At 48.0% G+C, this 57,671-nt stretch carries 53 protein-coding genes, 2 pseudogenes and 1 riboswitch (2 of these 56 cut by a window edge); of the genes and pseudogenes, 11 read left to right on the top strand and 44 right to left on the bottom strand.

Annotated features, from left to right (window positions below; translation table 11 throughout):
- Together IPK09_15445 and IPK09_15440 are read left to right on the top strand one after the other, a co-directional pair.
- On the top strand, positions 1-41 hold the 3' end of the coding sequence (locus IPK09_15445) for a hypothetical protein (protein MBK7984992.1). The gene continues 673 nt to the left of window position 1, outside the view; only the last 41 of its 714 coding nucleotides appear in the window; the start codon falls outside the window, past its left edge; it ends in the stop codon at positions 39-41.
- Positions 42-202: 161 nt separating this feature from the next.
- A complete protein-coding gene (locus IPK09_15440; protein ID MBK7984991.1) occupies positions 203-541 on the top strand; it encodes a hypothetical protein in 339 nt (112 codons plus the stop codon).
- A 167-nt stretch (positions 542-708) separates the two neighbouring features.
- Here IPK09_15440 and IPK09_15435 read toward each other — a convergent pair whose 3' ends face one another.
- A complete protein-coding gene (locus IPK09_15435) occupies positions 709-1,047 on the bottom strand; it encodes a winged helix-turn-helix transcriptional regulator (protein MBK7984990.1) in 339 nt (112 codons plus the stop codon).
- A 166-nt stretch (positions 1,048-1,213) separates the two neighbouring features.
- Here IPK09_15435 and IPK09_15430 point away from each other — a divergent pair, with 166 nt between their 5' ends.
- Positions 1,214-1,450 carry a thioredoxin family protein gene (locus tag IPK09_15430; protein ID MBK7984989.1) on the top strand — a complete coding sequence of 79 codons (237 nt, stop codon included), beginning with the start codon at positions 1,214-1,216 and terminating at the stop codon, positions 1,448-1,450.
- Between the two features lie 92 nt (positions 1,451-1,542).
- On the opposite strand, the gene IPK09_15425 is transcribed toward IPK09_15430, so the two are convergent.
- Both IPK09_15425 and IPK09_15420 read right to left on the bottom strand, forming a co-directional pair.
- Positions 1,543-3,024, bottom strand: coding sequence for a DegQ family serine endoprotease (locus IPK09_15425; GenBank protein ID MBK7984988.1), 1,482 nt, complete (start codon positions 3,022-3,024; stop codon positions 1,543-1,545).
- A gap of 146 nt (positions 3,025-3,170) precedes the next feature.
- Positions 3,171-3,611, bottom strand: coding sequence for a hypothetical protein (locus IPK09_15420; protein MBK7984987.1), 441 nt, complete (start codon positions 3,609-3,611; stop codon positions 3,171-3,173).
- Between the two features lie 97 nt (positions 3,612-3,708).
- On the opposite strand from IPK09_15420, the gene IPK09_15415 reads away from it, so the two are divergent.
- From IPK09_15415 to mmuM, 4 genes are all read left to right on the top strand, one after another.
- Entirely contained in the window at positions 3,709-4,383 is a 675-nt protein-coding gene (locus IPK09_15415) for a cell wall hydrolase (GenBank protein ID MBK7984986.1), read from the top strand.
- Between the two features lie 229 nt (positions 4,384-4,612).
- Positions 4,613-4,939 (top strand): hypothetical protein, encoded by a 327-nt coding sequence (locus tag IPK09_15410; GenBank protein MBK7984985.1) that lies wholly within the window; start codon positions 4,613-4,615, stop codon positions 4,937-4,939.
- 12 nt (positions 4,940-4,951) lie between these two features.
- Positions 4,952-5,179, top strand: coding sequence for a hypothetical protein (locus tag IPK09_15405; protein MBK7984984.1), 228 nt, complete (start codon positions 4,952-4,954; stop codon positions 5,177-5,179).
- Positions 5,176-6,129, top strand: coding sequence for a homocysteine S-methyltransferase (gene mmuM, locus IPK09_15400; GenBank protein MBK7984983.1), 954 nt, complete (start codon positions 5,176-5,178; stop codon positions 6,127-6,129). The genes IPK09_15405 and mmuM overlap by 4 nt, the downstream gene beginning before the upstream one ends.
- A 173-nt stretch (positions 6,130-6,302) precedes the next feature.
- Here the strand turns inward: mmuM and IPK09_15395 are convergent, their stop codons facing one another.
- From IPK09_15395 to IPK09_15385, 3 genes are all read right to left on the bottom strand, one after another.
- Positions 6,303-6,704 (bottom strand): IS1 family transposase, encoded by a 402-nt coding sequence (locus IPK09_15395; GenBank protein ID MBK7984982.1) that lies wholly within the window; start codon positions 6,702-6,704, stop codon positions 6,303-6,305.
- Positions 6,655-6,921, bottom strand: a complete 267-nt coding sequence (locus tag IPK09_15390; protein MBK7984981.1) for a hypothetical protein — start codon at positions 6,919-6,921, stop codon at positions 6,655-6,657. Before IPK09_15390 ends, IPK09_15395 begins: the two co-directional genes overlap by 50 nt.
- 569 nt (positions 6,922-7,490) lie before the next feature.
- Positions 7,491-8,180 carry an NnrU family protein gene (locus IPK09_15385; protein ID MBK7984980.1) on the bottom strand — a complete coding sequence of 230 codons (690 nt, stop codon included), beginning with the start codon at positions 8,178-8,180 and terminating at the stop codon, positions 7,491-7,493.
- 299 nt (positions 8,181-8,479) lie between these two features.
- Positions 8,480-8,570, top strand: a riboswitch (cyclic di-GMP riboswitch).
- A gap of 85 nt (positions 8,571-8,655) precedes the next feature.
- Here IPK09_15385 and IPK09_15380 point away from each other — a divergent pair.
- Together IPK09_15380 and IPK09_15375 are read left to right on the top strand one after the other, a co-directional pair.
- Positions 8,656-10,872 carry a PKD domain-containing protein gene (locus tag IPK09_15380; protein ID MBK7984979.1) on the top strand — a complete coding sequence of 739 codons (2,217 nt, stop codon included), beginning with the start codon at positions 8,656-8,658 and terminating at the stop codon, positions 10,870-10,872.
- A 129-nt stretch (positions 10,873-11,001) separates the two neighbouring features.
- Positions 11,002-12,120, top strand: a complete 1,119-nt coding sequence (locus tag IPK09_15375; GenBank protein MBK7984978.1) for a hypothetical protein — start codon at positions 11,002-11,004, stop codon at positions 12,118-12,120.
- Positions 12,121-12,593: 473 nt separating this feature from the next.
- On the opposite strand, the gene IPK09_15370 is transcribed toward IPK09_15375, so the two are convergent.
- The 6 genes from IPK09_15370 to IPK09_15345 form a co-directional block, all read right to left on the bottom strand.
- Positions 12,594-12,779: a hypothetical protein gene (locus IPK09_15370; GenBank protein ID MBK7984977.1), complete on the bottom strand. Its 186-nt coding sequence runs from the start codon at positions 12,777-12,779 to the stop codon at positions 12,594-12,596.
- Complete coding sequence (locus IPK09_15365) at positions 12,742-12,900, bottom strand: hypothetical protein (protein ID MBK7984976.1); 159 nt, start codon at positions 12,898-12,900, stop codon at positions 12,742-12,744. The genes IPK09_15370 and IPK09_15365 overlap by 38 nt, the downstream gene beginning before the upstream one ends.
- A gap of 305 nt (positions 12,901-13,205) precedes the next feature.
- A complete protein-coding gene (gene wecB / locus IPK09_15360; protein MBK7984975.1) occupies positions 13,206-14,399 on the bottom strand; it encodes a UDP-N-acetylglucosamine 2-epimerase (non-hydrolyzing) in 1,194 nt (397 codons plus the stop codon).
- 11 nt (positions 14,400-14,410) lie between these two features.
- Positions 14,411-14,593: a transposase gene (locus tag IPK09_15355; protein ID MBK7984974.1), complete on the bottom strand. Its 183-nt coding sequence runs from the start codon at positions 14,591-14,593 to the stop codon at positions 14,411-14,413.
- A gap of 114 nt (positions 14,594-14,707) precedes the next feature.
- Positions 14,708-15,496, bottom strand: a complete 789-nt coding sequence (locus IPK09_15350; protein MBK7984973.1) for a class I SAM-dependent methyltransferase — start codon at positions 15,494-15,496, stop codon at positions 14,708-14,710.
- Positions 15,497-15,796: 300 nt separating this feature from the next.
- Entirely contained in the window at positions 15,797-17,224 is a 1,428-nt protein-coding gene (locus IPK09_15345; GenBank protein ID MBK7984972.1) for an O-antigen ligase family protein, read from the bottom strand.
- Positions 17,225-17,487: 263 nt separating this feature from the next.
- Here IPK09_15345 and IPK09_15340 point away from each other — a divergent pair.
- Positions 17,488-17,650, top strand: a pseudogene (locus IPK09_15340) (IS200/IS605 family transposase).
- A 196-nt stretch (positions 17,651-17,846) separates the two neighbouring features.
- Here the strand turns inward: IPK09_15340 and IPK09_15335 are convergent.
- Positions 17,847-18,197, bottom strand: a complete 351-nt coding sequence (locus IPK09_15335) for a hypothetical protein (protein MBK7984971.1) — start codon at positions 18,195-18,197, stop codon at positions 17,847-17,849.
- Between the two features lie 373 nt (positions 18,198-18,570).
- Between IPK09_15335 and IPK09_15330 the strand changes: the two genes are divergently transcribed.
- Positions 18,571-19,707 carry a glycosyltransferase family 4 protein gene (locus tag IPK09_15330; protein ID MBK7984970.1) on the top strand — a complete coding sequence of 379 codons (1,137 nt, stop codon included), beginning with the start codon at positions 18,571-18,573 and terminating at the stop codon, positions 19,705-19,707.
- A gap of 60 nt (positions 19,708-19,767) precedes the next feature.
- On the opposite strand, the gene IPK09_15325 is transcribed toward IPK09_15330, so the two are convergent.
- From IPK09_15325 to IPK09_15175, 31 genes and pseudogenes are all read right to left on the bottom strand, one after another.
- On the bottom strand, positions 19,768-20,994 hold the full coding sequence (locus IPK09_15325; GenBank protein MBK7984969.1) for a glycosyltransferase family 4 protein: 1,227 nt from the start codon (positions 20,992-20,994) through the stop codon (positions 19,768-19,770).
- A gap of 112 nt (positions 20,995-21,106) precedes the next feature.
- Complete coding sequence (locus IPK09_15320; GenBank protein MBK7984968.1) at positions 21,107-22,144, bottom strand: IS630 family transposase; 1,038 nt, start codon at positions 22,142-22,144, stop codon at positions 21,107-21,109.
- A 277-nt stretch (positions 22,145-22,421) separates the two neighbouring features.
- Positions 22,422-22,613: pseudogene (locus tag IPK09_15315) on the bottom strand (transposase).
- Positions 22,614-22,713: 100 nt separating this feature from the next.
- Entirely contained in the window at positions 22,714-24,054 is a 1,341-nt protein-coding gene (locus tag IPK09_15310; protein MBK7984967.1) for a phenylacetate--CoA ligase family protein, read from the bottom strand.
- Position 24,055: 1 nt separating this feature from the next.
- Positions 24,056-25,225, bottom strand: coding sequence for a glycosyltransferase (locus tag IPK09_15305; protein MBK7984966.1), 1,170 nt, complete (start codon positions 25,223-25,225; stop codon positions 24,056-24,058).
- Positions 25,226-25,234: 9 nt separating this feature from the next.
- Positions 25,235-26,326, bottom strand: a complete 1,092-nt coding sequence (locus IPK09_15300) for a glycosyltransferase family 2 protein (protein MBK7984965.1) — start codon at positions 26,324-26,326, stop codon at positions 25,235-25,237.
- A gap of 108 nt (positions 26,327-26,434) precedes the next feature.
- Positions 26,435-28,348 (bottom strand): asparagine synthase (glutamine-hydrolyzing), encoded by a 1,914-nt coding sequence (gene asnB, locus IPK09_15295; protein MBK7984964.1) that lies wholly within the window; start codon positions 28,346-28,348, stop codon positions 26,435-26,437.
- Positions 28,349-28,670: 322 nt separating this feature from the next.
- Positions 28,671-29,579: a glycosyltransferase gene (locus IPK09_15290; protein MBK7984963.1), complete on the bottom strand. Its 909-nt coding sequence runs from the start codon at positions 29,577-29,579 to the stop codon at positions 28,671-28,673.
- A gap of 19 nt (positions 29,580-29,598) precedes the next feature.
- On the bottom strand, positions 29,599-31,464 hold the full coding sequence (asnB, locus tag IPK09_15285) for an asparagine synthase (glutamine-hydrolyzing) (protein MBK7984962.1): 1,866 nt from the start codon (positions 31,462-31,464) through the stop codon (positions 29,599-29,601).
- Between the two features lie 9 nt (positions 31,465-31,473).
- The gene (locus IPK09_15280; GenBank protein ID MBK7984961.1) at positions 31,474-33,060 is read right to left on the bottom strand and encodes an oligosaccharide flippase family protein; all 1,587 of its coding nucleotides are present in this window, start codon (positions 33,058-33,060) and stop codon (positions 31,474-31,476) included.
- Between the two features lie 1,001 nt (positions 33,061-34,061).
- Positions 34,062-35,024: a glycosyltransferase family 2 protein gene (locus IPK09_15275; GenBank protein ID MBK7984960.1), complete on the bottom strand. Its 963-nt coding sequence runs from the start codon at positions 35,022-35,024 to the stop codon at positions 34,062-34,064.
- Between the two features lie 654 nt (positions 35,025-35,678).
- Positions 35,679-36,842: a hypothetical protein gene (locus IPK09_15270; GenBank protein ID MBK7984959.1), complete on the bottom strand. Its 1,164-nt coding sequence runs from the start codon at positions 36,840-36,842 to the stop codon at positions 35,679-35,681.
- A gap of 17 nt (positions 36,843-36,859) precedes the next feature.
- Positions 36,860-38,155, bottom strand: coding sequence for a polysaccharide pyruvyl transferase family protein (locus IPK09_15265; protein MBK7984958.1), 1,296 nt, complete (start codon positions 38,153-38,155; stop codon positions 36,860-36,862).
- Between the two features lie 447 nt (positions 38,156-38,602).
- The gene (locus tag IPK09_15260) at positions 38,603-39,928 is read right to left on the bottom strand and encodes a DUF4910 domain-containing protein (GenBank protein ID MBK7984957.1); all 1,326 of its coding nucleotides are present in this window, start codon (positions 39,926-39,928) and stop codon (positions 38,603-38,605) included.
- A gap of 25 nt (positions 39,929-39,953) precedes the next feature.
- Positions 39,954-41,090: a LegC family aminotransferase gene (locus IPK09_15255; protein MBK7984956.1), complete on the bottom strand. Its 1,137-nt coding sequence runs from the start codon at positions 41,088-41,090 to the stop codon at positions 39,954-39,956.
- A 27-nt stretch (positions 41,091-41,117) separates the two neighbouring features.
- On the bottom strand, positions 41,118-42,104 hold the full coding sequence (locus tag IPK09_15250) for an SDR family NAD(P)-dependent oxidoreductase (protein ID MBK7984955.1): 987 nt from the start codon (positions 42,102-42,104) through the stop codon (positions 41,118-41,120).
- A 76-nt stretch (positions 42,105-42,180) separates the two neighbouring features.
- Entirely contained in the window at positions 42,181-43,608 is a 1,428-nt protein-coding gene (locus IPK09_15245) for a nucleotidyltransferase family protein (protein ID MBK7984954.1), read from the bottom strand.
- Positions 43,609-43,742: 134 nt separating this feature from the next.
- On the bottom strand, positions 43,743-45,122 hold the full coding sequence (locus IPK09_15240) for a hypothetical protein (protein ID MBK7984953.1): 1,380 nt from the start codon (positions 45,120-45,122) through the stop codon (positions 43,743-43,745).
- Entirely contained in the window at positions 45,115-45,765 is a 651-nt protein-coding gene (locus tag IPK09_15235; protein ID MBK7984952.1) for an acetyltransferase, read from the bottom strand. Before IPK09_15235 ends, IPK09_15240 begins: the two co-directional genes overlap by 8 nt.
- Before the next feature lie 9 nt (positions 45,766-45,774).
- The gene (locus tag IPK09_15230; protein ID MBK7984951.1) at positions 45,775-46,827 is read right to left on the bottom strand and encodes an N-acetylneuraminate synthase family protein; all 1,053 of its coding nucleotides are present in this window, start codon (positions 46,825-46,827) and stop codon (positions 45,775-45,777) included.
- Positions 46,828-46,837: 10 nt separating this feature from the next.
- Positions 46,838-47,755 carry a glycosyltransferase family 2 protein gene (locus tag IPK09_15225; protein MBK7984950.1) on the bottom strand — a complete coding sequence of 306 codons (918 nt, stop codon included), beginning with the start codon at positions 47,753-47,755 and terminating at the stop codon, positions 46,838-46,840.
- A gap of 54 nt (positions 47,756-47,809) precedes the next feature.
- Entirely contained in the window at positions 47,810-48,511 is a 702-nt protein-coding gene (pseF, locus tag IPK09_15220; GenBank protein ID MBK7984949.1) for a pseudaminic acid cytidylyltransferase, read from the bottom strand.
- A gap of 51 nt (positions 48,512-48,562) precedes the next feature.
- Complete coding sequence (locus IPK09_15215; protein ID MBK7984948.1) at positions 48,563-49,108, bottom strand: hypothetical protein; 546 nt, start codon at positions 49,106-49,108, stop codon at positions 48,563-48,565.
- Positions 49,108-49,755 (bottom strand): hypothetical protein, encoded by a 648-nt coding sequence (locus tag IPK09_15210; GenBank protein ID MBK7984947.1) that lies wholly within the window; start codon positions 49,753-49,755, stop codon positions 49,108-49,110. Before IPK09_15210 ends, IPK09_15215 begins: the two co-directional genes overlap by 1 nt.
- Before the next feature lie 74 nt (positions 49,756-49,829).
- Positions 49,830-50,573: a hypothetical protein gene (locus tag IPK09_15205; protein MBK7984946.1), complete on the bottom strand. Its 744-nt coding sequence runs from the start codon at positions 50,571-50,573 to the stop codon at positions 49,830-49,832.
- Positions 50,574-50,690: 117 nt separating this feature from the next.
- Positions 50,691-51,692 (bottom strand): NAD(+) synthase, encoded by a 1,002-nt coding sequence (gene nadE / locus IPK09_15200; GenBank protein ID MBK7984945.1) that lies wholly within the window; start codon positions 51,690-51,692, stop codon positions 50,691-50,693.
- Positions 51,693-51,707: 15 nt separating this feature from the next.
- Positions 51,708-53,279, bottom strand: a complete 1,572-nt coding sequence (locus tag IPK09_15195) for an acyl--CoA ligase (protein MBK7984944.1) — start codon at positions 53,277-53,279, stop codon at positions 51,708-51,710.
- 16 nt (positions 53,280-53,295) lie between these two features.
- Positions 53,296-53,553, bottom strand: a complete 258-nt coding sequence (locus IPK09_15190; protein MBK7984943.1) for an acyl carrier protein — start codon at positions 53,551-53,553, stop codon at positions 53,296-53,298.
- Between the two features lie 9 nt (positions 53,554-53,562).
- Entirely contained in the window at positions 53,563-55,527 is a 1,965-nt protein-coding gene (gene asnB / locus IPK09_15185; protein ID MBK7984942.1) for an asparagine synthase (glutamine-hydrolyzing), read from the bottom strand.
- Positions 55,528-55,535: 8 nt separating this feature from the next.
- Positions 55,536-56,408, bottom strand: coding sequence for a DUF3473 domain-containing protein (locus IPK09_15180; GenBank protein ID MBK7984941.1), 873 nt, complete (start codon positions 56,406-56,408; stop codon positions 55,536-55,538).
- Between the two features lie 323 nt (positions 56,409-56,731).
- Positions 56,732-57,671 carry the 3' portion of a molybdopterin molybdotransferase MoeA gene (locus IPK09_15175; protein MBK7984940.1) on the bottom strand. 323 nt of this gene lie beyond the right edge of the window, so only the last 940 of its 1,263 coding nucleotides appear in the window; its start codon lies beyond the right edge, outside the window — the gene reads right to left on this strand; the stop codon is at positions 56,732-56,734.

Genomic DNA, 57,671 nt, shown 5'->3' with positions numbered 1-57,671 from the left:
GTAACGAGCACTGCCTTTTCACTATTATAAAAAGTCCCTGATGCGGAGTCCCGTCGAACGCCAAATTCCCCACACCTACCCATAAGCTTTTAACTCAAGAGCTTTTTTATTTCATCGCAACCTTCAAATGCATCACTATTTTGGTGGATTTTCTACCGGGATATATTAAATCCGTGCTAAGAAAACTTAAAGGAGGCGACTCATGTTCGTGGAACATATCAATATGATAGATGTAGTTTTGGAGGGCCTAAAGTTAGTTATTACCTTCGCTCTCATTATTATTTTGAGCAAATCCGCCAAGCGCTTTCCACAATTATCCGGCGGCGCTTGGCGCATGGTCATTTTTGGCTTTGTTCTAATGTTTTTTGGTTTTCTATTTGATTTCAGCGATGAAATTATCAATTATGCAAGCAATCCGATCCTCGAAGATGCTGAAGGGTTTATTGAGGAAATCAGCCTCATCGGCGGGCTTATACTGGTAACGCTCGGCTTCAAAAGTTGGTTCAGTTTCATCGGCAGAATCCTCGGTTTAAAAGGATAACTCGCCCGAGCGCTCCTCAGTCTTGCCGCTGCGGCCAGCACAAATCCCGCCGCGCCGGCGCACGCAACTTCCTGGAGTCCGGGGTGGGCGCAAGGCCGCTGGCCCCGAATCATCGCTTCAGAATTTCAGCCCGTCTGATCGACCCTGTTCCGCCAAGACTCGCTAAGTCATTCGATCAAAGCGTTGGGTCCGGCCGCTTGAATGTGGCTATCGAGCTGTTGGATTTGCTCGATGATGTCCGTCAGCCGGCGGCCCGCCGCCGTCAGGGAGTATTCGGTTCGCGGCGGCACCTCCGGGAACGCGTCTTTTTTGAGCAACCCATAATGGGTCAGTTTGCGCAGGCGTTCCGACAACACCTTGGTCGAAATGCCGGCGATTTCCCGTTCGAGCGCACCGGGCCGGGTAACGCCCTCGCGAACGGCGTGTAAGACCGAGACCGACCATTTGCAGCCGATCACGTCTTCCAGCTTGGTATAAACCGACGGAGCAGCGATATTTCTTTTCATCCGTTAAATCACCAATTTTCACTAAAAAGTGTCCGCCCCACCAAAAAGTGCCTGCTGTGCAAAGCGCGCCGCTTGTTGCAGGCTTGACCTGCCGGCTGCTGGATTTCAACCGCTTCGCAAAACGGTACGTCCGGCTCAATACCACCCGCATCCAGGAGAACCCGCGATGAAAAGCAAAGCCATTTTTTATCATGCCGGCTGCCCGGTCTGCGTCGCCGCCGAACAGAATGTCGCTCGCGCGCTCGATCCGCAACGCTACGAGGTGGAGATCGTTCACTTGGGAGAAAAGCGGAATCGGGTCGCGGAGGCCGAAGCCAAGGGCGTCAAATCGGTTCCCGCGCTCATTCTGGATGACCTGCCGTTTCACATCAACTTTGGCGCGGGCCTCGACGCCTTGAAATAAAGCGTCTGTCACGACGGCTTGGGAGGTCGAACCGAGAGCTTCCCAAGCCGCGCCGTAAAACGACCCGTCGCGCCGTAAACCGGCCGGATCAATCAGCCTGGTTGCGCGCCGGCAGCCGGAATTTCCACCGCCAGATACAGCGCACCGTTGCCGCGCTTCACCAGTAGCGGCGTGCGCTTGCCACGCGGCAGCTCCTTCACCAGTTGCTGGAGATGCGCGACACTCTCGATCTTCTGGTTATTAAGGCTCAGCAAAATATCGCCCGGCCGCACGCCCGCTTCGGCCGCCGGGCCAGGGCCGACCTGTTGCACCAGCACCCCTTCACCGGCGCCAGGTTGTCCGGCCGGCACATCGGCGACCACGACGTTCAGGCGCGGCGACCCGTCGTTTGGCAGGTTATTCGTGGCCAGTTCTTGCGGGTTTTTATCCGGCAGTTGGCCCAGCGTTACGGCGATCTCCTGCTCCTTGCCATCGCGGATCACGGTCAGCGGCTTGGTCGCGCCCGGCTTGGTCGTACCGACCAAGGGCGGCAAATCGGCGCTATCGTCGATCGGTTTGCCGGCGTAAGCAACGATGACATCGCCGGTTTTCAAGCCGGACTTGGCGGCGGGACCGCCGGCGTTGACCTCCGACACCAGCGCGCCGCGCGGCCGTTCCAAATTGAACGAGCGGGCCAGATCTTGCGTGACTTCCTGCAAGGTGATTCCCAACCAGCCCCGCGTGACGTGGCCGTCGGCCTTGAGTTGCGCGACCACCTCCATCGCCACATCGACCGGAATGGCAAACGACAGACCCATGTAACCGCCGCTGCGACTGAAGATTTGCGAGTTGATGCCTACCACCTTGCCGGTCAGGTCGAACAGCGGCCCGCCCGAATTACCGGGGTTGATCGGCACGTCGGTCTGAATAAACGGCACGTAAGTATCGTTCGGCAAAGACCGGCCCAGCGCGCTGACGATACCCTTGGTGGCGGTCCGTTCCAACCCGAACGGCGCACCGATGGCGAACACCCATTGTCCGACCTTGAGGCCGGCGGCATCGCCGGTGGTCACCACCGGCAAATCCCTGGCGTCGATCTTCAATAGCGCGATATCGGATTGCGCGTCGCTACCGATCAATTTGGCGGGAAACTGGCGTTTGTCATTCAGCTTGACGGTGATTTTGTCCGCGCCATCGACCACATGATGGTTGGTGATGATATAACCGTCGGCTGAGATGATGAAACCGGACCCCAAACCTTGCAGCGGCATTCCCTTGCCGCCTGGTGGCATGGGAGGTTTGGGAAAATGTTTGAAGAATTCACCGAAAGGATTGTCCTCGTCATCCGAGTCGGGTCCACCCTGCCAGGCCAAGGCCGGCGTGCTCTTACCGGTGACGCTGACATTCACTACCGCAGCGGAATTCTGCGCCACCAGCGCGCTAAAATCGGGGACGGTCATCTCCACCCGAGTTTGCGGGGCATTATCCAACGCCAGCGCGGGCGCCAAAACTCCGGTTGTCAGAACAGCACCGCCCGCCGCCAAAGCGACCGCGATCACTCGGCTTTTGAATTTGCTGGGAACTTGCACGGCCATCACCTCTCTTGCCCTGTGCATTGACTGGAATCGGGAATGATCCAGCCCATCATTGCGCTTTAGTGTGACCGAGCATCCTTAAGGAAAGCTTAAGGCTCGCGCCGAACTTTTCCGCCTTGCGCCGTCCGAGCGATCCCCGTCGCCCTTCAATCGGGATCGTCCGTACTGGCGATGAATACGTCATCCACTTCGTTGATATGGAAGTGCCGGGGCGTATCATCGACCGGTAAATCGCTCTCACGCAACCCGGCTCTTTCCAGCAAGTAAGCTTCCATGGCGGGATCGTTCTGGGGGGCCGCGCGGTTCTCCAACCATTCCCGAACCTTGGGATCGCGCGGCTGAAAGATATGGACTTCCCGGTGGCCGCGCGCCAAAACCGCATAGACCGGCGGATTCCCGAATTCCATCAGTTTGCTATAACCCAGCTCCTGATACATTTGGACGGTTTGTTTGACACTGGACAAGACCTTACCATCGCCTTCATAAGACGGGCCGCGGTCGAAAAGATTACCTTTTTCCATCAGATAACGGCGCAGCGCCCCGAGCGCGGCATCGAAACCGCCACTCGATCCGGTTGCTTCACTCATAGCCAATAGCCCTCTGCTCCAAATCCGGCACACTATCACCTTTCCGGCAATACCCCTTCAGCCGCTGGAACGAAGAATTTCCAGCAGGAGACCATCCGTGCAACCTTTCAAGCCAGTTACTTTAGCATTGGTCCTCATCACCGCTGGAATTCTCCCGCAACGAGCGAGCACCGCACCGCTGCCGCCGTGCCTGACGGTCGGTGCGCGGGAATCGATCGGCGAGGCCGTCCTGAAAACCCAAGCGGCTCCAGCGGAGCTACTGGCGCGTTTGGTCAATGCGGAAAGCCGCTCGACCGGCTTTGCGGAGGATGGGCGGGTGTATCAGGCGATCGCCTGGGGGACCATGAACCGGGTACGTTTGGGCGAGGCTTCGGCGGCCATGCGGCAACGTTACGGCGCTGGCGTCTCCGGGGTGATTTTTAAGCGGGGTCAATTCAATCCCGCCCTATCGGTTCGCTCGCCGTTTTCGCGGGACTTTCTATGCCCACGAGACCCGACGAGCTGGCGACAAGCGCTGGACGCCGCGCGCATCGCCTTGCAAGGACAAGATAATCCGTTCATCCAGACGGATTGGGAACGCCGTCACGGCCTATCGTTGGTGGTCAATTTTTATTACCCCCGCTCCGCTCAGGCGCGCGGCCCCTTGCCATCCTGGGAAGCAAACCGGGCATTACGCTTCATCGGCGCGGTGGCCATCGGCGGAACGCTGCTACCCGCCGAGCGCATCCGCTTTTATCGGCTCGCGACCCCGCCCGAGCTTTCTAACCCCTAATTTCCACGGGCAGTCAAAATTTTGACCCTCCCGGTTCTTTTATTAACAGACCAAGGTTATTAACAGACCGAGGTGAATTTTCTACAGCACTTCAAAAGTGATGGCCCTGTCAGTGGCTCCTCACGGACGGCACAACACCTGCATAGACCTAGAGAATCTCATTCATTCGAGCCGATTTCCCGGCCGGATAGCCGATTACCAACAGTCCGTGGGTGGTGGAGAGCATACGATGGCGCTGCAAGCAAGAGTAAAATGGTCGCTGGCGGCGGTCATCGGTTTGATCGCCATTTGTGCCGGATCGAGTAAAGCGGCGGACAGCGACGGGCTGTTAGCCCCCATCTCCGTCCGCACAGAAATCGCCAGCGTGGTATTGGAAGTCAACCCACCGAACACCGAAGCGGTTGGAGCGCCCGTTTCCAAGGTCAGCTCCGACAGCTACGATCCCTACACCTGCGCCGCCGCTTACGGGGACGCATTTTGTGCGGATTTCGAGCGCTGCATGAGCGGATATGGCTTCGACACTTGCTATCAACGCTTCAATCGTCAAACGCGGTGACGGTAAATTGCCATGCGCGTGTTGTTATTGCTGGTAGTGGTAGCCGTAATGGGCCTCAGTTTGATGCAATGGCTGGATCGTAAAGCGCCGGTTTTGGTGGCGCCCGAACCGACGCCGAGCACCCTAACCGCACCGGCGATACCGACCCGCCCTCAGGATGTAAAAGCCTTTTCCCAGAATCTCGACCGGTTTATGCAGGACGCCGCCACGCGGCGCGCCGGCCAAGACCCCGAACGATGAATCTGCTTGCGGAACTGCTGCGACAGTTTCCAATGTTGGTTCTGGACGGTGCGCTCGCCACCGAACTCGAACGCCGAGGTTGCGATCTGCGCGATCCGCTGTGGTCGGCTAAGGTGTTGCTCGAAGCCCCCGAACTGATCCGGCAGATCCATTTGGATTATTTTCGCGCCGGGGCCGATATCGCGATCACCGCCAGCTATCAGGCTACCGTCGAAGGTTTCAGGCGGCGCGGTCTCGGGCGCGAAGAAAGCCTTGCTTTGCTGCGGTGCTCGGTGCGGCTGGCCTTGGAAGCCCGCGATGAATTTTGGCGGGAACCGGCCAACCGCAACAGCCGACCTCGTCCGTTGGTGGCGGCTTCGCTAGGACCTTACGGCGCGTTTTTAGCGGATGGGTCGGAGTATCGGGGCGATTATGGCTTGGGTGAAACTGAATTGATGAATTTTCACCGGTTGCGGCTGGCCACCTTGCTTGAAGCCGGTCCCGACCTACTGGCTTGCGAGACGTTACCTTGTCTTATCGAAGCGCGGGCGTTGGCGCGGTTGTTGGCTGAATTTCCCGACGCCGCCGCCTGGATCAGCTTCAGTGCCCGCGACGGCGCTCATACCTGCCACGGCGAACGCTTGGCCGACTGCGCGGCATGGCTGGACGATCAACCGCAAGTGGTCGCCGTAGGCGTAAATTGCACCGCCCCGCAATACATTCCAGCTCTGGTTCACGCCATCGCCTCCGTCACTCGAAAACCTATCGTGGTCTATCCGAACTCGGGTGAAACCTATCACCCCGACCGCCGTTGCTGGGCAGGAACCGCCAGCTGTGCCGAGTTTTCGACGGCCGCTCAGGGCTGGTATGCCGGTGGTGCCCGATTGATCGGAGGCTGCTGTCGCACTACGCCCGAGCATACCGCTGCATTAGCCGCTTGGGTCCGCCGCCTGCCCGAACCGCGCCTTTAACCTTCTATCGCGCCAACCGGCTGCAATTTCCCTCCCATTAGCGCCGCGAGCGCCTGATACCGGCTAACGAGTTTCGTCGCGCCAGTCATGCTGAACCGACCAAAATGGCCCGCCTCGTTTCAATGTGAATCGCGCATCTGCGGTTTCATAAACCCTTAACCTAGAAGAGAGTCCTAACTTAAGATAGATAAGAAGACGGCGGCGAGGGCGGCGTAGTTTTTGGAGTCGCGCACATGATGGTGAAGGCGCAGGGACAGATCGACCATCTTCTTCGATTTTGAAACGACCTTGGTGCGGCGTCGGAACCGCGCCAGATAATGCCGGAGGTTGCTGTTGTCTTGCTCGATGGGAAAGGTCAAATCCTTGCCAGTGAAGAGTTGGCCTTCGGGAATGTTGCGGTGGAACCCCTCCCAGTCGTCGGTCACGAACGTATGGCCTTCGATTCCGATTTTTCCGAGGTGCTCTCGGCAGGTTGCATCATCACGCCGACCCAAAACCCAGGGAAGAGCTCGCCGCTCGATAGGGTCATACGCTCGCCAAAGCCATAGTTTTTCTGTCTTTTTTAAGAAAGTGATGCATCTCGTCGAGCATCACAACCTCAACGTTGGCGGGCATTTCCGGTGCTGGCAAAGCTTCTGCCTCTTTCCTTATCCACTTCAAAACGGCAACGTCGCTGACGCCCAAAAGACGGGCGATGCCGCAGAAACTCATGTTGCCCATCGCATAAAGAAGGGTCGCCAGCGCCTTCGCTGCCGCAGGCATCCCCGCGCTTTCGTTGCCGTGAAATTGCATCCGCACGCCTTGCAGCGATAGCGCTGCAACCCGCGAACAACACCGTTTTTTACGTGATCCGTTCCCTGGCAACGTTTGCAGACAACCTCGGTCATGGCATTCTCCCTTCTGGTGGTCATGCCCTTTTCGCATTCATAATCATGATATCTATCTTAAGTTAGGACTCTCACCTAGAAAACGGGTGCTACAACGTTCGAACATGTCGTCAATCCGCGCGATCATCGGATTCCGAACGTTTGGCACGGTAAATGCTTCTATAGAACTCATAGTCAGTCAGTTCGCCGCGGCACGGCAACACATCGTCAGGCGAACCGACGAGTCGGGCAGAAAAGTTTAAAAACCTTGCCCTCAAGAATTTTGATCGGGACCGATCATCAGGACAAACACGCGCGATATCGCTAGCAGCGCGTACGGTCACCACCTAGCGCCGGGTGGTTAGGACAGGCGCACTCTCCTCTAGTGGTTTGGGTTGACATCCTCCCAAGTGAGCTTGCCGCTGGTTCGCCAGCGGCTTTTTTTTGCCTGAAATTCCCTTTGAAAACAGTTCTGTGTCCCAGACTAGCCAGCCTTTAATAAGGCCGGACACCAAACAAAAACGGATGTAATAAAAGCAATAGAACGAACGCGCCCAATCCCCACAGCGCCGGTCGGCGCAGTTCGCTCCAGGACCAACGCTGGCGGCCGCTCAACAGCGCGCCAAATGGCAGATAAGAGGTGGCGGCGTCAAAAAGCCGCCAGCGCTCTCCCTGTTCGCCAGCCATCCGACGGTCGAGGTGCAGCGAACCCAGTAGCGCCGTCAATAAAAAGCCGCCGAAGAACAACAGCGCTGCCAAATCGCCGTTCGCCAAAATATGGCTGGCCGCCCACAGCGCCACACCCCACATCAGCGGATGCCGGGTAACCCGCAATACACCGCGCGCCGGCTCAGCCTGATCGAGCGCTGCGGTCATCCCCACCGCCGAAGGGTTCGGCGTCAGTAAGCCGCCCGCGAGCAACGTCAACGCCACCGGCATCACCAACAAGGGCAAATGGCGCAAGCCGTGGCCAGGCACCCAAAGAAAAACCGTGTGGGAGGACTGGCGGTATGCCGCGATCATCGCCCCCAACACCAGAAAGGCGACCAGTGAATAGACGCCTAAGAACCCCTTCTCCCCCAAGCGACCAACCAACCGACCCCGCACGGCCGCGCTGGATAAGCCGAGATGGCTGATGACAAAGACGGCGCCGGCAAGCCCCGTGACCCACAGCGCGCTATTCATTTCCCACTCTCCCAATCTGCGCTTGATTCAGACCTCACCCACCCGTCGAATCCAGATGGTGCAATTCGAGCGCTGAAGAATCAAGCGTCGGCGCTTTCATTACGGTCGAATTTTATAAAATACCTTTTAAAACAATTATTTGAATCTATGCACTAGATATATTGTTTTAACAAGTCAACCGGCTCAATTTGGACCGCATTGCCTAATTTTTTATTCATTGTCATATTTATTATCAAATTACTCAAAAAAATTGCTACCAGCCATTGCAAGCGAATTTTTATAGGTATATATTAATACCCGTTTGAAAAAGGCAAAGCTGCCGAAAGGTAGCGACGCAAAGCCACTGGCCTAACTTCTATACAAATAGAGCATGGTCGCAGGGTTGCCAAGCGAACGAAATACTTTTCTGTGATCGTGTAGTCGATCCTGAGATGGCCACGTTCGAGTGGCACATTAACTTAGGAGAACTACATAAATGTCTATCACAACTTCAGCACCAACGCGGTTCAACTCAGTCCGGCACATGCCAGGAGGGTTGAGCTTAGCTTTGTTTTTGATCACAACTAACGTCTTCGCCGGTCAAGCCAGTCTGACCTGGGACCCCAGCAGCGGCCCGGCGGCGGGCTATCGCGTTTACTACGGCACCGCCAGCAAAACCTATTCGGTCAACACCAACGCCGGTACCGCGACCACGGCAACCATAGACAATCTCAGCGATGGCGCCACGTATTACTTTGCAGTGAAGGCCTACGATAGCGCTGGCGTCGAAAGTGCTTTTTCCAATGAAGTCACCAAGACACTCACCGTTGCAGCCCCGAGCGCGAGCTTCACAGCGGATAAAACATCGGGCGCCGCGCCGGTGACGGTCAACTTCACTGACGGCTCGACGGGTAACATTACCAGCCGCACCTGGAACTTTGGCGACGGTACCACCAGCACCGCTCAGAATCCCGCCAAGACCTACTCGACCGCCGGCACCTATACGGTCACGCTCAACGCCACCGGTCCGGGCGGCAGCGCCACCGCGACCAAGACCATTTCGGTGACGACGCCGGTAGCCGCCGCTCCTGTCGCCAGCATGAGCGCCACTCCGATCTCTGGAACCGCGCCGCTGCTGGTCACCTTGAAAGACACCTCGACTGGCACGGTCGCCAGCCGCTCCTGGGATTTGGGCGACGGCACCACCAGCACGGCTCAAAGTGTCGCCAAAACCTACAATTCGGCGGGCACGTATACCGTGAAGCTCACGGTCACTAACGCAAGCGGCAGCAGCACGACCACCAAGACCATTTCGGCAAGCGCCACGGCGCCCGCGGCCAGCTTCACCGCAAGCCCCAGCACTGGCGTCGCGCCTTTGGCGACCACCTTCGCTAATACCTCCACCGGCACCGTACTCAGTTATGCGTGGAACTTCGGCGATGCCGCCAGTCAAAGCAACACCAGCACCGCGCAGAGCCCCTCACATACTTACGCCAATGCCGGCACCTATACTGTAACACTGACCGCCACTGGCCCGACCGGCACGACCCCGAGCACCAAGACCCAAACCATCACGGTCAACGCCGCTACGAGCACGGGTTCTAACGGACTGGTCGCCGCCTACAATTTCGAAGAAGGCTATGGCGCCACCATGGTGGATGCGTCCGGCAAAGGAAATCATGGCACCACACGCGGTACGATTCGCGTCGCAAAAGGAAAATTTGGTCAAGCTGCTTCCTTTGATGGAATCGATGACTGGATAACCGTCAATGATTCCAACACGTTGGACCTAACCACTGGCATGACGCTGGAGGCGTGGGTTTATCCGACCGCCGCCATGACCGGTACCGGTTGGCAGACCGTGGTCAACAAGGAACAACCCTCCGGGTTTGGAGCCGCATATTATCTGGCCGCTAATTCTGACCTCAATCAGCCCGAAGCCGCCGTCTACACCACAGACTGGCGTAAGCTGTATGGTGGTCCCGCAGTAAGCGCCAACCAGTGGACGCACTTGGCTGCCACTTACGATGGCTCTACACTCAAGCTCTATGTCAACGGCGCTCAAGTCTCCAGCCAGCCGCAAACCGGTGGAATCGATGTCACCAACGGCGTGCTGCGCATCGGCGGCAGCGCAACTTGGGGCGAGTTTTTCAAGGGCTACATCGACGAAGTTCGTATCTACAATCGTGCCTTGAGTGCGAGCGAGCTTGCCACCGATATGAAAACCCCTATCGCCACCTCTTCGCCGGCGAAAGTGCTGCTGGGTGAAAAGGCCATTGGTTCAGCTAGTTACTCTATCTCTAAAGGCATGGCAGCGGCGTTTCAGGCTACGGCCGCGAGTACGGGTTCAATCAGCAATCTCACTATATACGTCGATAAAACCTCAACTGCGACCCGCTTAATTGCAGGGGTTTACACGGATAATAATGGCCATCCCGGCAAGCTCATCACAGGTTGGGACGATACCTGGATTAAAGTAAGCGGTTGGAATGAGGTTCGCCTGCCTGTCGTCCCGGTCGCTGCTGGGACCAAATACTGGATCGCAGTTTTGAACCCGAACGGAGGCCTGCTTAATATCCTTAACAACACAGGCGGCAACACACAACCTAGCGAAACTAATCAAAGCGTTACTTTAAGTGAATTGCCGAGCCTCTGGGTTACTGGTACCATCTCCACCAACGGCCTGTTGTCTGGATATGGAACGGGATATTGATTAGGCGCTCTACCTTTCTAAGGGCTTCCCTAAAGGTAAGAGAGACTAATTGTCGACTTACTATCATGTTGGGGAATGGACTCCCCACAAAATTTAATTAAGTCTGATAGATTTTTTGAGGATAAAGCTATGAAAACCTACAAAGCATCATCACACCACACTGGAAAGAGCATGGTGTGGCCCTTATTTTTTTTAGCAACTTCTGCTGTAGCTGCGCCAGCAATTCAACAGGCATCTGTCTCTTCTGAGAGCATTACACTATCAGGTAGCGGATTCGGATCCAAAGCTACTGCTCGCCCATTGATTTTCGACAACTTCGATAGCGGCACTAACGGACAAAGTATTCCTGGACATGCTCCAACCATGACACTTCTCAGTTCTGGAGGATGGAAATGGGACAGCACAACTGCTGGTGGGACTGCCCTTCCTGTTTATTCAACGGCAAATCAACGCCCTGGGTCAGTCGCAAATGCTTTATCAGATATGAATGATAATCAATGGAATAAATCGTTATCAGTTTCATCACAGCAATCAGAATACTTTGCCTCGTGGTGGATGTATTACGACCATTATGCTGGTAGCGTATCAAGAAATACTAAGCCTTGGGTTATGTATGGAAGTAATCAAGATGAGCCACACACTTATTCAGGTTGGGGAGATTTAAACGATTCTTCTTTAAGATCCTCTATCGCAGATACTAATTATAGTGATCCAAATACAGCCTATGGAGACCCAGGCACACCAAACTTCTATGGAAAGTGGTTTAAATTCGAACTTTATTTAAAACAAAGCTCTCCAAATGTAGCTAATGGTATTTATAAAGTTTGGATAACAGAACCAGGGCAACCAAGAAAATTAGCACTTAATCGAGACCCTGTTGTGACAAGAAGTATCAGTGGGGTCTGGTCTCAGTTCACTTTCATTGGAGCCTACTGCGATTCTTCACCCGGTGATCGTAAATATAAAATTTATGCTGATGATTTTTACTTAGATAATACGCAAGCACGCGTAGAAATAGGTAATGCATCAACATATGATGCAAGTACCATCAGAGAAGTACAGCCAGCCAATTCATGGTCAACAACTCAAATATCAACAACCTTAAACAAAGGCGCGCTTCCATACGGAACTGCTTATATATATGTAATAGATTCAACTGGATCAGTTAACAATGTTGGCTATCCTATTACTCTCACTAGTAGTGGTAGTAAAAATCAACTTAGTCCGCCAGTTTTATACTTAAAATGATATGAGCTATTAATCTAATCTCCTCACAAGTTTTTTAGGGTAAAGGGGTCAGGGCCGTTCTTGATATTCTTAATGGATCGAACGATTGAGCAAGAGAAGAAGTGGCCATGACCCTTATCGACTTTATTATGGATTTATTTTGTCGGATTGATGAACGGGTGTGAACTGCCCGGAAATCTTGGGGGTTGTTTGGTTTGGTCATGTTACCTTAGCAGACTGGCTTTGTTGCATAAATCGGCTGTAAGCATATGAAGGCTGATGCTTTGTGCTTAGCGAGCCACGATAGCGACGTTTCTGGCATACCCAGTCGGGTCATGATACTCATGGCGGCAAGACGAGCGTAGGCTTCGGTGGTTTGGGCGTCGAGGCAGTGGTTTTTCAAATGACTGCCAAAGCGTCTTGAGGCGAAACATGGCGGTTTCAGGCAGGCTATGCTGGTGATGGCCGCTCTGTTGCTTCCACGCCTTGCAACCCTATTGCTCGATCACCTCTAGGATGGCGGTGCGCGGATACGGTTGGCCGTCGGCCAGCGGCGGCCAGGCGACCGCTCCGGTGCGGGACAGTATCAAGGTGGTTGCCTGAAGCTCCAGCAAGGCCGTGATGGCAGGCGTGGCGTGGGTTTCATAGGCCCGTCGGCCCGTCGGCAGCCACGGATGCAACCGGTTTCTCGAAGGGCAGTTGATCCAGCAGATCCGGCAACACCCCGGCGTCCCCCACGAAGGCCGCCGCCAGTTCAGGGGCGATGACCTCGTGAGTACCCGCGCATCGACGGCCAGACATAACTTACAGGCCATGAACGCGGAGTTGCTTCATCAACTTTATGAGCCAGTTGATCGCCGACAACGCCCAGAAAGTCTTTTTGATTCTGGACAAACTGAAAATCCATCACGCACGCCTTTGCGGTTAGCAGCGCGCTCCTCCACACCCCATTCCTTGCGGCAAAAAGCCGACACCGTCTTGCCATTCCTTATCAACACCCCTGCGCGAGTCATAGCCTATTTCAATCACCCTGCTCCAGTAGGTGCTTAAATCGCCTATTTCATTGCCGGGTTAATAACTTACAGTAAGTTGAATATTGTGGGTAATCAGACAGCCTTGACTGAGGGGTCCACTTTACTGGGATTATCTAAGGCAACCTCATAAGAAAAACTTGGAGGTCTTAAATTTTGCATACTATAGAAATAACGCACAGCACCTATAGTTCTTTGAGCCGCCTTACCATCTCCATAAGGATTTACTGCATTTGCCATCTGCATAAAAAGATCTGAATCATCCAAAAGTTGGGCCATCCACTGGTAAACAATTTCAGTTTCAGTGCCAATAATTTTTACTGTTCCAGCGTCTACCGCTTCTGGCCGTTCTGTTACCTTACGTAGAACCAATACTGGTTTGCCTAAAGCGGGTGCTTCCTCCTGTAATCCGCCAGAATCTGTAACTACAAAAAAAGCATTTTTCATTAGAAAAATAAAGTTAGGATAATCTAATGGTTCCAAGAGATGTATATTAAAAATTCCTGATAAAATATTTTTTACTGGGTTTTTAACATTAGGATTCATATGAACAGGATAAATAAAATGGAGGGAACTTCTTTCTAAGGCGAGCTTTTTTATAGCATTGCAGAAATCCATTAGTGGTTGCCCAAAATTTTCCCTACGATGCGCTGTAATTAAAATAAATTTTTCTTTAGCCAACCTTATTAAAGATGTATCTATCCCAGAAAAATACCCAGACTCTATCTTCTGAATACCTAACTTTAAAGCGTCAATTCCTGTGTTCCCCGTTATAAAAATACCATTCGATGAAATTGATTCACGAAGCAAATTTTTCTCAGCCAGCACTGTTGGGGCAAAATGCAAATGGCAAACCAAATCAACCATGCGTCGATTAAACTCTTCTGGATAAGGATTCCACATATCAAATGACCTTAACCCAGCTTCTACATGACCAATAGGAATTTTCTTATAAAATGCTGCTAAGGAAGCAGCAAATGCTGTGGTAGTATCACCATGAACTAGAATCAAATCTGGATTCTCGAGTACAAAAATCTTTTCCAAACCCTCTAAAATTAAAATAGTTACTGTCTTCAAAGTTTGACCGTCAGACATAATATTTAAATCATAATCTGGCTTAATCTCAAAAAGATTTAGAACTTGATCTAACATTTGGCGATGCTGAGCAGTAACTACGACTATGCATTTAAAATCATCTTGATATTTCATAAATTCTAAAACTACAGGCGCCATCTTAATAGCTTCAGGCCGCGTTCCAAATACACACATTACTTTTTTTTTCAATTTAATATCTCCAGTATCTTTTTAAAACTCAAAGATTCAAACAACCTCATAAATCGACTAAAGCGTGTGTGAGCAATGCTCCAATGACCAAATCCGTCCGACAAATCGCGCCACAGGATGCCCGCACGGTAGCGATAAAATACGGTTTCAGCAAAGAGACGATTATCTTTGGCTGTCACGCCAACGGTTTCTTTGCGCCCGAGCAAAAGCTATTCAATCCGCGGCATTAGTTATCTCTCAAAGCATGGCGTAACGTCATAAGCTGATCCTTTACAAGGATGAATCACAAAAAATTATTTTCTAATCTTCAAAATTGTATACCAAGCTAATGCGCCAAGGCTTGGAAAATAGCCCAATAACCGATCATCTATTTGCATAAGTTTCTGATTAATAATTGGGAAAAGTTTTTTACCAAAGGGCAAATAAGCCAATGCTATCGATGACAAAGCAATAACATAAAATTCCTTATGCTCAAAGTCTTTAAATTGACCCAATAGAGAAGGAAGTTTTTTTAGATCAATAGGCTCTTCATCTTTAGTACGATATTGCGGTGTTAGTCGTCTATATAAATTAATTAATGGGTTATTTCCTAGAGGCTCAGCAAAGTAAGCTATACCCCCTGGTTTTAAAACTCTATACAATTCTGGAATTGCCAAATTGAGATCTAAATGATGAATAATTGCAAAGCCAACAGCAATATCAAAAAACTGATCAGGATAATCCAATTGTTCAGCGCCCATCTGCGAAATGTGGCATTGATCTGCCAATCCTTCTAAAGCAAGGAGCTCACTCGTACGACATACAGCTTCAGAAGAAATATCAAACGCACTCACAAAAGCCCCTCTTTGTGCCAAATCCCGTGTAATCCAACCCTCACCACAACCATATTCGAGCACGCGTTTATTAGATAAATTATCTATCCCATTCAGCATTCTCTGATAAATAGGGTAGGTTGGATTAACTGCGTAATGGCGTGGGTATTGCTCGCCTTGGTTATGCTGGTTATACTTTCGATCATGAAAATTTGATTCAGATTCTTGGCGAGTAACCAGATCACTATTTAAGTTATTTTTGTTTGACATTATTTTACCTCGTCTTTGGAATTACCTAAAAGATACTTCTCTACATAGCTATCGGGTTCCGGAAGATTATATTGACGCACGGAGCCGTGTCCTACTGGAATTAGTGGCTTTTGGGGAACTTGAGCCTTGCTCTACGCCGAAGGCCCTGAGGGAAGTTCGCCGTACGCCAACGCTATCACCATACCCAAACAGCGGGCGTATTTCCAAGCCTCGACCCAAGCGACGGCGGCGCTGCACTTATGTCAATTTGGATCAAAAATACCAGATAACTTTTGCTTAGGCACTTGAGCTATATTTGCCTTACATTTTTGATAATTGAACAAGTGTAACTGTACGACTTTGAGCGACAGTATTAATATTCCAAACAGCAACCGCTGTTCCACATGCAAACCACCAGTAAATTTCATATAGATCCATGCCAAATAAACCCAGGCCAAGCCTCAATATGACGAAAAGATAAATTGACTGACAAGTTGCCCGCATAATTTGTAGATCTCGTTTATGCTTTTGTAAGTCTCCAAGACTGATATTAGTAGAAGGCTTGTCTAGTAATAAACCTTCAAGCAACTTGCTTTGGGTATTTAAATTTTTTACTAAGCGTGAAAGTATTCTTAATAAAGCAAATATTAATCCAAAAAAAATTATTAAACCTTGTATTCCTAGATTAGTACCAATTTCCAGATATAAATTATGCGTATCCTGGGTACGTCCAAAACGTTGTTGCCGAACTGCTGGGAAAGCTCCGACCCCAACACCAAGAGGGTTATCTAAAAACACTGTCCAAGCATCTCTCAAAATCTCTTTACGAGTACCGGTTGAATTTCCCTCCTTATCTTTTTGAGTAAAAATAGTTTCTGCTCTTTCGATATATCCAGAAGGAATTAAAGGCATGGCTATAAGTAAAACAATTAATAATGTAAAAAATGTTTTAATAGGCTTGCTTGATTTTAAAATAAAAAAAAGAAGTCCAATAACTAGTGCCACATAGCCAGTGCGCGACCCTGTAAAAATGATTATATTAAGGGAAAACAATAATTGAACCAGAAGTATTAGGCGAAAATAGCGATCAACTATACTGAAAAAATAAAAAATAAATGGTAAAGTACCTAACGCCATCCCACTAAAGGAATTTGGGTGTGAGTAATTTGGTGTTGGCCCATTAAGCCTTAATACGCCTTGATTTTCCCAAACAAGCGACCCGGTTATATGACCCAATAACCCCTCTTGGCCCATTTTAAAAAAAGAAAATAGATAAAAACATATAAATAACGCAAGTCGCTTAGGTGTAGTAACAAATGCTGCTATAAAAAAACCAAGCAACGAAAATTTAATTACACGGTCAATGAAAAGATTGAAAGATATCTCGGGAACGTAGGAAAAAAATATCATAATAATCATGCTAATAAAAAGCATGACTAACCACAGACCTATTTCAGATTTTTTTCTATTTGGATTCTTAAAATATGTTTGAACCCCAAATAATGAAAGCACAAATCCCATCAGAAATTCAAATCGAATCGTACTTAAAATTGGAAAGCGAAAACTACCCTGCAAGTACCAATAAACTATATAGATAAGAAAAAGCATAAATAAAATATGACTGCCATAAAAATAGCGCGGCCAATTATTTTCAATAACCCCATCATGCATTACATATGAGTTTGTTGAAATTGAGCGCCGATTTGTTTCCTTATAAAGGTTATCTTTAAAAAAAATATTTTGGTTCATCAGCGCTGGCTCGGCTCAATTTTAGCTAAAGCCATGAAAAGTTGAAAAATTTTCATATTTTGCCTTATGGTCTGTCCTCACAAAAACATCTCATTGATTAATCTATAATTTTATCAAAAATTAGACAAATAATCTAGATATTTAGGACTTTTGCTTCAAGTTACAAGATGTTGATAGTGTCACAGCTTAAAATTTCATGGATATAAATTCTTTACGGCGGTCATTATGAATCTGAGGTCTCGACCAAGAGACGAGGATTTATGATTAAAGAGTACCAAAGTCTGAGTCATACCCGGTGGGATTGTAAGTATCATGTGATGTTTATCCCGAAACGGCACAAGCGGAAGATTTTCGGGGAATGCGTCGACACCTGGGAGCGATTTTCATGAGCTGGCGGCGCACAAGGAGGCGCGGGTCGTAGAGGGGGGGCAGTCTGAAAAAAGTGGATGCTAAGATTCTTAGACTGAGAGAAGGAGGAGAGCCATGTGACGACTACTCCGAAGGGTCTACACGAAAGAGTTTCGCGAGCAAGCGGTGCAGCGGGGGTGGGAAGCGGTAAAATATGAGGCGGTGTATCCTCGGCAGTATCAAAAACTGCGCGAGGCGCACGCTGGACGGTGGCTTACTTTCGGTTCCACAACACCGACCATCCGCACCAGTCGCTCGCCAACCGGACACCAGCCGACATCACAATAACGTTCAACCGCTCCAACATGCAGCGTGATGAGCCGTTTCTAACCAGCATGGCTTCTATCTTAAATAGCCCGGCCTTTAGCCTTGACTGAGGGGTCCACTTTAGATAGCCACTAACGGCGACATTGACTAGGTGATCACCAACCGTGCCCCAAACTCCATCGACGCACAGGTCGTTCGCCATCAGAACAAGCTGCGTTGGATAATCAAGCAGCTTTATTGAGAGGCAAAACAACTGACCGGTATCGAAAAATGTCAATGCCACAAACAGCGCGCCCAACGCACTCACCTCGCGTGCTGCTATCAGGCAAGACCCTCTTAAAAAGAATGACTAAAAAGCTGAAAACAACGATCTACTAGGTTAAAAATAATCTCTGGAGCCACTATTTGCACCAGAAGGGGCCCCTACAGATTCCCATGTATCTACCCTCCTAGAGAAAAGATCAAGAGAAAATCCTGGAAATGTAACCTGATCATAACGCTTTACAACTCTCGCTTAAAAGAGCAGTATAAACATATTTTTGAATAGAGCAAAATCGAATGCTAATATTGTTTAGTCAACAAATTCAAATCTAGGCACATCAGTCCACAGTTTAACCAACTATATTAATTATACTAAAAATTGGTCATATATATAAAAAGCCATGCATTCTATGTTCACTGAAACCGAGGTCGCTCCGCTGTTAAATTGTCGTTGTATTGCTATATGTTCTGTAGGGGAGTTATTTGGGGGGGTTGAACGCCATATAATTGGCCTCTTAAAAGGACTTAGAGGGCATGGAATAGATACTTTGCTCTTTCTTTTTTATGATCATGAATTAGCTGCTCAAGCTCGATCACATGGTTTTGAACCAATTATTTTGCCGCGCTATAACTCTTATTTTTTGTCAACTGCTCGGTATATGGCGCAGGTTTTACAGCAACGACAGATTCGTATCGTGCACGTACATGGCTATAAAGCCACAGTCTTTAGCTTGCTGGCACGCTACTGGTATTCTTTCTCTATCCTGAAAACTGAACATGGCTTGCTGGAACCTATGGTTGGAAGACCAGTACAGAAAATGTATAATTATCTTTACCGTTTTTTAGATATTCTTGCCACAAGAAAAGCGAATGCAATAGTTTGTTACGTCACTGAAGAACTTCAGACTCACTATCGTGGCGCATATCATGGGCTACAAAGTATTACTATTCCCAATGGTATTGCCAGTATTGATCGTCTCTCACTACAGCGTCCATCCGAATTTCGTGAAGATTGGTTTAATTTAGTTATTGTAGGGCGTCTGGAAACCGTTAAGGGACACTCTCTGGCTATAGAGGCCATTGCGGCTGCTAGCAATTTAGCTGATCTGCATTTACAGATTGTGGGTTCGGGTCCTTGTGAGTCGGAGTTAAAAATATTAGCCGAAAAGTTAAATATTTCTCATAAGATACATTTTTTAGGATTTCAGCGCAACGCTTACAACTATATAGCTTATTGTCATGCGCTCCTGATGCCTTCACTGCATGAAGGCTTACCTTACACTCTCCTAGAAGCTATGGCGCTCGGTGCACCAATCATTGCATCCCAAGTTGGTGGACTTGCCGAAGTACTTCAAAACGATATAACGGCTTTATTGATACCGCCAGGAAATTCTGAAGCGCTCGCTCAATCAATTCGCAGACTATATTCTGATCCAGAACTTCGCTGTCGGCTTGCTAAGAATGCTCAGCAACTCCAACAAACTCAATTTTCTCTTGAGAAAATGATACAGCGTTATCTTAGCGCTTATCAGAAACTTTTAAATTAAATACCTAACCAAAGTTGATACAGTATTTTGATCCGAGCTTGGCCTACCCAGAGAAAAAAATCAAGCGAAAGTTTTTCTATTTTTTGAATAAGACTCAATCATTTGTTCAAGAGATTTAAGAAGAATTTTTTCATCTGCTTGCCAATTATATTTTTCTAATACCATTGCACGGCCTGCATTACCAAGAGTCTTTCTCAAATTTTCATTACTTAATTCTACTAAAATATCTGCTAATTTTTCAAAATCATGATCATGATAAAAACGACCACAGCCGAGTTCTTCTACTATATCGCGCAAAGCCTGCGCATGGCTGACTATCACTGGCTTACCTTGAGCTAAGTAATCATATATTTTGTTTGGAATAGTTGTATTAGTATGCTCCGTTACATAGTGAGGCACAAGGCAAATATCAGAGGCAGAAATAATTCCTGGGACATATTGTTGATCAACCCATCCAGCAAAACTAACATGCTCATCTAACTGCAAGTTAGATACTAAATTTTTTAAATCATTAATAGCTTGCCCATGCCCTACTATTAATAAATGAATATTTTTTCCTAATTTTTTAATGGCTATAGGCAAAGAAAGCAATACAGTTTGAAGTCCTCTTGTTTTTTCTAAACCTCCTACATACAACAGGCGAAGTGCATTTTTTGTTTTAAGCATGTCTGCAAAAGGGTGTGGTTTGCTAGCCTGACTCTCTTGTATACGCGGAGTATTACCCACAACCCACATCAGATTTCGGCAACCTGTTATCCCTTCAACACGTCTTCTACTTGCTTCTGAAACCACCCATATACCATTTAGTTTAGGAATGATCCATCTTTCTAATTTTCGTAATAAAATAGGGTTACGAATCAGATAATCAAAAGGATTTGGTCCCTGAAATTGCCAAGTATCTTGAATCATAGCTGGATAATTTTCTGCCATATCAATGATAACTGGAATTTTATATTTATTCCCCACATAATATGCCGTCGGACTTAATGGAAGATCTCTTACAATAAGGATATCAGCCGAATCCTTAATAACTGCTTTTTCTAGTTCTCTTATCCATATTGGCGAAAAAAAAGCAGGAAAGTTTAAAAGATTCCTATCTATACTTGTTAACCCCTTTGGTAGGCGGCGGATAGCTATACCGGAATCGGTTCTCTCCTCACGAGGTAGCCCTCTTCTATTTCGAGAGACTATTGTTGTTAATATTCCGGCATTAATCATGCTACTTACAATTTTTTCAACTCGTATATCCCAAGGATATTCATCCTGAAAAAGATATATTGCTCTCATCTATTAACTCCATAAGTCCAAGAAAATGCTTAAATAACCTGAGTTCCGGATAAGGATAAGGAAGTAGTACCTGGAGCGGAGTCTGTTATTAACCCAGCAATGAAATAGGCGATTAAGCGGCGTAGTGGACGGCGGGGTGATTGAAATAGGTCATGATACGCTCTGGGGTATTGATGAGGAATTGGAGGAAGGCGTTTGCTTTGTGCCGCAAGGCCTGGGGCGTGGAGGAACGGGCCGATAACCGCAACTGGGTTTTGAAATCGCGATTGAGGTATTCGGTGGGATTGCGCTCTGGGGTATAGGGCGGCAAGTAGACTAGCTCGATTTGCTCGGCGTGTTCGCCGACCCACTCGGTGACGAGCTTCGCGTGATGGACTTTGAGGTTGTCCAGAATCAAAAAGACTTTCTGGGGCTGGTCGGCGATCAACTGGCCGAGGAATTCGAGGAACAAGGCCGCGTTCAGGGCCTGCTCGATAAAGCGGAACCGGACGAGGCCTTGGTTGCTGATGGCCGACACCAGCGCCAATCCAGACCGGCGGCTGGAGGTGGCAAGCACCGGCGTTTTCCCCTGAGGCGCATAACCGCGCACCCAATGGCCATCTTCCACCACGGCCGTCTCATCGCCCCAGTAAATCACCGCTTTCTCCGCCTTCGCTCGCGCGAGAATCGAGGGGTAAGTCTCGTCCAACCACCGTTGCACCTCGGCAGGCCGTTGTTCCAAGGCGCGCTTGAGGGGTCGTTGCGGGCTATAGCCCCACCGCGACAGATACTCGCCCACCGTCCGAATCGGCATCGCCACCCCAAACAGCGTTTCGATCAATTCCATGACCGCCCGCCGGTTCCACAGCGCAAACGGCAATCCCCGTCGCCCCGGCGTCTCGTCCACCAAAATCGAGCGCACCCGCCACTCTTGGGCCAACGTCAGCGTCCGGCCCGTCAAGTACCGCCGTCCCCGCCGCCGCGATTTCAGGCCCGCTTCTCCGTCCCGACCAAAGCGTTGGCCCCACCCGATCACCGTGCTGATATGCACCCCGACCACCCGCGCGATTTCCTTCCAGCTCCACTGCAAGTCTTCCCGCAGCCGCAGCGCCTGACGGCGCCGTTCCTCCTGCGCTTCCGGCGACAAACAACGTGCGTCGATCTTTTTCATGTCCCTCACTATACCACTATCGGCTAAATAATTGCCGGGTTAATAAGGTTCCCGGTTACCCTACCTAATGCCCTGGAAGTCACTCCCATGAGCTTAGATGGCCTGTTCTGTTCCGCAGCCTTTGAAAGCAATTCTCTAACTTTATCAACTGCAAACAATTCCCTATATTTTCTAAAAACTCCAGATTTATTAATTCATCATTGGATTTTTCTGTAACATTACGATCTCGAAGTTCTCAATCTTCTTCAAAGAAACCTGCTATTAAACTCGGCTTCCATCATTGCTCTAGGCCGTGTCGTGAATTAAGCCAGATGAAGGAAGCGGCCAAGTAGATAGCGGTGAGGAAATAGCGAGCAGTTTTGTCATAGTGGGTGGCGACAGCCCGATAGTGTTTGAGTTTTCGGAAGAACTTTTCAATCAGATGGCGTGCTTTATAAAGTTCCTAGTCGTAGGGGTATTGGATTTTGCGGTTGGATTTGGGGAATGATGGCGGCTTTTCCAGCACTGCGCAACGGCTCCATCACCGGTACTTATCCCAGGTTTTCAAGCGCCGTATTTAACAACAGGCTTTAAGGGACCCGGCAAATAGCAAAGCGATACTTGCCAGAAACCGTCTGATCCAATGTTGGAACAATTTGTATCTCGATTAACACATCCACACCAAAAACCAATTTTAATTCATCATGTAATTTGCTTTGACTCAACTGATTAAAATCGCTTCCTTGTACTAATTTGACACAAATTTTTTTAAGATCATCTTGAATCAACTGCATCTGCTCAATCCCGGGTATCGCAGTTAAGGTGCGCTCAACTAGTGAAACACCGGCAACTAGAGAACCGTCTGGCCCTTTCAGAAAATCCGCTTGACGCCCAACGATTCGTTCCATGAGCGGTAACCCGCGCCCGCAAGCACACTTTCGATTGCTCGAAACACCGAGATCTCCAACTTTATAACGAATTAAAGGCATCCCGTGATTAATGAGGTCGGTCACCACAATGTTGGCTTCCTCGCCAAAGGCCGCTTCAGTACCATCATCTTTTAGGAACTCAATAATGAGATGGTCAATATTTAGATGTAAACCCTCATGCTGTTCGCACTCGCAAGCAATTAACCCTACTTCTTCACATCCGTAACGATTTGTGACTTGACAGTTGAATATTGTTTCGATCACTTGGCGCTCAGGCTCTAGCAACATCATTGATGTCGCTATAACGCCGCGCGGTCTTAGATTTTCTATACCTAAACGTTTCAAATAGGTTGCCAGAATATAAATCGAATGTGCGTGACCAAAGATAAATTGAGGCTGTTGGCGACGCCAATCTTCTAAAAATTGTCGGACACTCATCTCATTGATACTCATGGTGTCCAAATAGATAAAATGATCAAGTAATGCGTTGCGAAGCTTTTTCTTCAATGTATCCGCGATAGGCGGATTACCCCAAATTGCCGCAACTTTCATTCCTATATCCCAACCTGCCCAACGATCACTTCGCATGGCAGCAGCATTACGCATTTCCTGACATTTTTTGTCGAAGTAAAGCGTTAAAGCCGTACCTGTGGAACCACCAGTTTTTGCTTCCACCAAATTCGAGCGTTGAAATTGATCCGACAGCAGGAAAGCTGCGTTATCGCGAATATCCCGTTTGGTTAATAATGGAAGATGATAGAAGTCCTCCCAATTACGGAGTATTCCATCGAACTCTAAATTGCCATAATGTGACTGGTAATAAGAACAATGGTCATAGGCATACTTAACTATTTTACACAGCCGCTGCCATTGCTGCTGGCGAAGAACTTCAGGGCTCCACCACTGACTGGCCGAGAGTTCTTTTAAGTATTTTAGGCGATGAGCTCCATCCTTGATTTCCCACAGCGGGAAAAATATATGTTTGGAAAGCCAAGCGAGCATTTCAGACCCTCCCCGACCAGCGATAATTTCTCCGGTTCCCTCCATTAGCCGAAATCACCCCATCGTAACAGGTCATTTGTTCAGCCACCATACGTGTGTGGGTATAAGCACGAACGCTTTCATAACCAGCCTCACCTATTCGTCGTGCGAGCGTCCTGTCGGAAAACAGGCGGATCACGTAATCGGCTAACGCTTTACTATCTCCTATCGGAATTAAAAATCCATTACGGCCAGTCTGGATCACTTCTGCATTGCCTCCGGTGTCGGTACAAACAGTGGGTCGACCCGCTTGTAAGTATTCGATAATCGAGTTTGAAAAACCCTCCGATTCGGAACAGAGAACAGCGACTGTAAATCGCCGAATATAAAGTTTCGAGTCCCTGACTTGTCCCGTAAAAACGACTCGGTCTTCAATACCAAAATGGCGAGCTAAAGCACCTAATTTTTCCAATGTATACGCGGCTTCGGAGGTCGTTTTATCACCCACGATGACTAAATAGGCTCCAGAGAAATATTTGCTAATGCAAGCGAATGCTTCGATCAAGGTATCCATTCGCTTGATGGGCTTCAAATTTGCCACGATTCCAACGATGAGAGCATCATATGGGATTCCGGGTAAATTCGCCATGGCCGCCGGTTGATCGTCCTTTTCAACTAATGACGTATAACCATTATAGATAACCACTATTTTATCTGGTGAAACCCATTCCTGTTGCTGGACCCGCTGTTTTACCGCATGGCTATTTGCGACGTAGCGATCAACAAACGGCGCAACCAACCTAAGCACCACAAGATTGTACGGCGTATACCAAAACCCCATATCACGTCGAGATACCAGCACGTTAATACCCGATAGCTTCATGAAAAAAGGGGCGATCAATGCGGTATCATTGAAATAACAGTGCACCAGCTGATAGCCTTCCCGGCGCAAAGCCAGCGCGTAACGTACAATTTTGGCGATAGTCCGAAAGCTTGCTAATTTTTCGATACCTAAAACGTTTACCGGACATGGAAACTGTCGGCTTTCGATATATTCACTGCGGCGCAGCACCGTCATGGCCGGTTCGTAACGAGATCGATCAAGATGTTGGATCAGTTGCAACAGTTGGCCTTCGGTTCCAGCTTGAGGATTTCCATAATAATCCACAAGGAACATAATTTTCGTCGCCATGCTAGCCGTTCAACTCCCTACTCGCGGCTTCCAAAGCACCATCTTCTGACGGTTAATAAATTTCCAAAGCGCGACTGCACAGGCCAAATTGAGGATGACAAAGTAATAAGGCGCCAGCAGTTTCGAGGGCACGGTGGGTGAACGCGAGAGAGTAGGACCCAGCATCGCAAGCCCGTAAGCCACCGCCTGCGCTATGAAGAAAGCCAAATAGAACGGATGTTTGCCAATGGCTAACGCATTAAAACCGAGCAGGCCTACAAGAGGCAAAAATGCTCCATAACGTAGAACCTTATGCGAAAGCAACTGCCATGCGAACAACGGATCGCGCAGCGGATTAAATAGATTACGTTTATCGAACAAAGCCCAGAGCGCCCGCAGTGATACGCGAACCCGCATTCGAAATTCATCGGCTGCAACAGCTAACGCCGGCTCATAAAGTATCGCTTCTGGCTCATAGACAACACGTCGAGCCTGCTCAACCACATTGAGCGGCAAAACAAAATCAGGCAACTGATCCGGACGCATGGGGACATAAAGCTCTCGGCGAACCGCGTCGATCCCTCCATCCACGCCGACCACTGAGTGCACGCGAGTCTCTAAAGCTCGCAACAGATTCTCATAGCGCATGTAGGCGCCTGACCCTTCACCAATGCCGGCACCTTCTGGATTCGTATAAACCATCTGGCCGGTTACATAGCCGACTGTCGAATCGGCAAAATCACGCACCAGCCGCCGGATCGCATCCGGCCTGTAGAGCGAATTGGCATCGGAAAATATCAGGATTTCCCCGGAAACATGAGCCACAGCCATGTTGAGCGCCTGGGTCTTACCTTGGCGGGGTTCTTGGCGTAACAGGCTAACACGGCCTTGATGACTTCTTGTCAGCTCTCGAACAATTTCATCGGTTCGATCCGTCGAACCATCCGAGACGACCAAGATTTCTAATAGGTCGGTCGGATAATCTTGAGAAAGTTTGTTGAGTACCGTCTGCTTGATTTCTCGCTCCTCATTAAAAGCGGCGATCAAAACAGTAACTTTAGGTGTTATATCAGCTTTACGAATATCCCGACTCATTACGTGAGCCAACAACAACACCATCATCGGGTATCCGATATAAATATAGAATATTAATCCCAAACAAAGCCAAAAACCCGCCTCTATCAACACGTCATTACCTTATTTCTCACAACATCAATCTCGCTCACACATTCAAACAGCATGACGCTCATACCACTCTTGGAACATGATGAGGGAGAATAGTAATTTATTGTTTTTATGGCGACCCATTAGATGCTCTTCGAGTTTCAAGGAAACATAGTCAATATCAAACAGGCCAGTTTGGCCCAAGCGATCCCGGCCAAGAGCATCCCGCGCATAATCCGCCAAATCGGTCCGCAACCAAGCTGCCATTGGAGACTCAAACCCTTGCTTTCTATGGTTTATTATCTCAGCCGGCAAGTGACGGGCCGCAAGTTGCTTCAGCAAAATCTTTTTACGGCGCCAATCCAACTTATAGCGAGAAGGAAGCTGAGCGCTCAGTTCGACCAACGGATGATCCACAAGCGGTACTCGAACCTCAAGAGAATGCCACATACTCAAACGGTCTGAGAGCGCCAGAATATCTTCTGGCAAATAGGTTTTCATATCGACATAGAGCGCTTTACTTAAATCGTCTGGTGCTTGGCATTTCTCGAATAATTCGGTAATAATTCGATCCGTCGCGCCAAAATCGATGTGATGCGCGATAGATGAGGCAAACAACTGACGCCGTTCTGGAGCGGTGATCGTCGAGATAAAGCCCAAATAGCGCTCGGCTGGGGATTGTAGCGCGGCTGTCGCAAAGCGCTTGGCATGGTTCACCCGGTCCCCGCCGTGCGCGGGTTCTGGCAAACAATGCACCAGCGGTTGAATGAACCGGCGGTGCAACCCTTCTGGCATCAGGCGGGAATAGTACTGGCTCAGCCACACACCCGAATAGCGCTCGTAACCGGCAAAAAGTTCATCGCCGCCGAGACCAGATAAAGCAACCTTAACCTGTTGTCGGGTAAACTGGGAGACGTAATAGCTGGGGATCACGGAATCATCCGCAAAAGGCTCGTCAAACGCGTCGACGATCTCACCTACAATTTTGCAAAAATCCGGTTGGACCGTATATTCATGAAACTGGCAGCCATACCGCTCCGCCACGCTCTTGGCCAGCGGCCGCTCATCAAGTAACGGGTTACGCGCACCCCCAAAACCCATGGTGAACGTCTGAACCGGCTCATTGAGATGCCGGCTCATTAAAGCGACGACCAGACTGCTATCAACACCCCCCGAAAGAAAAGCGCCTAATGGCACATCGCTGACTAAGTGCGAAGTAACTGCTCCCTCAATGGCTTGATCGAAGCGCTCCAACCAGCTTTGATCATCCGCTTGTGGGTCGACAGCAGCAAAATCAACATCCCAATAGTGGCGCTTCTGGATACGCCCGGCTTCATAGGTCAACAAATGGCCAGGTTCAAGCTTATGGATGTTGCGATAGATGGTTAGTGGCGCAGGAATATAGGTAAACGCGAAAAAAGCATCAAGTGTTTGATAATCGAGCTCTCGTTGGATTAGATTCGTAGCAAGAATAGCTTTAAGTTCCGACCCAAACAGCAAGGCATCATCAATTTGGGCATAAAACAACGGCTTGATGCCAAGCCGATCCCGAGCTAGCAGACCACGTTTTCGAGGTACATCCCACAGTGCGAAGGCAAACATGCCACGCAGGTGATGGACCAAATCATCGCCATACTCTTCATAGAGATGAACGATGACTTCGGTGTCGGTATGGGTTTTAAATTGATGGCCGCGCTGCACTAGCGCGGCGCGCAGCTCACGGTAATTATAAATTTCACCATTGAAAACAGTCCAGATAGTTCCTTGTTCATTTTGAATAGGCTGGTGCCCACCGGCCAAGTCGATGATACTCAAACGTCGCATCGCCAGTCCGACGCCACTATCTGTAAAGATGCCTCCCTCATCAGGCCCACGCCGCACAAGCGTCTGATTCATCCGCTCCAAAGTTTCATTGGAAAGCGCCGCGTGCTCTCCATAAAATCCGCAAATACCGCACATGAGATCAGCAACAAAATTCAACTATAATGAAAAGAAGATAATAAACAACAATTTATTTTCAAATGTTTTTTCTAAATTTCTGTATTTTGCTCTATAACTAAAATTAAATTCGAGTTAGCCTTGCAGTGCGAACATACAAGCAGTGCGAACATACAATAATAGATAAAGCATGTTTCCACATTAAAAATACGCCTTGTAAATATTTATTTCACAAAAATTAAACATAGGAAACGTCCCATAATATCTGGAGTTCTAACTTCAGACGGTTGAAGCTGAGGTAGGCTTTGGTTTGGGTTTGAACCAATCGTATTCGGTTTTACGCCAAACGATTTCGGGGAGGAGCCTATGAAATCAATTCTTTACGCCTCAGTAAAAGGGTTTTTAGCAATCCTTTATACGCATTTATTTCGATAGGATTCTGATAAATAGATTTTAAAAAATACTGGCAAGATTTTGCTTTATCTATCTTACGGTAATATTCACCTCGGTTACGAAAAGTAAATGCATAAGCTTTTCGTATAATCCAGTTAGAAAGCAAGGGCTTATAGTTTTTTATAAAGCTGCTCATAATTTTATCAGAGCACTGTTGCCGAAGTTCTAAATTTTTTGACATCTGGCCAGCGTGGCCAACACGATAAACCAGTAAAGGTTCATCTATAAAATCAAACTCATAAAGCGTTGATATTCTTAACCACAAATCCCAATCAATACCCATTCGAAGGGTTTCATCAAAAGCGCCACAACGCTCTAAACACTCTCTTCGTACTATGGATGAAGAAAAAGGCACAAAATTATCTAAAAATAAATAATTTGTAACATTTCCCGATTTGGGGATAAGGTATTTTTCAGTAATCCTTATATTATTAAGTGCCTGCCCTAGCTCATCTACATAGCGCGCTCGGCTATAAACAACACCGATCATATTTTTTGAAAATAAAGGCATTTGTTTTTCTAATTTATTTTTTTCCCATGCATCATCAGCATCAAGAAAAGCAATAAAATCCCCTGAAGAGTTTTGAATACCAGTGTTTTTTGCTTTTGCCTGACCACTATTACCCTGTTTAATATATTTAATGTTATCAAAATTTCGAAATTTTTCCATAACTTCGTCAGTATTATCAACCGACCCATCATTAACAATGACAATTTCAAAATCAGAAAAACTTTGCTGCAATATTGAATCCAAACACTCAGCTAAATAATGGCCATAATTATAACAGGTGACCACAACACTGACACTAGGTACTTTCATAAATTTTAACTTAAATTACTTAAAGGTAATTTCTCATCCAGGACTCTAAAACGAATAAAAGCCATACTTTTTGAGAAACTCTATAATCCTTAATTAAGTCAGTGCGGTATAGCAAATCAAGACATTGTTGAATCGCTTTTCGATCAATAAAAGATTCAATTTTACAACTCTGCCCAAGTAAATCAAAAGTCATTTCTTTAAGTTGGTTTTTAAGCCAAGATGCTACCGGCGCACCAAAACCAGTTTTCGGTCGGTATAAAATTTCTGAAGGAAGATAATTGTGTAGGCTACTTTTTAGAAGGGATTTAAGACAATCATTTTTGATTTTAATGTTTGGAGGTATCTGCAATGATAATTCAATAAGTCGATAATCAAGAAATGGAGCACGACATTCGAGGCTAGCGAACATAGATGCCATATCAACTTTTTTCAAAAGATCATCAGGTAAATAATAATTCAAGTCAAAAGCATAAGAGATTGAGAGCGCATCTTCACCATGCACACCAAGCCAGTGCTGCTTTTGAAAAAAATCTGCAACGCCAGCAAAACTCTGATTTAGAGTAGTTTTTAGCTCTTCCTCATGAAAAATTGAACGTACCCAATGCCAATGTTTGAAAGCCCTACCAAAATTAGCTGTACGAGGATACAAGCCTTCTAGAATACCTTTACCACAAGATTTTAGCGAAAGTTGATTAATAGTTTTATATGCTTTCGTACTAACCCGATTTCCTAATTGATATTTTTGGTCAACATAAGAATGATATCCTGCAAAAAGCTCATCGCCTCCATCTCCAGTCAGAATCATCTTAACATGCTTACGAGCTTCCCGAGAAATGAGGTAGGTAGGAATAGCAGATGAATCTCCAAATGGCTCGTCAAAATAGGTAATTACCTGCTTAACTATATCTTCGATTCGATCACTGATGATAAGTTCTGTATGTTCAGTCTGATAGCGATCTGCAACCATCCGAGCATAAGGACGTTCATCAATTTCCTGGGTAAATCCTACAGTAAAAGTTTTAATAGGGCTAGGATAAGTCTTGGACATAAACGCCGTAACAGCGCTTGAATCTATTCCACCCGAAAGAAATACTCCAAAAGGCACGTCTGAATAAGTACGAATCTTAACTGCATCTAAAAATAACTCCAAAAAATTTTCTTCAATATCTTTTTCTTGCCACTTCCATTTTATCTCTTGTTGCGGATCCCAGTATTTACGAATAATTTGCTTTTTTCCTACCAATTTAAGATAGTGTGCTGGCGGTAACTTTTTTATTTTTTTGAAAATACTTGCTGGAGCAGGAACATACATACTATTAAGATATAAGGCGATCGAATCAATATCGATCTCTTTAGAAACGGCCGGAATTTGTAGAAGGGCTTTAACCTCAGAAGCAACTGCGAAAAACTCAGGCAACTCACAGTAAACAAGTGGCTTTTCACCAATTCTATCTCTTGCTGCTAGTAAAATTTTTGAGCGAGAATCATAAATAACAATAGCAAACATGCCGTTTAGTTTAGAGAAAAGATCTTCACCATGCTCCTCGTAAAGATGCACGATAACTTCAGTATCAGAGATAGTCTGAAAATGATGCCCAAGCTTTTCTAGTTCAACACGTAGTTCCTGAAAATTATAAATTTCACCATTTAACAAAACAGCGATAGTACCGTCTTCATTATAAATTGGTTGCGAGCCGGTCTGTAGATCAATGATGCTCAGTCGACTATGACCTAAAAAAGCGGAGCCCATCTGAACTAAACGGTAGTCATCCGGACCTCTCATACGAAGAGTGTCAAGCATTGACCCAGCCATTTTCATGGTATCAGCAGCTACTGCTTGGCTTACCTCACCATTCTTAAAATAAAGGCTTATCAAACCGCACATAAAATAGGGCTAATAGAGATGGTTATGTGAAGAGTTATTGGTGGTAGCAGCTGACTTAGGTAAAAAATTCGCCGAAGTTGGCCTTGAAATCAGGGGGAATAACATCAAAAATGGTAGCGTAAAAAAAATATTTAAAAACATTGAAATAATTTGATCCTGCCTTGAATTTAAAAGCAAAATGAACTTTCCAGACTTCCATTCTCCAAACAAGGTGGTATTCAAAAAAGCGATAAAAGGAGAAAGGCAATTATGCATTAGGTATATGGCAAAATCAAATTCAGAATAATTTTTATTGTTTAATAAAAAAAATATAATAAATGCACAGATAACTATAAAAAAGATTTTCCAATACTCTAAAGGCAATTCATATAAGGATTGTGACTTAAATAAAATCCAGACTAAAGTTATAATTTCAATAAATAAAGCCGAATAAGCCGCTCCTTGCAATCCCAATAATGAAATGCAAAAAAAACCCAATATAATTTTGGGTGGAACTAATATTATTTTAATAAAAGATAAAACCCCAGTCTTTTTGTAATATAAAATACCAAAAGACAAATAAGTAATAGAGCCATTTATAATAGTTGTAATAATTTCAATTTGTGCAATGGATACTGCTGACCAAAACTCAGGTGGCGTCATTAATTTTAAAATATCTTTTATTGTAACACCTAATATTAGACCAAAAAAAATCATTAAAAATAGATAACGGGTAAACATTTTACTGATAATTTGAGGAGCATTTTCTTGTTCAGCTATTTCTATACTTTTAGTACGCCACGCTCTCTGAAAAGGCACTGTAATAAAGAGGTTTATTAAAGGTGGAAACTTATAAGCCATCTCCAAAACGCCCATCCCTTCAAGTCCAATTAGAACTCGAACCAGTATTCTTTCCGCTTGCCGCCCCAAAAAACTAATAATTTCTCCCGGTAGTAGTGGCAACTGAAACCGTAGTAGATGAATCGCAATATTCCGATCAAATTCACAACCATGCTCCCGAAAAGCAATAATATGAAAAACCAAAGAACTGACTATAGCCGCCATCAACGATGATATAAAAATTCCTACTAAACCAACTTCTAAAATAACAACTAACCATATATTAAGAAAAAGGCCTAGAGCAAGCCGAATTAAATTGATGATAGAAAATGAAAGAGACTGTTGCTTAATAATTTGAATTGTGCTAGCACTTTGGCCTGATACATCGATAACAAACGCAATCAATGCCAAACAAATGAGAGGATAATATTGACTGCTACCTAAAATAATTTTACTCAGGGACGAGCTAAAAAAGAGCGGGAAACAAATGATCAATATTCCCAGAATCCATACAAGGCAAATGCCTGTACCAAGGACTAATTTTTTATTAGCTTTCGATTGCTCATGGTAGATTCTTAAAATCGCTGTTTGAAAACCCCCAGTAAGTAAAATTGTTAGAAAGCCGAGGCTGGTATCGATCATGGCAATAACGCCATAACCTTCTGCTTGAAAAATATATGCATAAAAGGGCAACATGAGAAAGCTAGCTAGCCTTCCAATAACTGTCGCCATACTATAGATAATAGTATGCTTAAAAATTTGTCGCCCTAGACCCATGATTGAAACCATATCCTTAATATATAGAGAAATAATTTATTAACTAATTCACTGAAATGAAAACGATCCTGGTACCTTCACTCCGCCGGGTGTAGAGGTAAATACATATCGGTATCAGAATAATGGGAATCAGAGCTACAAACCAATTGTAACTTACCAAATTGGAAAACTCGCCTCAACAGTGTCGGCAGAAGTGTAAAAGATAAAAGGCTTCAAAATTGTGAGACTGCGCCTGACGGGAATGAATCAAAATTGCCCTGATCTCACCAAGCGCCCGCTTCACGATCCAACGCTTGGATAAGGCCGCAAACTCGGCTAAGGTTCGTCGCGGTATAGCGCATCGTAAAACTTAAATATCCGATGTTTTTCTGCCGTTTGGCGCAATACCTCACAAGCACCACGTACTGGGTCTTAATGCTTCGCGGATCAATCATGGCATAGCGGAGACAAGCAACCGGCACTTTTTTCCGATGCCGCGTGTTCAATTTATCTGGTGGCGGACGGACGGCTATAGCGGTGAGCACAAGCAGTATATTTGGCTTGGATGTATCGGTGCATCGCGCTTGCGGCGCTGTTTGAGAGGTAAACGTGGACACGAACGAAACCAAGAAAAAATTATCATTCCGCTCGGCCAACGCCCGATAAGAATGTCTGTAGTCTGCGCAGCTCACTAACTTTCACAAAATACCATCGGCTGGAATGCACTGGATCGCAACACGCGATAAATACCCGCGCAACAATCTTGCTCCCCAACGCCGCTCAATGATGTCAGCCAGTCCTAACCACCGTCACGGTACGCCGTCCTAAAATCAAGATCAATCTATCAGCAGCAACTTGGATGCCCGGTCAGAGCCATGCGCTGAGCAGCGGCGCAAACAGGCATATAATCGTGCCGACCTTAAGCAGTAATGCCCCATACGTTTCTCTATTTGGTCGAAAAAACTTTCATGGTTGCTACGTCTCAGCATTTACGCACGCAATTAGCAATGGGGAAAGTCGAGCTAAGATAATCTAGGCTTATAAAATCCGAGTTTCATCAAAATTATACGAGTAGAGCCTTTAAAGAATAAATACAATCTAGTCATGGAAAAATTCGCATACAAAGCTTTCTTCTCTTGCTGTAATGCAATCTTATATCGACCATGCTCAGTATTATAATAGGAAAGATTGGACCAAAAACATGCGATAAATCTTCTGAGAAAGTATCTAGCCTGGCTATCAGGCTCACTCTCCAAAAGCAATCTATAACTCCGTATGCATTCAGACATCATTTTTTCTGTATTACTACTCATATTAAAAGTATGCAATCGCCTCATCATCCCAACTTTATTGATAACTCCAACACTAGTATGCCTGGCTAATCGATAGTAAAAGTTAAAATCCTCGCTAGATTTAAGTGATGGATCAAAACTAGGCTCTTTTAATAATAAAATCCTGCGCATTAGGAATGAACTAGCGATTCCAAAATTTTCCCTTGCAAGATATGGACAAGCATTATTAATAATTATTTCATTTTCTCCATTCAGATAACGCTGGAGATTCGGGCAAGTTTCAAAATGTGTACTCAAAAAATTTTTTTTATCACTAAAATTTCTATAATCACTAAAAACTAAACCAACTGCTGGATGACGTAATAAAAAATTAACTTGCATTTCAAGTCGATCAGGTACCATAAGGTCATCAGCATCATTAAAACAAAGCAATTCACCAAAGCTATTTTTAATTCCTACATTACGTGGTACAGCACAACCGCCACTGTTATTCTGATAATAGTAGCGCACACGATCTCTGTAACCATGTACAATTTGAGAGGTTCTATCTACCGAGCCATCATCAACAACAATTATCTCTATATTTGAATAGGTCTGCGCTAAAATACTATCAATTGTTTGAGAAATAAATTCCTGAGAATTATAAGCAGGGATAATAACAGAAACAAGTGGATACGGATTAGAGTTCATCATTTTAATATGATCAAGGCTTTCGTTTTACTTTTTCTAAACGGGCTAATACACTGAAGTAATTCTTGGCCAAAATAATTCTTTTAAAGGTTATTTTTAACCTTATAGAGCAGTAAAAACCACGTCTGATAACAGCAAATCAAATGAATCTCTCGGGTGCGTGTTTGCGATACTATCATTTTTCGATGTCGATTATAATTATTTCAGTCCGCAGTTCAGTGGGCCCACTATCCAAGTATGTTTTAGAGCCACCACTCGATCACCTAGAAATCATCCCAAGCCACTGTATGGGCTTTTTGCATTCCTTCCTGATGGCTTTAGAACCGGAATGACCATCGCTCTAGCGTCCGAAGAAGCCACCGAGGCCGGCCATAAGCCCATCACCATCGCCAGCGTTCGGAGTGACTGGTAGCGTCTACACGTGCAACCGATGTTGGGCCTCGTCACTCAATCGGCTCAAACCCGCAATGCCTGGTGGCGACGTTAAATCCAATTCCGTCATACTCTAGATCCACAGCACTACTAGATAAGGCTGCATCTACTCCGCCGTCGTTGGATGTGGATTTCTAGCGCCATTGGTTAATAATTTGCTTTTGTACCGTGAACTAAATCGAGCACCCCAAGGCGACTAATACAATCCAAAAGATAAAATATTTTTTACTTTAAAAGCAAAATCTTGATATTTTTATCAGTTTTAAAATTATCATATATCTTGGCAACACCCTCTATATCTTTTAATAGGTGCTGGGGTAATAAATAAAAAGCTAATATTTCAATATTATTACTAAAAATTTTGGCAAAATTTTCAAGCGCGGAACTAAAAAACGACCCAATACACTTTGGATAATTATCGCTTGCTACAATTTCATGTTCAATCGGCGCAATAAATTTCTTTATCCTAATTCCAATGTTATTTTGAATAATTTGTATGTGTTCCTCAGCTTCTCTAGGATGGGGTACGTAGAATAAATTCAAACCAGCAAAGTACTTTTTAATCTTCTTTACATATTCGAAAAATTTTGCTGGGGCCAAATATCCCTGCTCAATTAATGGCTGCCCAAGAAAGAAAATATCTTGAGAGCAGTTTGCCTTCCTAATCAAAGATTTTGAGAATTCAAAATTGTTGTTTATGATTCGATCTTCTCCATTTACTTTAAGGCTGTAACAAGTAAAGTAGGTCAATCTTTTAACACCTCTATTATTCCACTCAATAAACTGACTATGGATTTTCTTTTTCAAAGTTTGAATCGATAAATAGTTTAAAAATTGATATCCAATTTTTTTACTATCTTTAGTATTATCTAAATCAATAGTTTCACCGTTCTTTATTTCTAAATTACGCAGAGATAAGTCCATTACATTCTCGCATATCCTCTGCTTATTAATTCTAAGGGTATCAGTACCAACATCCAATAGAAATAAATTTCCAAATTTTACCCTGTTTGCAATATGCCTCATGTGTAAATCATAATCTATTAAATAATTTCCTAGAAAAAGATTTTCTGCATATCCAATTGAGCGACATAATCTTTCTATACACCTTCGCTTTTTAAACTGATCAAACACCAAATATAGCTCAATTAATCTTTCAAAATAGTTTTTTGGCTTTACTTTACTAAAATCGTGACTAGTAATAAAATAAAAAAAGTCAATATACTTAACGGAATACCAGTATTTATTATCAATAATCTTATCAAAGCTATCTTTACTAAATAACCCAATATTCAATATAATTAATATGCTATTTTTAAAATCAAAATGATGAACAGCTTCAACGGCGCTAAGTACTTGATAAGGGGCCGCTATTATAAATACATTCATAATATTTTCTTTGAAAATTATATCTTGATCGGTTTTTTTAAAAATTCGATATTGCCCCAACAATTTTTTGCAGCTTCTTGAGCCCAAATTCGAATTTTTTTTCGCAGATCCACTCCCTGTTCTAAATAAAAATGAAGTTGATTCCCAAGAGGATATTTAATTTTATCTAAGCCCAGCGCATCAAACGTTATAGAGTTTAGGCCAGCCATCTCAATTAATGCTTGCATTTTAAAGGTCTTTGCAGAAAGTGGAATAATTGGAGTCCCACCACGCAAGGCAAAAATGCTTGGATGCCACCTACCGCCAATATAAGCTTCTGCATTACCAATAATATCAACCGCTTGCTGAACAGGTGTCGCCAGTCCCACTAAAGGTAATGCAAGCTCTTTAGCAATTGTCCGGAATACAGGTTGATCCACAATATCCGACACAGTTAATACAATCTGACCAGGATAGATTGATTGTATATACCTAATAAGCAATGAAAAATCCTTAATGATTTCCAAAGGAAACGAATCATAAGAAAGTATTGAAGAACCCCCGATACATAGATAAGGTTTGGCAGGATCAAAATCAGCTACATCTGGCCATATATCAAAGTATGTAGGCCTTCGAGTTGTATCTTTCCAAAATTCAGTTGAAAGGATTGGCTCAAATAGAAATGCTGTATCCGCAACAAATCGTCCATTGCAAAATTCTTTGCATCGCTTTTCTGAAATCGGATCACGAAACACTACATCATCAAACAAAGGATAAACTTTCTGAGCTATTTTAAGTAGATTCGGGTGATCAAAATCGGCAGTATGATTTACAATAACCACCGGTTTATTAAAATGTGTTTTAATTAAGTAACCCAAAAAAAGCTCGGTACGTGGCAGCAGGCCATTCCCAACCATACAACCATCACCATGAATAACCGCAACATCCATTTTATCAAAAACATTTATTAGCCTCTGATATCGCTCTTTATTATTTAGGATATTTTCAGCACATTTTCTAAATTCATCCCAAGTATCTGGGATTAAACAGAGTTTCTCTTCTAGCCCAAAACTTCTAAGCATTTTTCCTTTAATCTTAAATAGGATTGGTGGAAAAAAAAGCTTGAGCAACTCTGTTAAACGCCGATCACCCGTAATACTTTTTTTTACCCCTATTTCACTCCTTAAAAAAGATGAACATTTAAGCTCATCTTCTGAAAAAATATCTATGATATCTCCCCCCAATTTATTTATCATCAATTTTAAAGCCGTAGCGGCAGCTCGATCTCCCCAATTAGGGTTACTAGTTGAATCATTAATCAATAAAACTTTCATTTGATTTATAATCTTAATCGCTAATTTCTAGCAAAAATATTTCAATTTTTCATTCCATTTTTATTGACCGCTATGCGCCAAATACACTGATCTACTTGGAAAAAATCACGCTGGACTCTACTTTAAATATTGTGGAATAAGTTGAACCAACTTTTTGAGCAACTTTATAAGTATTACATATAATACCACCATCACTACTTTTAAGGTGATTTTTAAATAAATGGCACCATCAGCAGCTTGAAAACCATGAATCCATTTGCCATTTTCCAAGCTCTAAACAACACTAATAACTTTTATAGATGCTTCTAATTATGCATCTGATATAACGAGAGTCTTAATAGAAAAAGCTGCTTCTGTATAATATACAACAAAGAAAAAGGGGCTTAGGGCCATCAAAACAACAGCCAACTTTACTTTTATTATCAATCTTTTTTACAAGGAGCAGCTTTAATTTAATAGCGCGGATTCAACCAATAACCCAGATACTACAAGTTTTTCAACTAGCTCATAAAGCTCCCAAACTGGAACATGTATAGTATCGCTAATTTCAATTAAATCATGAGTTCCGTCAGCATAGGCTAAAAAATCTAAGATTTTTCTTGTTTCTCTTTGCAAATTTTTTGTCCCTAAGACCGGATACAAACCACGCTTACCAAGTTGGGGTTCACCCAGGCATGTCCCACGATAAATTTTATTTTTTTCAAGTGCCTCTAGACACCTTTTTAAAATAAGGTAACCACCTTGCAAGCCATCAGCCGTAACCAAACTTAAATCATCTAGCGACGTGTGATATTCAGGGTATGTTCCATATTTAGAGCGCATTACTGAAACAACCGGGAGATCGACCCCAGGGCTACAATATTGCCGTTCGTCGCTGCCTCGCTCCAAAAATGAATATTCTATAAAATCTGGACATTGAAATTTTAATACATTGAGAGCAACTCGATCAGCCAGCGTTTTCCCATGCCTTGAGGGAAGAAACGAATATTTACGCTCATCGCCAATACAGGTCACATTAAACCCAGCAATGATATACTGTTGCATATGATGGAGATTTTTACTTAAATAAGTGATTGCCCCGATCGTTTCTGGAATAAATATAATTCGATAAGTAAAGTGACGTGGTTGGCTTAAAAGCCATTTTGCTAACATTAGAGTAACAACCGGTCCTGATAACTCATTATTTGCCATTGAAGGATGGCAAATATAAGTCGATAAAAAAATTTCTTGATTTGAAGAACCTGGTAAAATTAATTCCCCATAGCTTAATGAGCCCTGCTTTAGATCGCTATCAATAACAACGTGATAACGTCCTGTCTTTAGCTGAGCTTTTTGGGTATGAGTAAGACAAAATCCCCAACAATTTTTATAATAAGAAGTAATATAAGGAATCGCTTCTGGCTGATCCGCCAGTGAATAAAGATATTCTTGTAACTCTTCCAGGAAAATTATTTTATTAACTGGCGCTGAATACCCTACAACGTGTAAATTATTTTTTTTAAAATCGATTATTTTCTCACCCTCTTCATTGAGAATATAGGCGTCTCGAATATTCCATTCTAGAGGTACTGTCCAGTCAAAAACCTTGGTACCAGACGGTACTTCAATGGTTTTTAAAGGAATATAATCCTGAATGATTTTAAGCGTTTCACGCACGCCATCCCCGGTGATGCTGCGGCAGATCGGAAAAAGCTTGGCCATCAGCCCATGCATAAATTGTCCACAGTTTTCATAGTCCTGTGGAAGAGCGGTTTCATCAGATATTACGCTCATGATTTTTTGACTAGGCTTTTAGCGATTAGAGCCGTAAACCAGCAATCACCCGCTCTTGATCGGCCTCTGTAAGGCCTACAGAACACGGTAGACTCAACCCTTGATGGTACAATCTTTCAGCGACCGCTAGTTCAACACAACCCGTTTGCGCGTAAGCGGGAGACTGATGAATAGGTTGCCAAAGCGGTCTGGTCTGAATCTTTTGTGAATCAAGTCTATGCAGAAGGTTACGCGAGTTCATTCCAAACTGTTTTTCATCCACCAGTACCGTATACAGCCAAAAGCTGCTGGAAACTTTAGCAGCTTCTTTCATGATTGAGAGACCTGGCACTCCTTTCAATGCTTCACCATATCTAGCAGCAATCTTTCGCTTCGCTGCCACATACTGGTCCAGCTGCTCCATTTGGGCGCAGCCAAACGCGGCTTGAAGATTCGTCAGACGATAGTTATAACCGATCTCACCATGGATATATTCTAATGGATCATCCTTGGCCTGAGTAGTCAGGTATTTGGCTTTACGGGCCCACGCCTCGTTAGCAGTGACGATCATACCGCCACCACCCGTGGTGATCATTTTGTTACCATTGAAGCTAAAACAAGCGATATTTCCTAGCCTCCCAAGGCTTTTTCCTCGGTATTTAGCGCCTAATCCCTCCGTCGCATCCTCAATGACCTTTAGATCGAACTTCTTAGCAATTTCTAAAATTGGATCCATATCCACGGCTTGGCCGAGGATATGCACGGGAATGATGGCGGTTACCCGTCGCTTGGTCTGCCGATTGTAGAGTGCCCCGTCTCGCCAGGCACAGCCTTTTTCCAAAAAATCAATCACTTTGGCGGGATCCATCTGCCAATAGTCCGACTCAGCATCAATGAAGACTGGCCAAGCTCCAACGTAGCGAATTGCGTTTACCGGAGCAATAAACGTCAATGTCGAAACCAGGACTTCTTCATCGCTTTTAATACCGGCAACCAATAATGCGATATGTAGGGCAGCAGTCCCATTGACGGTTGCAACTCCGTAAGGAGCACCCACCGAGTCGGCCACCATTTGCTCGAAACGCTCGACAAACGGTCCCACTGACGATACAAAATTAGTATCGATACACTCTTTTAGAAAAGCCCATTCATTACCACGAATCTCCGGAACACAAAGCGGAATAAATTCCAAAGCTATTTACACTCCACGCTAAACTACATACAAACCTGGGCGATACTGCTCTAAATGCTGGCGCATCCATTCAATTGTCAGCCCTAAACCTTCCTCCAAACTCACACGCGGTTTCCAACCTACAAGAGTTTCAGCCAACGAGTTGTCAGCGATCAAACGCTCTACCTCGCTATTTTCCGGCCGAAGCCGCACTTCATCGGTTTTAATGGTGATATCACAACCGATCAATCGTGCAATTAAAGCAGCCAAATCCCCTATACTGATTTCTCGACCGCTGCCAAAATTGATAGACTTTCCCACCGCGCCCTCAGCAGAGGCCGCCATAAGAAACCCCTCCACTGTATTGGCAACAAAATTCAAGTCGCGCGTGGGGCGCAAATTGCCTAACCGTACAACTCGATTATTGAGGCATTGGGTAATAATAGTTGGAATCACGGCTCGGGCAGACTGACGGGGTCCGAAGGTATTGAACGGCCGCACCGTAACGACCGGAATCTCAAAAGATAAATAGAAAGCCTCCGCGAGCTTGTCGGCGCCAATTTTGGTGGCTGAATAAGGAGATTGCCCTTGGAGCGGATGCTTTTCGTCGATTGGCGCATAACGGGCGGTACCATAGACCTCACTGGTCGAGGTGTGCAGCACACGCCCTACATTATTAGCACGACAGGCTTGAAGGATATTTAAAGTTCCTTCAATGTTGGTTCTGACATAACTATATGGAGCTTGGTATGAATAAGGGATAGCAATAAGCGCGGCAAGGTGAAAAACGATATCACAACCTTTAACAGCCTCGTTCACGGAATCCCGGTCGCTGATATCTCCAGCAATAATCTGGATTTCATTTTTGAAAGAGGAGCTATCTAACCAGCCATATCCAGACAGCGCATTGTAATGCACCATAGCACGCGTTTCAGCACCTAGCGTAACCAGTTTTTCCGTCAGATGGCTCCCAATAAACCCTCCTGCTCCGGTTACTAAAACTTTTTTTCCTGCTAATGAAGACATCGACCTATTACCTTGTAGTTTCTTTTACAGTGATTTTTAAATCATTAGCCGTATCGAGCATGATCTCTTAAAAAGATTAAAATTTGCCGCTTTTGACATCTTGCTGAGCCCTTAAATAATCTTCGGGGCGACCGACATCCAACCAATATTCCATTATCGGGAAACTGATCACCGGCCGCCCGGCTGCCAGCAAGCACTGTATCAAATCCGTCATATCGAAGCGTTGACCCTCTGGAATGTAGTCACAGGCCGAAGATTCTAAAAGATAAATCCCCGCATTCACAAATAATTGGAGCGTGGGCTTTTCTTGAAGTTGTGTGATTTTCACATCCTGGCACTCGACGACTCCGAAGGGTACTTTTACTTCGTATTTACGAACGCCCACGGTTAAATCAGCATCATACTTCCGATGGTAGGCCAGCATTTCCTGAAAGGAAACGCCGGTTAGAATATCGCCATTAATAACCAGAAATGGACGATCTGTCCTCTTGACTAGCCTCAACCCACCTGCCGTACCTAGAGGTTGGTCTTCTTTGGCATAATTGAGGGTAACGCCAAAAGCTTTACCGTCCCCGAAATGGTTTACGATGCTATCCGGCAGATAATGGGTAGTCAGATGGACTTCTCGAATACCAGATCGATGGAGTTGCTGGATGGTCAATTCCAGTAGCGGACGATCCCCGACCGGCAGCATCGGCTTGGGCACTTGCTCGGTTAGCGGCAACAAGCGTTTTCCAAAGCCACCGGCCATGATGACCGCCGATAATCCCAATTGCTCTTCGCTAACCAAATCCCGGCGCAAAAGAAACTGTACGATTCTGCCTTCGACATCCACCACCGGTAAGTGATTGATGTCATATTGGTTCATCAAATGCAAAGCTTCACTGGCTGAAATGGAATCCTGGACAAAAACCGGCTTTCGAGAAGCCACCTTGGCACAGGGCGTCTCCAGGGAAAGACCTTGTAAGATGGCCCGACGAATGTCGCCATCCGTCAATAAGCCATCAAGCAATTGATCCTGCGCGCAAAGCACCAGCGCGCCGGTGCCGGCTTCATTCAAACGTGTAATGGCTTCTTCCAGTGAAGCCGTTGGCAGAACGATGACACTTTCAATGCGCTCCTTGGCTTTTAGCGCGAACTCCGCTTCTGTCACCAAATCCTTGCGCAGCAAGAAGTCTTGCAGTTGGCCATCGGCATCCACCACCGGCAAATGATTGATATCATGCTGGTTTAGCAGATGAAGCGCTTCAGCCGTCGAAATCGGCGCCAACGCAAAAACCGGAGTTCGATTGGCGACAGTGCCACAAGGCTCTTCAAGATTTACCGACAGCAACAGCGCGCGGCGAATGTCGCCATCGGTCAGCAGACCCCATAATTTCCACTCGCTGGCGCAGAGCGCCAAAGCACCCATGCCCGCCTTATCCAATTGGGCAATAGCCTGGGCAATCGAAGCCGATGGAGAGATCACAGCGCCTTCAAGACGGTCTCTGCTGGCAGACTTCATTATGAATTGCCTTTGCGTGGCAAAAATTTCAAGACGGTCTCTCTAAGCAGATGGCTGGGCCACCGAGCAGCAGGGTCGCTTCTACCGCCATCCGAGGCGCTAACAGCGAAGCCGTAAAACCCCCAACGTTCACCTCAAGCATTGGAGTCTGGTTTATTCCAATGTCGTTTGGAAATGTTGCCAGTAGCAGGGTCCAGGACTGCAACGGTCGTGATACCAAATGCATTATTGGCGGCAACCCCGACCGCGCTCAGCGCCGCTAAGGGAAAAGTTTCCTCATCGAAAACGTACTGCCAGCGGTAAAACGGAATCTCGATATCAAAATTATCGTAATGATAAACACCGCTGGACGTTTTCAATGCCAGCCACGGTTGCGGTCCAAAAGTCGGCGTCTTCGAACTGACTTCCAATACCTGCGTCGTATCGCCAATGGCCTTCAAGCTCATATCCAGCTCGCAAGGAGGCTCGAAAGGCAACTGGAGCGCACCCCGCATCGCGTCCGTCGCCTCGGAGAATTTGAATGAGACATCTGGAAAATCCACCGCCACCCTCGACAGCATGGACCGTACTTGCTCGACATCCGGGCGCATGTCGCGGAAGTCGTGATCGGTAAACGCCAGTATCACCGGTTTGCCGGCGCGGGCCTCCGTGAAAGCTTGGCGCACGTCATCGTCCGACAGCAGCTTGTAGCGGGTCCCCACATTGAGACAGCGCGCGATCCAACGGCGACAATTTCCCGCGCTCTGGTAATCGTCAGGGGCGGGGTGATAAGGCTGCCAATTGACCGGCGCTCGCCGCCAGTCCCCGAAACGACCCCCCTGTAGCCCGAATTGCGCTTTATCTTCCTCCGTCACGACCATGGCCTGACTGGCGTAATCAAACGGAATGAATTGTTCCAGAAACCAATGGCTGTCCGGTCGGGTCACATGAAATCCCGGACGATGGGCGGCGGGAAACCAGTGTCGCTCGATCACCCGACGCGAAATAATTTGTGGCAAGCTATCCGAGGAGGCCCACCAGTGGGTCGCGCAGCGATGGGCTTCACGGCGGAAATTGTGCGGATGATAGTGAAAATGCACGCCATCCTGGTGAGAACCGGTCTCGCGGAGAATGCTGCGGTAGTGATCGTAGACATTATGGTAGCCGATATCCCGACGCCGGGGATTGGTCTCATAATCGACATGATCGACACAAAACCAGTTGTAAACCCAGCCCTTGTCGAAGGAATCGCGCGTCTGGTTGCGAAAGGGTTCGGACAAGAGCTCCGCCAGCATGGCGTCCACCTTGTCCCAGGTGTCGTTATAAGCCAGTAAATGTGGATCGACCACTTTACGAACGGCCGTTTCCAGCCCGCCTAAAGCCACTTTACCCGCTTGCAAGCGTTGCAACGTCGCGATACTGGGTTCGAGATCGATCTTGAAAATCGCTTGCAACCGCTCGAAGGTCGCTTCAACGGATTCGTAAAGCCCACCTTCGGTATCGATGCAATGAACGATGTAAACGGTATTACCCAATGGATTCTCCGATTATTCTTCCCGGCACGCCCACGACGGTGACCCCTGCTGGAACATCTTTCAAGACGACGGCGCCCGCGCCCACCACGCTGTTGGCGCCGATCCGCACCCCCTGAATGACCAAGGCGCCGGTGCCGACATGCGCGCCTTCGGCAATATGCACACCCCCAGAGAGCACAGCGCCGGGGGCGATATGCGCATGGGCCCCGATCTCGCAATCGTGATCGATGACAGCGCCGGTATTGACAATCGCATTGCCGCCTAACAGAACGCCGGGCTGTACGACCGCGCCGGCCATCACTTGAACGCCTTCCAACAAACGCGCATCCGTTGCGATCGTGGCCGCCGGATGAATCACGCTGGCGAAACGATAACGTTTTCGCTGAAACTGCTCGAAAATCCGGCGGCGGCCTGAGGTGGACTTGACCGAACCGATGCCGTTCACCAACGCGATCTTTTCAGGGTCGTGATCGTCAATGATGCGGTCGTCACCGAGCCGTAATAAATTCGGGATATTGGTTGTACCGCTAGCGAGACTGGTATAGCCCAGCACAGCTTTATGGTGTAGCAAAAGAACCTCCACCAATACCTTGGCGTGACCCCCGCCCCCCAGGAGGATGATCGGCCAATTCGGCTCAGCCATTGCCGGCGCTTATTGTAAATCCGCCCAATGAATAACCGTGTCTTCCTCAAGATGGCGAGCTAAGGTCCGGCCCAGCACATAAGCGAGTTCGTTCGGTGAAATCCCCGTGCCGGGGCGCTTGGCGTCGAGATCGTCCTCGACCAGCAAGTGACCTTTTTCGAGGGCTCGCCGCGCCACCAGACTCCGTCTGAATTTCTTGCGCTTCTCATACTCAGCCTCGGTAACGATCCGTCGGGTGCCTCCCAGCGCCGTGAAAATGTTTTTTCCCTCTTCCACAATGACCCGTAGCTCTGCGGGGTCCGCCGAAATGGCGTGATCCCAGCCCGGCATCTCTTTATCTAAGGTAAAGTGTTTTTCGATGATGCACGCCCCCAGGGCAACTGCGGCCAGCGGAATGGCGGTCCCCAGGGAATGATCGCTGAAACCGACAGGCACTTCGAAGGCTTGCTGCAATGCGGGCAGATTTCTCAGGTGAATCATCTCATAATCAGGCGGATAGATCGAAATACAATGCAGCAGCGCGAGCTGTTCGTTGCCTTCCGCCCGGACGATCTCAACCGCCCGCTCGATTTCCGCCAACGTCGCCATACCGGTTGAAATCACCACGGGACGCTGTTTGCGAGCGACGTATTTGAGAAACGGCTCATGGACAATATCCATCGAGGCAATCTTGAAAAACGGCACATCAAGTTTGTCCAGCAGATCGGCCTCCTCTTTCGAGAAAGGGCTCGAACAAAAAGCGATCCCGCGCTTTTTACAATACGCCCGCACTTCAAAATGCTGGTCGGTCGTAAGCTGATAGGCCTTCACCATCTCCCGCAATGAGCCAAAATGTTTCTTTTTATCCGAATAGTCGGTATTACGGTCGTATTCTTCCTTGGCGATCAGCGAGTTCTCAGTCCACGACTGGAATTTGACCGCCTGGGCGCCCGCCTCGGCCGCCGCATCGATCAGCCGGCGGCAAAGCACCATATCGCCATTATGATTCGAGCCAATCTCCGCAATGACATAAGGAGGGTAGTCCGGCCCAACAAAAACGCCGCCGAGATTGATCGCTTTCATAAATTAATTCCTACTGGGATGCCCACAGGTGCCTTAATGCTGGATGCGCCACGCAAGTCCACCAAACAGGAGCCGGCTTGAGAGCATTCAAGGCTTGAAGATAGGCTTCAAGTCGGGATGGTGTCAGGACAATCTGTTGGTAAAACGCTTCAGTATCAACAGTCACCTGCTCCAACTCCGCCCAACGAGCGCCGGTATAGCCGCCTTTGAGGGCGGAGTACAAAGATCGAAAATGGCAGCGCACCCGTTCAGTTTCCTGAATGACTTGCTGAGTGCTAAAAGGATAGCGAAGCCCGACCAGATTGTTGGCATGTTGTCGATAATCCATTCGGGCGACCGAATCGAAACTCAAGCGCGCTCCATATAACCAAGCGCGAGTTGCCAGAAACCAATCGACGAGCGCCACCTCGGCCGGGATCGGCAAACAGCGCCGGAGCAAACTCGAACGGAACGCGGTATTGGACAAACCGAAAATGTTGTTGCGCGGAAGAACCGTATCAGGCGCCAGCGCAGGCGGTAGGGTGAAGGTCAAACTCAGCGCCTGAGCGTGCTGGTCGACCAGTCGGAGCGCGCAACCGTTGAGATCGCTGGTTTCCAAGGCGACTCGGGCGGCGGCCACCCGAGACGGATGCAAAACATCATCGCTATCCACCAGCACCACCCCATCACAAGCCTCCACAATTTGCGTAAAAGCCCGTTGCCGGATCTGGGCTGGGGTCTCGCCTGGAGCCGCTATGACCCAGGTCGCCTGCGGCTCGCCGCCAAGGGCTTCAACAACCGCTGCAACCTCCAACGCATCCAAGCCTATCCATAATTGATAAGCGTGATCGGTCTGCTCCGACACCGAGCGATACCAAGCCTGCAAATACGGCTCAACGCCAGGATAGATAGTCGTGTAAAGCGCAAGGGAATTAAGAGGATAAGTCACGAGCGGAGCAAGTCGAAAAACAGCTCTAATTTAACTCTCGCGTCAATCGATTTCTCAGCCTGACCGAACCATCGCCAACAGAACCTCGGCCATCAGCCAATCCTCCTCGGTGTCAATATCCAAACCTCGCTGCCAAGGAATTTCCCAGCCGGTTCGATTGGCCACGTGATAGGTTCCTTCACGCCTTAACACGGCCGCTTTGGCCCACCATATCGCGCCAGTCGGGCAAAACAGGGGGGGCAAATCCTGGCTGCGTCGGGTGAGCTGATCCTTAAAAACAGCTTCCAATTGGAATTTTTCATTCTGGCGCATGGCCCACCACGGATTTTGCCAACCATAGCGAACCACCGAAATCTGTGAGTCAGAATCCGTGCTCAGCAACTGCGTGTAACTTTTGGCAATATCTTCAGCGCTTCGCAATGGGCAGTTCGGCATCAACTGACAGACATAGGCAAACCGATCTTCAGTCGCATCCAGTCTTTGCACTACATCAACCGTGGCCGCCGAAACTGGCGTCACATCATCCGCCAAGCGGGCATCCCGTAAAAAAGGCACTTCCGCGCCGTACTGCTCGGCCAGCAAAGCGATTTCTTCGCTATCCGTACTCACCACGACCTGTGAAAAAAGCCGGCTTTGCAGGGCTGCTTCCACCGTGTGCGCAATAATCGGCTTCCCATCAAAAAGCTTTATATTTTTACGAGGTATCCTTTTAGAACCCCCACGCGCTGGAATAACAGCGATCGCTGATTTTGCCATCAGCCAACAACCGGTCGATTTAAAGCCATCAGGAAAATTATTGACAGTGAATTATTTAATGGCCCGAGCTGGATTTCCACACACCGCCACTCCTGAAGGTATCGTTTTTTTGACGATCGAACCTGGCCAGACCAACACATCATCACCGAGGCTGACTCCCTTACAGATCACGCTTCGCGCGCCAATAGCCACTCTATCGCCTATCGCGATAGCGCACTTCTCTTTCGTTTCCGCCGGCTGTGCTCGATCAGGAGTAAGGGTATGAAAATCCGTGTCCATAATTCCAGCTTCTTCAATCAAGAATTGATTGCCAATCTTGATTTCAAACCTTGAAGAAATCCTGGCGGCGAACAACATGGCGTCATCCCCAATGGATATCACCGCCGCCGGATCATGAGTATAAATTGTTACATAATGACGATCATCACCGTTAATCCTTGCTATGGTACAGTTGTTGCCAATTGAAACCGCACCTTGTCCTTCAATCTCTAGCTTGCAAAAAATTCTCAACCCCGTGCCAATCGACACCTTTTTTTTCGCGAGCCGGCATTTCAGCTTAAATAAATGCCCTCGAACTGCCGCCATGGCCTCTTTCATTAAATTCCAACCATTTTTTCTATTCTTTCTATACTAATGCTACTACTTATAGGATTACCTACCGCAAGATGGCTATTGTTGATTTTTCGATCAATACAAACACTACCAACCCCTAAAACACTAGCCTCACCAACAGAGCTGTTTCCCAAAACAATGGTCTGGCTCGCCAACCAGACCTTATCGCCGATAGATAAACAATTCGCAGAGGGTTCAATATTTATTACAGCACTATTTTTTACATCAAACAGCCTAGCTACAGGAAACACGATATCCTGCAACAAGCAATTGGCTGACATTACAAAATTCCCAAGCGTAATCATATTATGACAACGAATGGTCATCCCCCCCAAATCACATCCTTTACCGATAACCACTTTCGCATTTGGGGATAATGTCGTAATCACAAGCCCATCAAATGAGTTTGCGTAAACCGAGCAACCTCGATCAATAAAAACAGAGCCAGCACCCGTTATTTTAAATTTATAATAAACAAAAAAAGGAAATTTAATAACGACATTCGCCGTGGTCAATCGATAATAAACGATATAAAAACAACCTATAAGCAGCGCTTTTATATAACTGTAAAAAACCCATGGGTCTGCCAAAAGCAGGTGGATTAATTTCTTGGCAATATTTATATAATTCACAAAATCAGTAATTTAATAAATCTATCTGACTAATATTAACAGCCTCAACTAAAAAAATTCTCAGCCGGGCCAAATCAATTTTTCAAAGATAAGGAAGCCAAATATTTAAGGAGTTGAGTGGCCACAACTTTCTTACCTTGGTCATTGAGATGACCATCATCATAAGTAAAGCTTGGGCTAAGCACTTCAATGGGTCGGTTCTCGTACTCATAGGAACCAGAATCTTGTGATTCAATCTTGGCCAAATCAAATAATCGACCGCTTTGGCCATAGTGAGTACGTATTAGATCATTAAATTCTCGCCGCCGTAAATTATCGGCCAAGCCGCTCGGCGTGCGCCCCAGCAGGCGCTTTATCCACGCTTTCGGTCCAGTCTGAACCACGGTCAGGGGTGCTGTCACAGCCACAAAATGGGTGTTGGGAAACTGCTGGCTCAATCGATCCAACGTACTGCTATATTGCTCGGCAAGCGCCTTCGCGTTGGAATTTTCTTTAAAATCAATATAACAGAATTTGACGAGTGCGATATCCGCCGCCTTGGCTTTATCCTCTTCCAAGGTTTTCGCAAAATCCTTAAGTTTTGAAGCAGGATCTTCATTTTGACCGACAAAAAAATGGATGATACCACCTCCGTTCGCTGACCCAGGCTCCTGTAGTTTCGTTACGGATAGTTTAACTCCCGCGTGAGCCGCTAAGGACTCTATCCCTTCAAGGATATTTTGACCTACTGATTGATGGCCGAATAACACTCGCCTGTTCGACAGCGCTTGCCATTCAGCTGGAGTGATTTGAGCCATCGACGCTTTGGCAGCTTTCACCTGATTAGCCTCATCGCACCCCAACAACATGACCGTGATTCCAAGCGCTAGCCACCATTGCGAGGCTTGCTTGCATACTTTCCACATGTATCTCAAACCCTCGAATCCGCCAATGGTTTATTCAATCTTTGGAGGGGTGCTGAACGGACCCCTAACAGGCTCTACCGGTATGGCTGGCCAATGCAACATAGCGGTGGTTTTCCGCTTTATTTCGATATCGCGATAGATGAATTCCGCCCGCTCGACACTGATATCCAATTCCGTCGCCAGCTTGGCAACTGGCTGGTGGCTGTTATAAGCCAGCAAGGCTAAATCCATTTTGTCGTAAGGAAGAGCAAAATAGAATTCATCTTGACCTTGCGCCAGGCTATAGGTATCTGTCGTTGGCTGGGCGTTACAAATATCTGCCGGAAGCTTCAAATGACGCGCGAGCGCATACACCTGAGTTTTATACAAGTGTGCAATGGGCTTGAGATCGGCCGCGCCATCACCATTTTTTACAAAGAACCCTTGGTCATATTCGAGCCGGTTGGGGGTGCCGATCACAGCGTAATTCAAGCGGTCGGCATGAAAATATTCCAAGGTTTTACGCACGCGCTGCTTGAAGTTAGTGGCGGCGACAATTTGCAGGTAGTTTTTCGAATCAAGTCTGGATTCAAAAACCTGGCCGGCAGGCGACTGCACCACCAATTTAAAATAATTGAAACCGCCGTCTTGGCCGCCGACGATGACGATCTTGTTTTTCCAGCCAGAAGCATAATCCGGAAAGATCGCGCGGATCGCCGCATCACGCCAGCGATAACACGCCAAGGCGTCCAACACCGGCGCAATGTCAAATTCCTCGTGGGCGATTCCCAGATGTTCCACCATCTGCCGGCCGCGCAGCGTGCTTTCAGCAGCGGAATCGCGTTCGGGCAGCAGCAGGCCAAACACGCGTTCAGGCCCTACCGCGCCCACCGCTAAAGCAGCGCAAACCGCGCTGTCGATGCCCCCAGAAATGGCCACGATCAACCCGCGGCGGCGCAGGTGGCTGCGTAACAGTTCGCGCAGCCGTTCGGTAATTTTGGCGACTTCGGCAGCTTCGTCCAATTCGAGCGCGGCAACGAGGTCCAGACTCATAAAAACTCCTTGAAATCAGGCTGCTTCAGCGATCAAAGCACTGTATTGTTGCAAAATCAATTTACGGGACAGCTTGCCGTTAAGGGTGCGCGGCAATTCTGAGACCATCAGTACATATTTGGGCACCATGTAATTTTCCAAACGCTCGCCGCAAGCCCGCTTGATCTGCTGCACGGTCAACTTGGCCCCTTCGCGGAGCGTGACAAAGGCGCAGATCGCCTCTCCCAGCAGGGGATCAGGAATCCCGGCCACCACCGCTTCCCGCACGGCGGGCAAACTGTAAATGGCGTTTTCCACCTCATCGGGACTCACCTTCTCGCCCCGGCTTTTGATGATTTCGTCGCCGCGCGCCACGAAATAGCAATCCCCTTCCGCATCCTGCCGGAACAGATCGCCGCTTTTCAGCAGGAATTCGCCGGGCAACGAGCCCGGCCTCAACACCTCCGCGGTTTTCTCGGGCTGATTCCAGTAGCCCCGCATCACATGAGGGCCGCGCACGTGCAGGATACCGACCTCGCCCGGCGCCACCGGGCAGCCTTGCTCGTCCAGCAGCAGCAGCTCGGTGCCAGGAATGGCGCGTCCCACCGATTCCGGCTTGCTTTCCGCCAGATCCGGTTCCTGATAGGTGCTACGGATGCATTCGGTCTGGCCGTACATCTTGTAAAGCCGCGCCTGCGGGAATAGCCGTTTGATACCGGGGATGAACTCCGGGGGCAAGGCCGCGGCGGCGTTCGTCACCAAGCGGACGCTGGGAAACCGTAAGGGTTGCTTGGCATCCTGCGCCAGCATCATGGCGTAGATCGTCGGCACGCTGGCAAAACTGGTGACTGCTTCGTCTTGCATCCGCTGGTACGCCTGCGCCGGATAGGTGAAGGAGCGCTCCAGCACCAGGGTTGCGCCAGACCGTATCGCGGAAAGCCATTGAAACAAGCCATAACCGAAATTGAGCGGCAAGGCGGAAAACAAACGATCATCCTGGGAAAAACCCAGATACTCATTGATGCTGTCCAGCACGAACAACAACGACTGATGGGTGTGCATCACCCCTTTAGGCTGGCCGCTCGTGCCGGAGGTGTAGATCAGCGCGGCCAAATCCAAGCCGATCGCCGTCTGGAGCGGCGGCGCGGCGGGCTGAGCGGCCAGCGCTGCCTCAAGATCGGTCACGCCGGCGGGCAACACGCCCTCGGAAGGCGCGCACAATATCGGCAAGTCCGACAGCCGCGCCGTCGCCGGCTCGAAAACGCGCGCCAGATGTTGCGCGCTGAGCAGCGCGCGCGCGCCCGAATCGCGCAAGATAAACGCCAACTTGTGGGCTTTGGTCTGGTAATTGACGGCCACAAAAACGCCGCCCGCCAGCAACACGCCAAACAGCGAAGCGGCGCACCGCCAGTCATTATCCATAAAAATCGCCACGCGCTCACCGCGCCGGACGCCGCGCGCGCGCAAGACATGGGCGAGACGACAGGCGTAGTCGGCCACCTCTCGATAGTCCAGCCGCGCGTTTTCGGTGATCAGCGCGGTATGCTGCGGGCGACGGGCGGCGGCGATGAGCAGGATGTCTTGAAGCAACCGCGGAACAGCGGCCACGTTTTTTAGCTCCTTCTCAAGCCGCCAGCGCCAACTGTTTCCGCCCGATAAAGGCGACCAGATTGTTTACCGAATCCAGATTCTCCGGCAACATTTCCTCATCGTCCACTTTGACGCCGAAGGTTTCTTCGACGAAAAGAATAATCTCCAAAATACCGGTGGAATCGATCAAACCGGCCTCAATAAAGGACCGCTGGCTGTTTAGCGCGGACTCATCGTCGGTAAACAAAAAATTTTCGAGAATATAGCAGCGGATCGTTTTTTCGATAGTCATGGCTATCCCTTAGCAGGCTAGTGGTTTGTAAGCCTCAGACGCAGGTATGGAACATCGCTCAATAAAATAATGATGGCACAGTTGCGCGGAAAGGATGCCCACCAGCGCCATGTTGTCCTTGGCGGCGATCTGGCCACCCCGGCGTGCTTTGTTCATCAAGAAACCGACCTTTTTCGCATCGAAATAGCCGTAGCGCCGCAACGTATCTGGACTTAACAGCTCGCTGACGTAAGACGGCGGCGCGGCCGAGAAAAACGCCGGACTATCGGGAGCGCGATAGGGTTGTTTGTGACGGTCGATGATCGCGGGTGGCAAATAAGGCGTCATCGCGCGCTTGAGCAGGAATTTTTCGTTCAAGGCCCGCATCTTCAAACGCGGCGGCAAGCGATTGGCAAATTCGATGACTCGATGATCCAAAAAAGGAAACCGTCCCTCCACGGAATTCGCCATCAGCATCCGGTCGCCTTGCGAACACAACAAATAACCGCCCAACAGGGTTTTGGCTTCCAGATATTGCGCGCGGTTGAACGGATGCCAGCGACTGAAAGCGGCTGGCAACTGCCGGATCAGCCGGTCCGCGGCGTCTTCGCGCAGGACGCCGGCCAACTCCGGCGAGAAAAAAACCTTGCACTGCGCGGTGGTGAGCCAGCGGGTCAGATGGCTGAAACCCGGCTGATCGGGGTCCGCCAAACCGATCCCATAAAAGTTGCGCAAGTAGCTTTGTGCTTGCGCGCCCGAAGTTTCGAGGTAGGGATATAGGGCTTTGAGCAGCAAGGGACGCCATTCCGATTCCGGCCGGCGCGCCCAGAATTGGCGGATCTTCGCTTCCTTGAACAGATCGTAGCCGCCCAGCGCTTCATCGGCGCCTTCACCAGTAAGCACCACTTTGTACCCCGACGCGCGGACCAAACCGGACAGACGGCGCATGGGCGTCGGCGCGGTGCGCAAAATCGCGGTTTCGGCGTGATAGACCGCAGCTGGAAACTCTTCGGCGACATCGAGGTTACGGCAAAAGATCCGACTGTGATCGACGCCGAGATGCTCGACCAGCTGCTGCTGGAACGCCGACTCATCGAGCGACTTTTCCTCGAAACCGATGGAAAAGGTCTTGAGCGGCGCGCTCGAATGACGGCGGATCAGCGCCACCAGCGCCGAAGAATCCAAGCCGCCGGAAAGATAAGCGCCGACCGGGACATCCGCGCGCAAGCGGATACGGGTGGCATCGGCCAGCAGCGCGTACAACTGCTCGGTCAGCTCGGCATCCGAACCCGCCAAATAATCGCCCTGTTCTGGAAAAGTCCAATCCCAATACACCGACTCGGACAACTGATTGTTTTCCAGCACCAACAGGTGGCCGGGCGGGATTTCTTGGATGCTCTCAAACAGGGTATTGGGGCTGCGCGGCGCCCAAAAGGTAAAAATCTGATCGAGCGCCGCCGGTGAGAGCCGGGGCGACTCCCCCAACAAAGGCAGCAGCGACTTGATTTCGGAGGCAAACAGCAGCCGCTGGTCGTACAAGGTGTAGAACAGCGGCAAGATCCCGATCCGATCCCGGACTAAGAGCAGGCGCCGGCGTTTGTCATCCCACAAGGCGATGGCGAACTGACCGTTCAACTGCCGCACGAACTCATCACCGTACTGCTCGTAGGCATGAACGATGACTTCGGTATCGCTGTAGGTGTGGAATTGATGCCCCGCCTTCAGCAGCGTCTCGCGCAGCTCGATGTAATTGAAGATTTCACCGTTGAACGAGACCCATACCGTCCGATCTTCGTTGTGCAGCGGCTGGGCGCCGCCCTCAAGATCGATGATGCTGAGGCGGGTATGTCCCAAACCGATCCGGCCGTTCGGAGCGAGATAGACGCCGCTGCCATCGGGACCGCGATGGCGCAAGGGAGGCAACATGCGGCGCACATCGCCGTCATGAACCCGAACTTGAGCCGAAAGCGCCGCGATTCCAGCAATCCCGCACATGGCGGCAATCACGCCTCAGCGAAAACGCGCGTGCTGACCGTCGGAATGGTCGCCCCTGCCAATACCTCCTTGACCGGCGCAAACCGAAAATCCCGCAACAACTGCTTCAGGCGCTGCTCGCAGCGGTTCAAGTTCGTATAGTGGCGGAAGGTGGACAGCCAACCCGCGCGAACGCGCGGCTGTTGGGGGTCGATTTCCCAAGGATGCAGGTAAAAAATAAACGGCCGATTTTCCGCGCGATTGATCCGATTCAAGCCGAGACGAGTCAGCCAGTAAGGATAAATCCGGAAGTAGCCTCCGCCGGCCACGGGCAACGGATGACGGCCCACGACGGCGGTGGACGGCGGAAATTCGATGAGAGAAGCACCGCCTGGCATCTCAAGCTTGTAAGGCCAGCGCGGGCTGCCGGGGATGCCGTAACGATCGTGATGGACCGGGAAAATGCTCGAATCGTAGCCAAACCCCAATTCAGCCAAGATATCGAGCGCCCACAGCGAACGCTTGGTGATCGAATAGCTGGCCGCGCGATAACCGAGTACCGGCCGTTGCGCTTGATCTTCCAGACAGTCTTTGGAACGCGCCGTCTCCGCCCGGAAGTCCTCGCGAGTTTGGTCATAGATGAGCTGATGCGAGTAGCCGTGACAGGCGATCTCGTGTCCCTGCTCGGCGATGGCTCGCACCAAATTGGGGCAGCGTTCGGCCACCCAACCCAGCACGAAGAACGTGGCGCGAACACCGCGCCCGGCGAACAACTCCAACAGCCGATGGGTGTTGCGTTCGACGCGCAAAGGAAACTGGTCCCAGGTGGCAGGGTCGATCTGGCGCGCGAAGGCGGCGACGTGGAAGTAATCCTCGACATCGACCGTCAGGGCATTTTGCATGAGTCAGTTCATCCTTTTAGCGGCTAAAGGCGGGGTAGCTCGATTTCAGACACGCTACCGCCACGCAAAACACCGGAACATTTTGCGTGGCTTTTGGACATCCTGAACCGCGTTCGAAGGCGGTAGGATTTTAATGCCGCGTAAGAGAATCTTACATAAATCGTGCCAAGACAAGTTTTACACAAGCTCGGCTAAAGCGGGCCAACAAACGCCGCGAAAATCCAGGTCAGATATGACCCTATGTGACACTTAAGTCGAGAACCCTGCCCCGACGAGCATCAGAACTAGTTCAAGATGGTTCAATTTGAAACCCGCCGACCGCTTTAGATGGCATCGAACGACTCAAACGGCAGGTAGTCGATTGGATCGCCCGGCGCGATGCGGGCGCGGTCTTCCGGTAACTCCACCAGACCGTGGGCCCAAGACAAGGACGATAACGCGCCGGAACTGTTGGTGTGATAAATATTCGCCACCGGCCCGCGCCCGGCATCCAGCCGCAGCCGCGCGCGCAGCCATTCCCGTCGGCCCGGCTTGCGCTGAAACTCGAAATCGGCTAAAGCGGTCACCCGCAGCGGATCGATCAAATTTGCGCCGGCCAATTTTAACAGTAAAGGCCGCGCCAACAGCAGAAACGACACCATCACCGAGACCGGATTGCCGGGCAAACCCACGATCAGGCAATCCTTGATCCGTCCGAACATGACCGGTTTGCCAGGTTTGACGGCCAAGCGCCAGAATTCGATGGTTCCCAGTTCCGCGATCACATCCTTGACCAGGTCCGCCGTGCCCACCGACACCCCGCCCGAAGTCAGCAACAGATCGTGAGTGACAGCCGCGTCTTGCAACGATTGGAGCAACGCGGACCGTTCGTCGCGCAAAATGCCCAAATCCGTCACCGCGCAGCCCAAGCGGCGCAACAGTCCGATCAGCGCATAACGATTCGATTCATAAATCGCGCCCGGTGGCAACGTTTCCCCCGGTGGGTACAACTCATCGCCGGTCGACGCTACCGCCACCCGGACCGGTCGCATGACCTCCAGCGCGGCGATCCCCTGACCCGCCGCCAGCGCCACATCTTGCGGGCGCAATCGCTGGCCACAAGCCAACAACAACGCGCCGGTTCGAACGTCTTCCCCGCGCCGGCGGATGTTCTCACCGGGTTTGAGGCGTGCGGCGATCCGTGGCTCGATCTCGATCCAGCTTTCATCCGGCGCGATCCGACACTGCTCTTGCATGATCACCGCATCCGGCCCGTCCGGCGTC

This window comes from Candidatus Competibacteraceae bacterium (genome assembly GCA_016713505.1).
Classification (GTDB): domain Bacteria; phylum Pseudomonadota; class Gammaproteobacteria; order Competibacterales; family Competibacteraceae; genus Competibacter_A.
This window is presented reverse-complemented; position numbering and strand designations above follow the sequence as displayed.

Excerpts from the sequence above, each read along its gene's own strand:
- IPK09_15440 (MBK7984991.1), top strand. The coding sequence starts at position 203 with ATGTTCGTGGAACATATCAATATGATAGATGTAGTTTTGGAGGGCCTA.
- IPK09_15435 (MBK7984990.1), bottom strand. The coding sequence starts at position 1,047 with ATGAAAAGAAATATCGCTGCTCCGTCGGTTTATACCAAGCTGGAAGAC.
- IPK09_15430 (MBK7984989.1), top strand. The coding sequence starts at position 1,214 with ATGAAAAGCAAAGCCATTTTTTATCATGCCGGCTGCCCGGTCTGCGTC.
- IPK09_15425 (MBK7984988.1), bottom strand. The coding sequence starts at position 3,024 with ATGGCCGTGCAAGTTCCCAGCAAATTCAAAAGCCGAGTGATCGCGGTC.
- IPK09_15420 (MBK7984987.1), bottom strand. The coding sequence starts at position 3,611 with ATGAGTGAAGCAACCGGATCGAGTGGCGGTTTCGATGCCGCGCTCGGG.
- IPK09_15410 (MBK7984985.1), top strand. The coding sequence starts at position 4,613 with ATGGCGCTGCAAGCAAGAGTAAAATGGTCGCTGGCGGCGGTCATCGGT.
- IPK09_15405 (MBK7984984.1), top strand. The coding sequence starts at position 4,952 with ATGCGCGTGTTGTTATTGCTGGTAGTGGTAGCCGTAATGGGCCTCAGT.
- mmuM (MBK7984983.1), top strand. The coding sequence starts at position 5,176 with ATGAATCTGCTTGCGGAACTGCTGCGACAGTTTCCAATGTTGGTTCTG.
- IPK09_15390 (MBK7984981.1), bottom strand. The coding sequence starts at position 6,921 with ATGCAATTTCACGGCAACGAAAGCGCGGGGATGCCTGCGGCAGCGAAG.
- IPK09_15385 (MBK7984980.1), bottom strand. The coding sequence starts at position 8,180 with ATGAATAGCGCGCTGTGGGTCACGGGGCTTGCCGGCGCCGTCTTTGTC.
- IPK09_15380 (MBK7984979.1), top strand. The coding sequence starts at position 8,656 with ATGTCTATCACAACTTCAGCACCAACGCGGTTCAACTCAGTCCGGCAC.
- IPK09_15375 (MBK7984978.1), top strand. The coding sequence starts at position 11,002 with ATGAAAACCTACAAAGCATCATCACACCACACTGGAAAGAGCATGGTG.
- IPK09_15365 (MBK7984976.1), bottom strand. The coding sequence starts at position 12,900 with ATGTCTGGCCGTCGATGCGCGGGTACTCACGAGGTCATCGCCCCTGAA.
- wecB (MBK7984975.1), bottom strand. The coding sequence starts at position 14,399 with ATGTGTGTATTTGGAACGCGGCCTGAAGCTATTAAGATGGCGCCTGTA.
- IPK09_15350 (MBK7984973.1), bottom strand. The coding sequence starts at position 15,496 with ATGTCAAACAAAAATAACTTAAATAGTGATCTGGTTACTCGCCAAGAA.
- IPK09_15345 (MBK7984972.1), bottom strand. The coding sequence starts at position 17,224 with ATGAACCAAAATATTTTTTTTAAAGATAACCTTTATAAGGAAACAAAT.
- IPK09_15330 (MBK7984970.1), top strand. The coding sequence starts at position 18,571 with ATGTTCACTGAAACCGAGGTCGCTCCGCTGTTAAATTGTCGTTGTATT.
- IPK09_15325 (MBK7984969.1), bottom strand. The coding sequence starts at position 20,994 with ATGAGAGCAATATATCTTTTTCAGGATGAATATCCTTGGGATATACGA.
- IPK09_15320 (MBK7984968.1), bottom strand. The coding sequence starts at position 22,144 with ATGAAAAAGATCGACGCACGTTGTTTGTCGCCGGAAGCGCAGGAGGAA.
- IPK09_15310 (MBK7984967.1), bottom strand. The coding sequence starts at position 24,054 with ATGCTCGCTTGGCTTTCCAAACATATATTTTTCCCGCTGTGGGAAATC.
- IPK09_15305 (MBK7984966.1), bottom strand. The coding sequence starts at position 25,225 with ATGGCGACGAAAATTATGTTCCTTGTGGATTATTATGGAAATCCTCAA.
- IPK09_15300 (MBK7984965.1), bottom strand. The coding sequence starts at position 26,326 with ATGATGGTGTTGTTGTTGGCTCACGTAATGAGTCGGGATATTCGTAAA.
- IPK09_15290 (MBK7984963.1), bottom strand. The coding sequence starts at position 29,579 with ATGAAAGTACCTAGTGTCAGTGTTGTGGTCACCTGTTATAATTATGGC.
- asnB (MBK7984962.1), bottom strand. The coding sequence starts at position 31,464 with ATGTGCGGTTTGATAAGCCTTTATTTTAAGAATGGTGAGGTAAGCCAA.
- IPK09_15280 (MBK7984961.1), bottom strand. The coding sequence starts at position 33,060 with ATGGGTCTAGGGCGACAAATTTTTAAGCATACTATTATCTATAGTATG.
- IPK09_15275 (MBK7984960.1), bottom strand. The coding sequence starts at position 35,024 with ATGATGAACTCTAATCCGTATCCACTTGTTTCTGTTATTATCCCTGCT.
- IPK09_15270 (MBK7984959.1), bottom strand. The coding sequence starts at position 36,842 with ATGAATGTATTTATAATAGCGGCCCCTTATCAAGTACTTAGCGCCGTT.
- IPK09_15265 (MBK7984958.1), bottom strand. The coding sequence starts at position 38,155 with ATGAAAGTTTTATTGATTAATGATTCAACTAGTAACCCTAATTGGGGA.
- IPK09_15260 (MBK7984957.1), bottom strand. The coding sequence starts at position 39,928 with ATGAGCGTAATATCTGATGAAACCGCTCTTCCACAGGACTATGAAAAC.
- IPK09_15250 (MBK7984955.1), bottom strand. The coding sequence starts at position 42,104 with ATGTCTTCATTAGCAGGAAAAAAAGTTTTAGTAACCGGAGCAGGAGGG.
- IPK09_15245 (MBK7984954.1), bottom strand. The coding sequence starts at position 43,608 with ATGAAGTCTGCCAGCAGAGACCGTCTTGAAGGCGCTGTGATCTCTCCA.
- IPK09_15235 (MBK7984952.1), bottom strand. The coding sequence starts at position 45,765 with ATGGCTGAGCCGAATTGGCCGATCATCCTCCTGGGGGGCGGGGGTCAC.
- IPK09_15230 (MBK7984951.1), bottom strand. The coding sequence starts at position 46,827 with ATGAAAGCGATCAATCTCGGCGGCGTTTTTGTTGGGCCGGACTACCCT.
- pseF (MBK7984949.1), bottom strand. The coding sequence starts at position 48,511 with ATGGCAAAATCAGCGATCGCTGTTATTCCAGCGCGTGGGGGTTCTAAA.
- IPK09_15215 (MBK7984948.1), bottom strand. The coding sequence starts at position 49,108 with ATGAAAGAGGCCATGGCGGCAGTTCGAGGGCATTTATTTAAGCTGAAA.
- nadE (MBK7984945.1), bottom strand. The coding sequence starts at position 51,692 with ATGAGTCTGGACCTCGTTGCCGCGCTCGAATTGGACGAAGCTGCCGAA.
- IPK09_15190 (MBK7984943.1), bottom strand. The coding sequence starts at position 53,553 with ATGACTATCGAAAAAACGATCCGCTGCTATATTCTCGAAAATTTTTTG.
- asnB (MBK7984942.1), bottom strand. The coding sequence starts at position 55,527 with ATGTGCGGGATTGCTGGAATCGCGGCGCTTTCGGCTCAAGTTCGGGTT.
- IPK09_15180 (MBK7984941.1), bottom strand. The coding sequence starts at position 56,408 with ATGCAAAATGCCCTGACGGTCGATGTCGAGGATTACTTCCACGTCGCC.